56 protein-coding genes, 2 tRNA genes and 1 pseudogene (2 of these 59 only partly in view) are annotated in these 55,559 nt (G+C 70.4%); 32 read left to right on the forward strand and 27 right to left on the reverse strand.

Annotated elements, in window-relative coordinates; all coding sequences use genetic code 11:
* Nucleotides 1–536: the beginning of an SGNH/GDSL hydrolase family protein gene (locus N5I75_RS21060; RefSeq protein WP_476679428.1), read on the reverse strand. It extends 787 nt beyond the left edge of the window; 536 of the gene's 1,323 nt are visible here — the first part of the coding sequence; it begins with the start codon at nt 534–536; its stop codon lies beyond the left edge, outside the window.
* Nucleotides 537–1,014: 478 nt separating this feature from the next.
* Here N5I75_RS21060 and N5I75_RS21065 point away from each other — a divergent pair, with 478 nt between their 5' ends.
* From N5I75_RS21065 to N5I75_RS21075, 3 genes are all read left to right on the forward strand, one after another.
* The gene (locus N5I75_RS21065) at nt 1,015–2,226 is read left to right on the forward strand and encodes a DUF445 domain-containing protein (protein WP_476679569.1); all 1,212 of its coding nucleotides are present in this window, start codon (nt 1,015–1,017) and stop codon (nt 2,224–2,226) included.
* Nucleotides 2,227–2,424: 198 nt separating this feature from the next.
* On the forward strand, nt 2,425–3,891 hold the full coding sequence (locus tag N5I75_RS21070) for an MFS transporter (RefSeq protein WP_476679429.1): 1,467 nt from the start codon (nt 2,425–2,427) through the stop codon (nt 3,889–3,891).
* 154 nt (nt 3,892–4,045) lie between these two features.
* Nucleotides 4,046–4,417 (forward strand): VOC family protein, encoded by a 372-nt coding sequence (locus N5I75_RS21075; RefSeq protein WP_476679570.1) that lies wholly within the window; start codon nt 4,046–4,048, stop codon nt 4,415–4,417.
* A 67-nt stretch (nt 4,418–4,484) separates the two neighbouring features.
* Here the strand turns inward: N5I75_RS21075 and N5I75_RS21080 are convergent, their stop codons facing one another.
* A complete protein-coding gene (locus tag N5I75_RS21080; protein WP_476679430.1) occupies nt 4,485–4,793 on the reverse strand; it encodes a hypothetical protein in 309 nt (102 codons plus the stop codon).
* Between the two features lie 238 nt (nt 4,794–5,031).
* Here N5I75_RS21080 and N5I75_RS21085 point away from each other — a divergent pair, with 238 nt between their 5' ends.
* On the forward strand, nt 5,032–6,066 hold the full coding sequence (locus tag N5I75_RS21085; protein ID WP_476679431.1) for an SDR family NAD(P)-dependent oxidoreductase: 1,035 nt from the start codon (nt 5,032–5,034) through the stop codon (nt 6,064–6,066).
* On the opposite strand, the gene N5I75_RS21090 is transcribed toward N5I75_RS21085, so the two are convergent.
* From N5I75_RS21090 to N5I75_RS21115, 6 genes are all read right to left on the reverse strand, one after another.
* Entirely contained in the window at nt 6,042–6,515 is a 474-nt protein-coding gene (locus N5I75_RS21090) for a carboxymuconolactone decarboxylase family protein (protein ID WP_476679432.1), read from the reverse strand. The genes N5I75_RS21085 and N5I75_RS21090 overlap by 25 nt on opposite strands.
* Before the next feature lie 90 nt (nt 6,516–6,605).
* Nucleotides 6,606–7,478, reverse strand: a complete 873-nt coding sequence (locus tag N5I75_RS21095; RefSeq protein ID WP_476679433.1) for a hypothetical protein — start codon at nt 7,476–7,478, stop codon at nt 6,606–6,608.
* Nucleotides 7,479–7,993: 515 nt separating this feature from the next.
* The gene (cutA, locus tag N5I75_RS21100; protein ID WP_476679434.1) at nt 7,994–8,311 is read right to left on the reverse strand and encodes a divalent-cation tolerance protein CutA; all 318 of its coding nucleotides are present in this window, start codon (nt 8,309–8,311) and stop codon (nt 7,994–7,996) included.
* A gap of 79 nt (nt 8,312–8,390) precedes the next feature.
* Nucleotides 8,391–8,918 (reverse strand): DUF6879 family protein, encoded by a 528-nt coding sequence (locus N5I75_RS21105; RefSeq protein WP_476679435.1) that lies wholly within the window; start codon nt 8,916–8,918, stop codon nt 8,391–8,393.
* Nucleotides 8,919–9,042: 124 nt separating this feature from the next.
* Nucleotides 9,043–9,252, reverse strand: a complete 210-nt coding sequence (locus N5I75_RS21110; RefSeq protein WP_476679436.1) for a DUF397 domain-containing protein — start codon at nt 9,250–9,252, stop codon at nt 9,043–9,045.
* Nucleotides 9,252–10,097, reverse strand: coding sequence for a helix-turn-helix domain-containing protein (locus N5I75_RS21115; protein WP_476679437.1), 846 nt, complete (start codon nt 10,095–10,097; stop codon nt 9,252–9,254). The genes N5I75_RS21110 and N5I75_RS21115 overlap by 1 nt, the downstream gene beginning before the upstream one ends.
* A 204-nt stretch (nt 10,098–10,301) precedes the next feature.
* Here N5I75_RS21115 and N5I75_RS21120 point away from each other — a divergent pair, with 204 nt between their 5' ends.
* The 3 genes from N5I75_RS21120 (at nt 10,302) to N5I75_RS21130 (ending at nt 12,394) form a co-directional block, all read left to right on the forward strand.
* The gene (locus tag N5I75_RS21120; RefSeq protein WP_476679438.1) at nt 10,302–10,964 is read left to right on the forward strand and encodes an ATP-binding protein; all 663 of its coding nucleotides are present in this window, start codon (nt 10,302–10,304) and stop codon (nt 10,962–10,964) included.
* On the forward strand, nt 10,961–11,356 hold the full coding sequence (locus N5I75_RS21125; RefSeq protein ID WP_476679439.1) for a hypothetical protein: 396 nt from the start codon (nt 10,961–10,963) through the stop codon (nt 11,354–11,356). Before N5I75_RS21120 ends, N5I75_RS21125 begins: the two co-directional genes overlap by 4 nt.
* A 75-nt stretch (nt 11,357–11,431) precedes the next feature.
* Nucleotides 11,432–12,394, forward strand: coding sequence for a NaeI family type II restriction endonuclease (locus N5I75_RS21130; RefSeq protein WP_476679440.1), 963 nt, complete (start codon nt 11,432–11,434; stop codon nt 12,392–12,394).
* Here N5I75_RS21130 and N5I75_RS21135 read toward each other — a convergent pair.
* From N5I75_RS21135 to N5I75_RS21150, 4 genes are all read right to left on the reverse strand, one after another.
* A complete protein-coding gene (locus tag N5I75_RS21135) occupies nt 12,388–13,503 on the reverse strand; it encodes a DNA cytosine methyltransferase (RefSeq protein WP_476679441.1) in 1,116 nt (371 codons plus the stop codon). The genes N5I75_RS21130 and N5I75_RS21135 overlap by 7 nt on opposite strands.
* A 128-nt stretch (nt 13,504–13,631) precedes the next feature.
* Nucleotides 13,632–14,525, reverse strand: coding sequence for an NgoMIV family type II restriction endonuclease (locus N5I75_RS21140; RefSeq protein WP_476679442.1), 894 nt, complete (start codon nt 14,523–14,525; stop codon nt 13,632–13,634).
* Nucleotides 14,526–14,558: 33 nt separating this feature from the next.
* A complete protein-coding gene (locus N5I75_RS21145; RefSeq protein WP_476679443.1) occupies nt 14,559–14,990 on the reverse strand; it encodes a very short patch repair endonuclease in 432 nt (143 codons plus the stop codon).
* A 48-nt stretch (nt 14,991–15,038) separates the two neighbouring features.
* Nucleotides 15,039–16,088: a hypothetical protein gene (locus tag N5I75_RS21150; RefSeq protein WP_476679444.1), complete on the reverse strand. Its 1,050-nt coding sequence runs from the start codon at nt 16,086–16,088 to the stop codon at nt 15,039–15,041.
* Between the two features lie 132 nt (nt 16,089–16,220).
* On the opposite strand from N5I75_RS21150, the gene N5I75_RS21155 reads away from it, so the two are divergent.
* From N5I75_RS21155 to N5I75_RS21180, 6 genes are all read left to right on the forward strand, one after another.
* Complete coding sequence (locus tag N5I75_RS21155; RefSeq protein ID WP_476679571.1) at nt 16,221–17,042, forward strand: class E sortase; 822 nt, start codon at nt 16,221–16,223, stop codon at nt 17,040–17,042.
* Between the two features lie 28 nt (nt 17,043–17,070).
* Nucleotides 17,071–17,277, forward strand: a complete 207-nt coding sequence (locus N5I75_RS21160; RefSeq protein WP_476679445.1) for a DUF3311 domain-containing protein — start codon at nt 17,071–17,073, stop codon at nt 17,275–17,277.
* Nucleotides 17,270–18,769, forward strand: a complete 1,500-nt coding sequence (locus N5I75_RS21165; protein WP_476679446.1) for a sodium:solute symporter family protein — start codon at nt 17,270–17,272, stop codon at nt 18,767–18,769. Before N5I75_RS21160 ends, N5I75_RS21165 begins: the two co-directional genes overlap by 8 nt.
* Before the next feature lie 98 nt (nt 18,770–18,867).
* Nucleotides 18,868–19,197: a DUF6412 domain-containing protein gene (locus N5I75_RS21170; RefSeq protein ID WP_476679447.1), complete on the forward strand. Its 330-nt coding sequence runs from the start codon at nt 18,868–18,870 to the stop codon at nt 19,195–19,197.
* Nucleotides 19,198–19,306: 109 nt separating this feature from the next.
* Nucleotides 19,307–20,089 carry a YidC/Oxa1 family membrane protein insertase gene (locus N5I75_RS21175; RefSeq protein WP_476679572.1) on the forward strand — a complete coding sequence of 261 codons (783 nt, stop codon included), beginning with the start codon at nt 19,307–19,309 and terminating at the stop codon, nt 20,087–20,089.
* Between the two features lie 134 nt (nt 20,090–20,223).
* Nucleotides 20,224–21,081: a fumarylacetoacetate hydrolase family protein gene (locus tag N5I75_RS21180; RefSeq protein ID WP_476679448.1), complete on the forward strand. Its 858-nt coding sequence runs from the start codon at nt 20,224–20,226 to the stop codon at nt 21,079–21,081.
* 151 nt (nt 21,082–21,232) lie between these two features.
* Here N5I75_RS21180 and N5I75_RS21185 read toward each other — a convergent pair whose 3' ends face one another.
* Together N5I75_RS21185 and N5I75_RS21190 are read right to left on the reverse strand one after the other, a co-directional pair.
* A complete protein-coding gene (locus tag N5I75_RS21185; protein WP_476679449.1) occupies nt 21,233–21,703 on the reverse strand; it encodes a heme-degrading domain-containing protein in 471 nt (156 codons plus the stop codon).
* Nucleotides 21,700–22,824, reverse strand: a complete 1,125-nt coding sequence (locus N5I75_RS21190) for a Gfo/Idh/MocA family oxidoreductase (RefSeq protein WP_476679450.1) — start codon at nt 22,822–22,824, stop codon at nt 21,700–21,702. The genes N5I75_RS21185 and N5I75_RS21190 overlap by 4 nt, the downstream gene beginning before the upstream one ends.
* Before the next feature lie 64 nt (nt 22,825–22,888).
* Between N5I75_RS21190 and N5I75_RS21195 the strand changes: the two genes are divergently transcribed.
* From N5I75_RS21195 to N5I75_RS21225, 7 genes are all read left to right on the forward strand, one after another.
* Nucleotides 22,889–24,037: an ROK family transcriptional regulator gene (locus N5I75_RS21195; RefSeq protein ID WP_476679451.1), complete on the forward strand. Its 1,149-nt coding sequence runs from the start codon at nt 22,889–22,891 to the stop codon at nt 24,035–24,037.
* Nucleotides 24,038–24,169: 132 nt separating this feature from the next.
* Complete coding sequence (locus tag N5I75_RS21200; RefSeq protein ID WP_476679452.1) at nt 24,170–25,003, forward strand: hypothetical protein; 834 nt, start codon at nt 24,170–24,172, stop codon at nt 25,001–25,003.
* A gap of 44 nt (nt 25,004–25,047) precedes the next feature.
* Nucleotides 25,048–25,815, forward strand: coding sequence for a GntR family transcriptional regulator (locus N5I75_RS21205; RefSeq protein WP_476679453.1), 768 nt, complete (start codon nt 25,048–25,050; stop codon nt 25,813–25,815).
* Nucleotides 25,816–25,947: 132 nt separating this feature from the next.
* Nucleotides 25,948–27,042: an ABC transporter ATP-binding protein gene (locus N5I75_RS21210; protein WP_476679454.1), complete on the forward strand. Its 1,095-nt coding sequence runs from the start codon at nt 25,948–25,950 to the stop codon at nt 27,040–27,042.
* Nucleotides 27,035–27,949, forward strand: coding sequence for a 2-aminoethylphosphonate ABC transporter permease subunit (locus N5I75_RS21215; RefSeq protein WP_476679455.1), 915 nt, complete (start codon nt 27,035–27,037; stop codon nt 27,947–27,949). Before N5I75_RS21210 ends, N5I75_RS21215 begins: the two co-directional genes overlap by 8 nt.
* Entirely contained in the window at nt 27,936–28,733 is a 798-nt protein-coding gene (locus N5I75_RS21220) for an ABC transporter permease (RefSeq protein WP_476679456.1), read from the forward strand. The genes N5I75_RS21215 and N5I75_RS21220 overlap by 14 nt, the downstream gene beginning before the upstream one ends.
* Before the next feature lie 49 nt (nt 28,734–28,782).
* Nucleotides 28,783–29,853, forward strand: coding sequence for a 2-aminoethylphosphonate ABC transporter substrate-binding protein (locus N5I75_RS21225; protein ID WP_476679457.1), 1,071 nt, complete (start codon nt 28,783–28,785; stop codon nt 29,851–29,853).
* A gap of 27 nt (nt 29,854–29,880) precedes the next feature.
* Here N5I75_RS21225 and N5I75_RS21230 read toward each other — a convergent pair whose 3' ends face one another.
* A complete protein-coding gene (locus N5I75_RS21230) occupies nt 29,881–30,660 on the reverse strand; it encodes an HAD-IIA family hydrolase (protein WP_476679458.1) in 780 nt (259 codons plus the stop codon).
* A gap of 147 nt (nt 30,661–30,807) precedes the next feature.
* Here N5I75_RS21230 and N5I75_RS21235 point away from each other — a divergent pair, with 147 nt between their 5' ends.
* From N5I75_RS21235 to N5I75_RS21245, 3 genes are all read left to right on the forward strand, one after another.
* Nucleotides 30,808–31,452 (forward strand): hypothetical protein, encoded by a 645-nt coding sequence (locus N5I75_RS21235; protein ID WP_476679459.1) that lies wholly within the window; start codon nt 30,808–30,810, stop codon nt 31,450–31,452.
* A gap of 9 nt (nt 31,453–31,461) precedes the next feature.
* Complete coding sequence (locus N5I75_RS21240; protein ID WP_476679460.1) at nt 31,462–32,133, forward strand: class F sortase; 672 nt, start codon at nt 31,462–31,464, stop codon at nt 32,131–32,133.
* 658 nt (nt 32,134–32,791) lie between these two features.
* Nucleotides 32,792–33,814 (forward strand): glycoside hydrolase family 6 protein, encoded by a 1,023-nt coding sequence (locus tag N5I75_RS21245; RefSeq protein WP_476679461.1) that lies wholly within the window; start codon nt 32,792–32,794, stop codon nt 33,812–33,814.
* A 120-nt stretch (nt 33,815–33,934) separates the two neighbouring features.
* Here N5I75_RS21245 and glxA read toward each other — a convergent pair whose 3' ends face one another.
* The 4 genes from glxA to N5I75_RS21265 all read right to left on the reverse strand — a co-directional run bounded on the left by glxA (nt 33,935) and on the right by N5I75_RS21265 (nt 38,983).
* Entirely contained in the window at nt 33,935–35,872 is a 1,938-nt protein-coding gene (gene glxA / locus N5I75_RS21250) for a radical copper oxidase GlxA (RefSeq protein WP_476679462.1), read from the reverse strand.
* Nucleotides 35,869–37,716 (reverse strand): glycosyltransferase family 2 protein, encoded by a 1,848-nt coding sequence (locus N5I75_RS21255; protein ID WP_476679463.1) that lies wholly within the window; start codon nt 37,714–37,716, stop codon nt 35,869–35,871. Before N5I75_RS21255 ends, glxA begins: the two co-directional genes overlap by 4 nt.
* 371 nt (nt 37,717–38,087) lie before the next feature.
* Nucleotides 38,088–38,780, reverse strand: a complete 693-nt coding sequence (locus tag N5I75_RS21260) for a FadR/GntR family transcriptional regulator (protein WP_476679464.1) — start codon at nt 38,778–38,780, stop codon at nt 38,088–38,090.
* A 129-nt stretch (nt 38,781–38,909) separates the two neighbouring features.
* Nucleotides 38,910–38,983: transfer RNA gene (locus N5I75_RS21265), tRNA-Lys, on the reverse strand.
* 207 nt (nt 38,984–39,190) lie between these two features.
* On the opposite strand from N5I75_RS21265, the gene N5I75_RS21270 reads away from it, so the two are divergent.
* The 5 genes from N5I75_RS21270 (at nt 39,191) to N5I75_RS21290 (ending at nt 44,629) form a co-directional block, all read left to right on the forward strand.
* Nucleotides 39,191–40,498, forward strand: coding sequence for a peptidoglycan-binding protein (locus N5I75_RS21270; protein WP_476679573.1), 1,308 nt, complete (start codon nt 39,191–39,193; stop codon nt 40,496–40,498).
* 89 nt (nt 40,499–40,587) lie between these two features.
* On the forward strand, nt 40,588–41,955 hold the full coding sequence (locus N5I75_RS21275) for an SPFH domain-containing protein (protein WP_476679465.1): 1,368 nt from the start codon (nt 40,588–40,590) through the stop codon (nt 41,953–41,955).
* A gap of 148 nt (nt 41,956–42,103) precedes the next feature.
* Entirely contained in the window at nt 42,104–42,703 is a 600-nt protein-coding gene (locus N5I75_RS21280; protein WP_476679466.1) for a lytic polysaccharide monooxygenase auxiliary activity family 9 protein, read from the forward strand.
* Nucleotides 42,704–42,840: 137 nt separating this feature from the next.
* Nucleotides 42,841–44,508, forward strand: coding sequence for an AMP-binding protein (locus N5I75_RS21285; protein ID WP_476679467.1), 1,668 nt, complete (start codon nt 42,841–42,843; stop codon nt 44,506–44,508).
* A 47-nt stretch (nt 44,509–44,555) separates the two neighbouring features.
* A tRNA-Lys gene (locus tag N5I75_RS21290) sits at nt 44,556–44,629 on the forward strand.
* A 64-nt stretch (nt 44,630–44,693) separates the two neighbouring features.
* Here the strand turns inward: N5I75_RS21290 and N5I75_RS21295 are convergent.
* From N5I75_RS21295 to ehuB, 5 genes are all read right to left on the reverse strand, one after another.
* Nucleotides 44,694–45,473 carry an IclR family transcriptional regulator gene (locus N5I75_RS21295; protein ID WP_476679468.1) on the reverse strand — a complete coding sequence of 260 codons (780 nt, stop codon included), beginning with the start codon at nt 45,471–45,473 and terminating at the stop codon, nt 44,694–44,696.
* Between the two features lie 241 nt (nt 45,474–45,714).
* Nucleotides 45,715–46,485, reverse strand: a complete 771-nt coding sequence (gene ehuA, locus N5I75_RS21300) for an ectoine/hydroxyectoine ABC transporter ATP-binding protein EhuA (RefSeq protein WP_476679469.1) — start codon at nt 46,483–46,485, stop codon at nt 45,715–45,717.
* Between the two features lie 34 nt (nt 46,486–46,519).
* Nucleotides 46,520–47,137, reverse strand: a complete 618-nt coding sequence (gene ehuD / locus N5I75_RS21305; RefSeq protein WP_476679574.1) for an ectoine/hydroxyectoine ABC transporter permease subunit EhuD — start codon at nt 47,135–47,137, stop codon at nt 46,520–46,522.
* Between the two features lie 83 nt (nt 47,138–47,220).
* Nucleotides 47,221–47,946, reverse strand: a complete 726-nt coding sequence (gene ehuC / locus N5I75_RS21310) for an ectoine/hydroxyectoine ABC transporter permease subunit EhuC (protein ID WP_476679470.1) — start codon at nt 47,944–47,946, stop codon at nt 47,221–47,223.
* Nucleotides 47,943–48,848, reverse strand: a complete 906-nt coding sequence (gene ehuB, locus N5I75_RS21315) for an ectoine/hydroxyectoine ABC transporter substrate-binding protein EhuB (RefSeq protein ID WP_476679471.1) — start codon at nt 48,846–48,848, stop codon at nt 47,943–47,945. Before ehuB ends, ehuC begins: the two co-directional genes overlap by 4 nt.
* A gap of 131 nt (nt 48,849–48,979) precedes the next feature.
* Here ehuB and N5I75_RS21320 point away from each other — a divergent pair, with 131 nt between their 5' ends.
* The gene (locus N5I75_RS21320) at nt 48,980–49,513 is read left to right on the forward strand and encodes a DUF3830 family protein (RefSeq protein WP_476679472.1); all 534 of its coding nucleotides are present in this window, start codon (nt 48,980–48,982) and stop codon (nt 49,511–49,513) included.
* A 30-nt stretch (nt 49,514–49,543) separates the two neighbouring features.
* Here N5I75_RS21320 and N5I75_RS21325 read toward each other — a convergent pair whose 3' ends face one another.
* Nucleotides 49,544–50,938 (reverse strand): amidase, encoded by a 1,395-nt coding sequence (locus tag N5I75_RS21325; RefSeq protein ID WP_476679473.1) that lies wholly within the window; start codon nt 50,936–50,938, stop codon nt 49,544–49,546.
* 17 nt (nt 50,939–50,955) lie between these two features.
* Nucleotides 50,956–51,900, reverse strand: a complete 945-nt coding sequence (locus N5I75_RS21330; protein WP_476679474.1) for a D-2-hydroxyacid dehydrogenase — start codon at nt 51,898–51,900, stop codon at nt 50,956–50,958.
* 285 nt (nt 51,901–52,185) lie between these two features.
* On the opposite strand from N5I75_RS21330, the pseudogene N5I75_RS21335 reads away from it, so the two are divergent.
* The 3 genes and pseudogenes from N5I75_RS21335 (at nt 52,186) to N5I75_RS21345 (ending at nt 54,953) form a co-directional block, all read left to right on the forward strand.
* Nucleotides 52,186–53,016: pseudogene (locus N5I75_RS21335) on the forward strand (maleate cis-trans isomerase family protein).
* Nucleotides 53,017–53,019: 3 nt separating this feature from the next.
* Complete coding sequence (locus tag N5I75_RS21340; protein ID WP_476679475.1) at nt 53,020–53,751, forward strand: maleate cis-trans isomerase family protein; 732 nt, start codon at nt 53,020–53,022, stop codon at nt 53,749–53,751.
* A 104-nt stretch (nt 53,752–53,855) separates the two neighbouring features.
* Nucleotides 53,856–54,953: an LLM class flavin-dependent oxidoreductase gene (locus N5I75_RS21345; protein WP_476679476.1), complete on the forward strand. Its 1,098-nt coding sequence runs from the start codon at nt 53,856–53,858 to the stop codon at nt 54,951–54,953.
* Nucleotides 54,954–55,026: 73 nt separating this feature from the next.
* Here N5I75_RS21345 and N5I75_RS21350 read toward each other — a convergent pair whose 3' ends face one another.
* Nucleotides 55,027–55,559: the end of a putative bifunctional diguanylate cyclase/phosphodiesterase gene (locus N5I75_RS21350; RefSeq protein ID WP_476679575.1), read on the reverse strand. It continues 1,213 nt past the right edge of the window; the window shows 533 of its 1,746 coding nt (coding positions 1,214–1,746); its start codon lies beyond the right edge, outside the window; the stop codon is at nt 55,027–55,029.

Raw genomic sequence — 55,559 nt, forward strand, 5'->3', positions numbered from 1 at the left:
ACGGGTCCGGAGGGCGTCGGCGAGTACGTGGTGACGAGCATGTCGGCGTCGCGCGGCACCCGCAGGCGCGCGGTGTCGCTGATGACCTGCTGGCCGGCCGGGATGACGACCGAGGCGCTCCCGGCGAACGTCAGCCGGCGCACCGTACCGGCCAGCGCCGTGGGGCTGTTGGGCGCGGAGGCGACGGCGAGGGAGGCGTGCGTGATGCTGAGGGGCTGCTGCCCGTACAGGTTGGAGAGGGTGATGCGGGCGCCGGTGCCGCCGACGCTGGTGTGCACGATGTTGCGGAGGGAACGGCCGAAGTACCCGGCCGTCTCCGTACCCGGTTCGGCGCCCGCGGGGGACGCGGACCAGGTGCCGACCCACGCGCCGGTGGAGGCGGGTGCGGCGGAGCCGTGCGGACGGGCGCCACCCGCCTGCACGGAGCCGTCGTCGTCGCGCAGGACGCCGGAGAAACCGACGTATATGGCGGACGAGATCACGATGACGACCGCTACGAGCGCGGCCAACAAGGCATAACCGTGACGCCTGGTCATGCGGTGTGTGTCTCCTCGAGCAGAGGGAGCCGCTGGGCTCCGGTGTGATGAACCCATGATGCGTCATGGGGCGGGCTGAGGCCGACACTGCCCCCCTCCGTCTACTCGGACGCCGGGAACTCTTCCTTTGTTCCGGGAGTAGGTCGGAAAGGGACAATGTGTGAGGGGAATGACAGAGGATGTGGAGTCGAGGATGAGCGGGACGGGCGCGGGCGAGCGGAACGGAGCCGGTGTGGGGAAAACGGGTGAACCCGGCGGCCCGGATGAATCGGCCCAGCCGGGTGAATCGGTCCAGTCCGGCGAATCATTCGAGTCTGGCGAATCAGTAAAGTCTGGCGAGTCGGTCGAGTCTGGCGAATCGTCTGAAAAGGTCATCGGGCAGTATGCCCGGCCGGCCCCCGGCCAACCCCGCGCCGCACGCCGCTTCACCGGCGAGTTCAGCCCCGCCGACGAGGAGAAGCAGCGCGGCGTGCGCCGCATGAAGCTGACGGCGACCGGGCTGTTGGTCCTGGTCGCGCTCGTCTACGTACTGGCGACGTGGGCCGAGCACTCAGGCGCGGGCGCCTGGGCCGGTTACGTCGCGGCGGCGGCCGAGGCCGGTATGGTCGGCGCCCTCGCCGACTGGTTCGCCGTCACCGCCCTCTTCCGTCACCCCCTCGGCCTGCCCATCCCGCACACCGCGATCATCCCGACCAAGAAGGACCAGCTAGGCGTCTCCCTCGGCGAGTTCGTCGGCGAGAACTTCCTCTCCGGCGACGTCGTACGGGACCGCCTGCGCGCCGTCGGTATCGGCTCCCGGCTCGGCACCTGGCTGGCCGAACCCGCCCACGCCGACCGGGTGACGGCCGAACTGGCGACGGCGCTGCGCGGCGCCCTCACCGTCCTGCGCGACTCCGACGTCCAGGCGGTCGTCGGCGAGGCCATCACGCGCCGCGCCGACAACGCGGAGATCGCGCCCGGCATCGGCAAGATGCTGGAGAAGGTCGTCGCCGACGGCGGCCACAAGCGCGTCGTCGACCTCGTGTGCGCCCGCGCCCACGACTGGCTGGTCCTGCACTCCGACTCCGTCATGGACGCGGTGCAGGGCGGCGCCCCCGGCTGGACCCCCCGCTTCGTCGACAAGCGCGTGGGCGAACGCGTGTACAAGGAACTGCTCCGCTTCGTCACCGAGATGCGGGACATGCCCGAGCACCCGGCGCGCGGCGCCGTCGACCGCTTCCTGCGGGACTTCGCGGGCGACCTCCAGTCCGACACCGACACCCGGGCCCGCGTCGAGCGCCTGAAGTCCGAAGTCATCGGCCGCTCCGAGGTGCAGGACCTGATCGCCTCGACCTGGTCCGCGGTCCGCTCGATGATCGTGGCCGCCGCGGAGGACGAGCGCAGCGAACTGCGGATGCGCGTACGGGCGTCGCTGCTCTCACTCGGACAGCGCATGGCGACCGACCCGAAGGTGCAGGCGAAGGTCGACGGCTGGGTGGAGGGCGCGGCGGTCTACGTCGTGACGACGTACCGCGCCGAGATCACGTCCCTGATCACGGACACCGTCGCGGGCTGGGACGCGGAGCACACCTCCCGCAAGATCGAGGCCCATATCGGCCGCGACCTGCAGTTCATCCGGATCAACGGCACGGTGGTGGGGTCGTTGGCGGGGCTGCTCATCTATACGGTCTCGCGGGCGTTCGGGGCATGACCCACCACTCGGCCCTTCCGGCAAACACAAACAAGCCCTTCCGGCAGACACAAACAAGCCCCTCCGGCGAGCACAAACAAGCCCCTCCGGCGATTGAGGAGCGGGGTCCGGGGCGGAGCCCCGTGTCAGTGACCGTGATGCCGCCGCGCTTACGGGGCACAGGTACGTGGTCAGTTCCCCTCAACGAGGAGGGCGTACATGTCCCTGGAGCACCAGAAGCACAGCCCGCTAGCCCCCGGCACGACCCGCACAGCGGTACCCGCCCGCCTGGACCGCCTCCCCTGGTCCCGCTGGCACTGGACGATCGTCATCGGCCTCGGCACCGTCTGGATCCTGGACGGCCTCGAAGTCACGGTCGTCGGCAACATCGCGGGCCGCCTCTCCGAGTCCGGCAGCGGCCTGCCGATCTCGTCGGCGCAGGTCACCGGTGTCGCCGCCGCCCTGTACGTGGCGGGCGCCTGCACCGGCGCCCTCTTCTTCGGCTGGCTGACCGACCGCTTCGGCCGCAAGAAACTCTTCCTCCTCACCCTCGCGGTCTACCTCGCGGCGACGGCCCTCACCGCCATCTCCTTCTCCACCTGGTGGTTCTTCCTCTTCCGCTTCCTGACGGGCTTCGGCATCGGCGGCGAGTACGCGGCCATCAACTCCGCGATCGACGAACTCATCCCGTCCCGCTTCCGGGGCCGCGTCGACCTGATCATCAACGGCAGCTTCTGGCTCGGCGCGATCGGCGGCTCGCTCCTCTCGATCGTCGCGCTCGACACGGACCTGTTCCCCGCGAACGTCGGCTGGCGCCTCACCTTCGGCCTCGGCGTCGTCCTCGGCCTGGTGATCCTCCTCGTACGGCGGAACGTGCCCGAGTCCCCGCGCTGGCTGTTCATCCACGGCAGGGGAGAGGAGGCGGAATCGCTCGTCTCGGAAGTCGAGGAGAAGGTGCGCGCGGAACGCGGCGGCAAGGAACTCCCGCCCGCCGAGGGCGAGATCACCATCCGCCAGCGCAAGAGCATCGGCTTCGGCGAGATCGCCCGTACGGTCTTCACCAAGTACCCGCGCCGCGCGACGCTCGGCCTCGCCCTCTTCATCGGACAGGCGTTCCTCTACAACGCGGTGACCTTCGGTTTCGGCGCGATCCTTACCACGTTCTTCGATGTGCCGACCGGCTCGACCGGCTACTACTTCGCGGTCATCGCCGCCGGTAACTTCATGGGCCCGCTGCTGCTCGGCAAGCTTTTCGACACGGTCGGCCGCCGCATCATGATCTCGTCGACGTATCTGCTCTCCGGGGTGCTGCTGTTCGGCACGGCCTGGCTGTTCGACCGCGGCTCGCTCACCGCGACGACGCTGACCGCCTGCTGGTGCGTGGTCCTCTTCTTCGCCTCGGCGGGCGCCTCCAGCGCGTACCTCACGGTCTCGGAGATCTTCCCCATGGAGACCCGCGCGATGGCCATCGCCTTCTTCTACGCGGTCGGCACCGCGGCCGGCGGCATCAGCGGCCCGCTGGTCTTCGCCGACCTCACCGAGAGCGGAAAGGTCGGCGACACGGTCCTCGCCTTCCAGATCGGCGCCGGGCTGATGTGCCTGGCGGGCCTGGTGGCGGTGTTCTTCGCGGTGCGGGCGGAGAACCGCTCCCTGGAGGACATCGCGCGCCCGCTGTCGGCGGTGTGACGTGAGGTGGGGGCCACCATTTCCGGACGGCGGCGGGTGTGTCGCCGGGGGCGTACGGGGCGGCGTTCCGGGGACGATGAACCGCATGACTGAGATGAACGACGAGCCGGTGAACGAAGCGCCGATGAACGGGGCCTCCATGGACGAAGCGCCGATGAACGAGGCGCGCAGGGCCGTGCCGAACGTGGCCGTGGACGGCGAGGAGTCCCTCGCGGCGAACCGGGCCTTCTACGGCGCGCTCGGCTTCGAGGAGGTCATGGACATCGGCTGGGTGATGACGATGGCGTCCCCCACCCAGCCGACGGCCCAGATCAACTTCATCGAACAGGGCGGCCCGGCGCTCGTCGTGCCCGACATGAGCGTGGAGGTCGGCGACGTCGACGCGGCGTACGCGGCGATGGTCGCGGCGGGCGCCGAGATCGTCCGCGAGCTGCAGACCGAGACGTGGGGCGTCCGCCGCTTCTTCGTCCGGGACCCGCAGGGGAAGGTGGTGAACGTACTGGCGCACGCGCCGGTGGCGGGGTGAGGGGTCGCCGGGCTCGGAGTGTGCGGGTGGGCCGGCGCGGCCCGAGGGGGTACCGGGGCGCTCCGGCTCAGGCGCCCCGGCGGTCCACGAGCACGTACGACGCGGCGGCCACGGCCCCGGCGACCCCGAGGACGGCCGGCCAGGCCCCGACCTTCTTGGCCAGCGGGTGCGACCCGGCGAACGCGGCGACGTACGCCCCGGTCAGCGCCCCCGCGACCGGCCCGCCCGCGGTCCGCTTCCACTGCGTGGCGGCGGCGGCCCCGGCGGCGGCGAGCACGACGCCGCCCAGCGGCCGCTTCTTGGTGAACCGGGCGGTGGCGTACCCCCCGACGAGACCGGCGGCGGCGATCGGGGCGGTGGGAAGGCGGCGGGCCATGGAATTCTCCTGCGCTGGGTGAGGCCGGACGTTGCGGAGCTGCTGTTCCGCCCGTGAGGCTACGCCGGGGTCACCGGGGGCGGAGATGTGGGGGTTCATCACGGATCGGCCCGGCGCCCGTACGGCGCTGTAGGAGATCTGTCGGCACGGCAACCGAACTGTCGCCGATATGTCGGAGCCCCGGCCGAAGGTGAAGGCACCCGGCCTTCCCGGGCCATCCGACAACTTACGGAGCCCGATGCCCCGACGCCCTTCCGCCCCCGCAACCACGCCCCGCACCCATGACCGGGACAGGAACAGGAACAGGAACAGGGACTGGGACTGGGACGCCGAAGCCCCGCCACCCCTGCACCCGGACCATTCCATCCTCGTCACGGGCGGCAACGTGGGCATCGGCTACTTCGTGGCGGAACAACTGGCGGCGACGGGCGCGCTCGTCGTCCTCGGCAGCAGGGACGCCCGCAAGGCGGAGACGGCGATGACCGCGATCCGGGCCCGCGTCCCGGCGGCGAGGCTGCGCCACATCCCCCTGGACCTGGCCGACCTGACGTCCCTGCAGTCGGCGCCGCGGGACCTGGCGGACCTGGGCCTCGACCACCTCGACGTGCTGATCGCGAACGCGGGCGTCGCCCTGGACGACCCGCCCCGCCGCGAGACGCCCAACGGTCACGAACTCATGCTCGCCACCAACCACCTTGGCCACTTCGCCCTCACCCACTGGCTGGCCCCGCTCCTGACGGCGGCCCCGGCCGCGCGCGTGGTGACGGTCGGCAGCTTCGCCGCCCGCTCCGAACGGCTGGACCTGACCGACCTCCAGTCGACGCGCGACTACCGCCCCAAGCGCACGTACGGCCGCTCGAAGCTGGCCCAGATGTCGTTCGCCTTCGAACTCGACCGCCGCCTGCGCGCGGCGGCCGGCCCCGTCCGCAGCCTGGTGGCACACCCGGGCGGCGCGCTGGACGCGCTGACCCCGTCCCGCCCGCAGATTCATGCTGTGACGGGGGCGGCCCGCCTACGCGCACTACCGGCGGCGGCGGTGGTCCAGGGCAAGGACCACGGCGCGTGGCCGATCGTCCGCGCGGCCCTGGACCCGGCGGCGGAGGGCGGCCAGCTGTGGGGCCCGCGCACGTTCGGCCTGCGCGGCGCACCGGTCCTGGAGCAGCCCAAGCCCCACATGACGGACCCGGAGACGGCGGCCCGCCTCTGGGAGGCGAGCCTGACCCTCGTCCGCGCCTCTCTGACCGGGGCTCAGCCGAACATGCCCGGCTGGTAGTCCCCGGCGGGCTGCTGAACGATGACGTTGAGCCGGTTGTAGGTGTTGATGAGCGCGATCAGCGAGACGAGGGCGACGAGCTGGTCCTCGTCGTAGAACTTGGCAGCGTTCGCCCAGGCCTCGTCACTCACACCACCGGCCGCGTCGGCCAGCCGCGTCCCCTGCTCGGCGAGCTCAAGCGCGGCACGCTCGGCCTCGGTGAAGACGGTGGCCTCGCGCCAGACGGCAACAAGATGGAGCCGCTGCGCGGTCTCCCCGGCGTGGGCGGCATCCTTGGTGTGCATGTCGGTGCAGAACCCACACCCGTTGATCTGGCTGGCCCGGATCTTCACGAGCTCCTGCGTGGCGTGCGGCACCCCGGCGTCGGCAACGACCTTCCCGGCGCTGTTGATGTGCCGCATGACCTTACCCGCGAGCGCGTTCCCGAAGAGGTTGAGACGAGCTTCCATGGTGATCTCTCCCTGAGCTGTTCCGTTTGGCTACACCTGGTTGACGGAACGGCTCGGAAAAGTGTGACGAGACGAGGGCTGTGACCTGAGTCACGCAGGCTGGAGGCGCGCTGGAGGGGCGGCCACCTGCGTCGATCCGACGGGCTCATGCCCCTCCCGCCTGCACTCCTGCGACCGGCAGACCCCCGTCTCCTGCCCCCACGGCAACGGGTCCCGGCACACCGGACACTCGAACACCCGCCGCCAGGCCCGCTTCCGCGCGGGACGCTTACGCGTGAGCCGATCCCGCACAAGCCGCACGACCGAGTACACCTTCCCGGGCAGTCCGGCGGAGACGGCATCGATCACCTCGGCGGCGGACGCCCCACGCTCCAGCCACACCCTGACCTCGGGCACGAGCTCCCGCACCCCACGCTCGTTCAACGCCAGCCGCGAATCGACGACGCCGAGCCGCCGCAGAATACGGGCGCTTTCGACGTCGTGCGGATCAGCGGAGACGGCCGGGTCCTGCGGCGCCTGCGCGGGAGGGAGGGGAGGGTTCTTCCCCCCGTGGTCATAAGGGTCATTGTCCCCGCCAGGGGAAAACGCGCCCGCTTCCCCGGTTCCCACCCGCCCGGGAACCGGCTGACTGCCAACCGGCTCTCCGGCAACCGTCACGGACCCCGCCCCGGGCACCTCGTACACGTCGACGCTGGACGAAATCCGCCGAGTAAGAGGCTCCCGCTCAGTACGGGTCACCCAATACCCCAGCTCCCGCAGCTCCTTGACGGCTTTGGACACGGCAAGCCGCCCCTGGGGAAACATGTCGCTAAGGGTCCGAACATTGACCCGCGCCCCACTGGGCAGCGACAGCACGTAGACGAGGATGCCGCGCGCAGTATGGGACAAGCGGGGATCGCGAAGGGCTTTGTTGTCGATGACGGTGAAGCCGCGCTCATGGCGAGGCATACGATGAATCTGCATGGGAGTTGCTCTCTCCTGTGCCGGGCCCCCGGAGGCTGCAACCTCGCGGGGGTCACCTGTGTGTAAAGCTCTGTACGCGGAGAGTGACACACGGGTGCCGAACCGAGCAAACTCTGGCCAAGGCCAGCAAGGACACCTCACGCAACCAGAGTTGCTTCTCGCCATGCCTCACGAGACCCGCACTCGCCCCACTACAGGGAGCGGCGCCGCACGCCGAAGGGGCTTCTAGACCCAACCGACACGCGCCCTTTCCCCGACGAATCCTCAGCCCACGAACGCCAGCCCCCACCGTCCGAATGGCCAACGACGAAAGGGCGGCAGGGCACAGCAGCCCCCACCGCCCTCAGCCACGCAATCGAAGAAAAACCCACCATCCCGCACCCGACTTGAACCTCCGCAACCACCCCACCGGCGCGAGCGCCGGACCCAAACCCCCACCGACCCCACGACCGGCGACGAACTCGCACCAGGGCACCCGTCTAGCCGTAGTGCTTCCGATGGGAGCAACTGGGAACTTAGCCGAGCGTTTTGTCGGTCCAGTCCCGGTACGACGCGGAGGCCTCGGCAAACGTGACGGCGTTCAACTCCGGCCGCTCCCAGGGATGGTGCTCCAGGACGAAAGCCTCCAGCGCCTGGTATTTGTCCGCGCGGGTCTTGAGCAGGATGCGGTACTCCTCTCCCGTGCCGAATTCCCCGTCGTGCCAGAAAGCGGAAACCACGGGCCCGATGACCTGTGCACCAGCGGCCAAGCGCGCTCTCACGACAGCCTCAACGAGCTGGACCGCTTCTTGCCTGGTGGCGGTGGCAGTAGCAACTTGCAGGTAGGTGGTCATGAGCGGAACCCTAGGCGCGGGTTCGCGTGCAGGCGAGATGTCCACATTGGCGCCGGTGCCAGGCCCACAGATACGAACGTCAGGGCAACTCGTACTCCCTGTGCGGGACTGCGCGAGCCCACACCGCCTCGAACGCAGAGGCGCACAGGCTGACCAGTGCCGCATCGGTCGTACGCTCCTCATCGCCCTCCGGTGACAGTTCACCGTCACCGCTGAAGTGGAGGAAGACGACAAGCCGGTCGTCGAACACCCAGAAGTCGTTCCCGGGCAACGCGAGACCGGACGCCTCCCGCCGTGGCAGCCACCGCACCTCCTCACCGGCCCGCACATTGGCATCCGTGACGTGATGCTCGAACCGAATGTAGTCCGACTCCGGCACCGAGCAGATCCGAGCACGCCGCACCTGCACACCGCGCCCGGTGACCTCAGCCATCAGCCTCAACCACGTACGCACGGACGGATCGTTGTCCTCGGCCCGGTTCCGCTCACCGGCCTGCCAGGCCTGGTAGCTCGGGTCGGACTTCATGTACGCGTCCCGCATCTCAAGGTGCACCGCGGACCGCTCGGCCAGCCGTAAGAGATCACTGAACGTCGGCTCCGCCGCCACCGCTGACCTCCGGGAAGAAATTGACCATGTACTTCGGAACCTCGTCGACGGTCCCCGGACCAGTCGCCCGAGCCGCTTCTCCTTGCGGCAGCATCAGCTTGCGTGCGTCGGTCGCGGTGGCACATCAGACTTCTATGAACTTGCACCAATCCGGAGACCCCGCGACGAAGCGGGACCATGCCGACGCGGATACCTCGACCCGTGGGCCGTCGGCGCCCCGTTTGGAGTCTCGTACGAGGATTCCATCCGAAGTGCGTGCGGCCTCCACGCACTCTGTTCCGCTGCCGCCGCTGTACGAAGACGTGAACCAGTGAGGCTCCTGCGGCGCGGCCATCAACTCTCCCTGTTTATACGGCGGATGAGCGCTGCCGAGGCATCGGGCCCGAGGGCTTGGGCGCTCAGGTACTGAAACGCCAACCTATAGCGTTCGAGTTCCTTGGGCTTCTCCATGAAGAGCCCGCCGCCCAGAACATCCACGTACACGACGTCGAGCTCAGGTGCGGGCCCGCCCAGGATCACGAAGCTGCCAACGGCTGCGGCGTGCGCGCCGGTCGCGAACGGCAGAACCTGCACCGTGATCTGTTGCCGCTCGGCGGACTCCACGAGGTGTCGCAACTGCTCGCGCATGACCTCAGGGCCCCCGACGAGGCGACGCAGCGCGGCTTCATCGATCACGACCCACAAGTGCGGCGGATCCGCGCGCTGCAACAACTCCTGACGCTTCATGCGGATGTCCACCATGTGCTGCACTTCCTGCTCCGTGCACCGCATCTCCGAAGCACGGTGGACGGCTTCGGAGTAGGCGCGGGTCTGCAAGAGTCCAGGGACGTACATGGAGGCGTAGTGGTCCTCACGGACCGCTTCGTCCTCCAGCGTGAGCATGAGGTTCATCGACTCGGGGATGGGGTCGGCCAGCGAGCGCCACCAGCCCTGAATCCTGGCCCCCTTGGCGAGGTCGACCAGGGCGGCGCGTTCCTCCTCTGTTGCGCCGTACTCACGACACAGAGCGTCCACAGCGGGCCACTTGACCGTTCCTTCCTTGGTCTCGTATCGGCTCAGTGTCGCTTTCGAGATTCCAACGCGGGCGCCTGCTTCTTCGAGGGTGAGGTCCGAACGCTCACGGAGACGCCGCAGGTCGGCGCCCAACTGACGTCTGCGGGTGGTGGGTCCGACTGTCATGTTCGGTGGCCTTTCTCGTTACTCCGACTGATCGTGCTGCCTGTCTCACGAGAGCGGCAAGGTGGCGTGCGCCGGGGGCGCGCGCCACTTGGATGCGCTTCCGCGAGGAGCAAGTGAGAGTTCCATTTTGGAAGTTTCACTGTAACTCTGGGGAGCGTAAAGGTCGCTCTGTGTGGCCAAGGCGTCCGGCGGAGGGGTACAGCTATGAACGAGAGCACGGCATGCATGGTCAGGAATCCTTGGGGTGTGGACTTCACAGCAGAGCCTCGCGAAGTTGCCGCTTTGCGTCGAATCGTGCGACTGCATCTCCAGAGCTGGGGACTGCACGAGGCGGTCGAGGCCGCGCAGGTGTGTGTGAGTGAACTCGTTGCCAACGTCGTGGCGCACGTGGGGGTCGGCACCCCGACCACCCTCACGCTCTCCTTGCGAGGCACTTATCTACGCATTGAGGTGCGGGACCCGGACGCGCGCGCCTTGCCGACGTTGCTGTCCGCTTCGGTGGACTCGGAGTCGGGGCGAGGCGTGGCCTTGGTCGACGCGACTGCGGATCGCTGGGGAGTTCAGCCGGGCGCCGATAGCAAGATTGTCTGGTGTGAGCTGGCCACCAGGCTGGTATCTGCGGACGGGCATCAAGGTGATGTGCGCGTGGAACGCGCCGAGGCTCTGCTCTCGACGTACGACGCGGCACGGCTCCCCCTCCCGGGCGCCGAAAGGTCAGGGGGTATGTCAGGTGGTGCAGCGACAGCGGTCGCCCTTGAGGCCATGGCCGACGTCCTTCACTGGCTTCGAGCGCACGGTTGTGACCCGGAAGTGGCGCTGGAGCGGGTGCAAGAGCGATTCGAGCTGACCTCGCGGGAGTGCGCGTGATGGGTGAGAGGGGGGCGGCCGATGCGCAGCCGGGACGAACCGATGTGCTGATGCGCGCCATCGTGCGCAGGGCGGTCGCTGATCTGCAGGAGGTCATGGCGGTCGAAGTTCATCTCTTGGGCGACGCGTACGAGCCGAAGGCGCTTCTTGTCACGGTTCCTGTCCATGACGCCCTCTCCATGTGCTCTGCACCGATCGGCTGGGAAGCCCTGAGTATGGTGCACGAAATGGATGTACTGAGCGCAATCGGACATGTGTCGATGCTGGTTGAGACGCGCGCGGCGCAACTCAGAGTCGAGGTTGCGGACTTCGCATGGGCTCGGGTCGCGTCCGAACTTTCCAAGGTGCGTGAACTGCTGCAACATTTGGAACGTGGAGGTCCGGAAGCCTGAAGTGCGCCTCATTGGCGCCGAGTTCGGCCTCTACCTACCGGCTGTCTTCAGTGCTCCAGCCGTAAAATGGCGGCCATGACGGTAGAGAACGATGTGTTGTTCGACGTGGGCGAGCCCGCCCTTGACGGCCATGCCTTGTCGTCCATAGAGGATCCCGATGTGGCACGGGTCGCACAGTGGTTCATGGCGCGATGGGATCGCGCTGATCTTGCGACTCGCTTTTCACGAATCTTCCGTCAGTCACTTGACGAGGTCTTGGACGGTCAGCGGACGGGGCGGTTCGACGTTAAAGATCTTGAGAAGACGGAGAAGACGTACCTCGGCACCAAGGTGGAGATCATCTGCCGCTCCGACTTCGGCTTCCCGCGCGGGGAGCGCATGGACTATCGGATTGATGGCGTCGAAGCGGATGCAAAATTTTCGCTGGACGGCCGATGGATGATTCCGCGAGAGGCAATGGGGCACGTCTGCTTGCTCATGGCTGCCAACGACACGAATTCGACCTTCTCCGTGGGGCTGGTGAAGATTCGCCCCGAGATACTGACGGCGTCCGGTAATCAAGACGGCAAGAAAAACATCTCAAAAGCGGGACGCAGGTCGATCTCCTGGCTCTACGAGGGTGCAAGGTTGAGTCAAAATCTTCTGCTGCAGTTGGAACCGGAGGTACGAAGATCCGTGATGGCTGTCCCGCCGGGGCAGGGCAGAGTGGATCAACTTTTCAGGCGTGTTCAAGGAAGAATCGTTGATCGGAACGCTGTGGTGACTGTTGCCAAACAATTGGATGCACCGAAGCGAGTGCGTGATGCGCGCAGCTGGCTCGCCGATGAGGGAGTGGTCATTCTGGGGGCCCAGAACGAAAGCCCTCGCGTTGCCAAGGCGTTGAATCTTCCTGTTCCCGAAAAGGGTACGTGGGTCTCCGTGCGTCTGGTTCCAGCGCCTACCGTGACCGATCGGCGGACAGTTGTCGTGGGCGGAGAGCACTACGTCACTGCGGAGCCGGGCGAGGAAACGCACCCGGCTCCTGAAATCCGTTACTGAGACGCGTGAATGTAGGGCTTGATGTGTTTTGCGATGGCTTCGGCAAGTGCGGGCGGAACGGCGTTGCCGATCTGCTTAGCGATCTGAATTTTCGTGCCGCACCAAAGGAAACTGTCTGGGAAGGTCTGTAGGAGAGCTGCCTCACGATGGGTGATGGGGCGGTCCACCCGGTGCCCATCGGGCCCCGGCTCCCATTGAGGGTGAAGGTACTGGCCCTTTTCAGGCTTGTAGAACTCAGTTCTGATCGTGACGGACGGCTCGCTCCACTGCATCCGTCCCATCACGTCCGTAGTACCCGTCGGCTTGTTTTTCCAACAGTTTGGAAGGAGTTCTTCTGGGAGGTCGAACCGCCCGCCGCCCGGAGGGATGTGGGCGTAACGACGCAGAGACAGCTCAGTCGGAGTGCGGCCGATGTGGAGATCCGCACTCTTGTAGATGCCGGGTACTTCCTTACCGAAAAATGATGTGGTCGACGAGGGAAGCACGGTGGTGGCTGGCCTGTCGGCCAACTGCTTGCCGCCGAAGGCGTCGCGCACAGTGCGCCACCTCTTCAGCCCCAAGGGGTCCCCTTGGCCATGAGTCTGTTCGGGCAGGGGGATTTTTCCGATTCGCGAACCGATGACGATGGCCCGCTTGCGTCTCTGTGGTGCGCCGTAGTTGGCTGCCAGTAGCAGGCCATGAGTCAGTTCGTACCCCTCCAGTAGCCCACCGTTGACCTCTGCTTGCAGCAGGTCGAACTCGGAAGACTTCAGGAATCGATCGACGTTCTCGATGACGAAAACTTTGGGGCGGGCGTGACGAACGAAACGAATGTATTCCTTCCACAGCTTGTTGCGTGGATCGTTCACGTCACGCGTGCCCAGATTGGAGAAGCCCTGGCAGGGGGGACCCCCGATGATCAGATCCGCTGTGGGGATCTCCTCGTTCGCAACCTGGGCGATGTCTCCCCAACGCATGTGAGACTCGCCGAAGTTGGCCGCGTACGTAGCCGCAGCGTGGAGGTCCCATTCGACCGCCATGACCGGTTTGTACCCCTTTGCCGCAACAAACCCCGAGGTCATGCCACCGCAGCCTGCGAACAGGTCGATCATGGAGATGCGCTTTGCCATGCTCGACAGGTTAATCGGAGGGACTGACAGTTGTCCTTGAGGGCGGTGTGACTTGCGGCGGGTTGAGTGCGAACTGGCCGACTGATGGGTGACGAGAGGCGGGGATGGAGAGCCCCTCGCCGGGTCCGTCAGAGCGTCGCTGTGTAGCTCCGGAGCTCGTCGTAGTCGCGAACTCGCCGTTGGTCGCACAGGCGGCGGAAGTTGTCGCGAATGCCGAGGCGTCCCTTGTGTTTGGTCCCGGAGCAGTAGTCGTCGATCGCCTCGGTGAGGGCCGGGAGGTGAAGGTGGTACACGCAGTCGACATCGCCGGAGCCGCGGCCGAGCAGGGCCAGCATCGACGGCCGAGGCTCCATGGTCACCGTGGCGAAGTGGGGCATGCGACCTCGTCGCAGAGCAGCCATCTTCGCTCCCTGGCTTCGGCAGTCCTGAGCCCGGTCGGTCCTGAGGGTCCACTTCAAGGAGAAGCCGGCGAGTAGGTGCTGCAGTGGTGTGCTCGGGTCGACCTTGTTCTCAATGGACCGCGAGACCGTTACGTCCAGCTTGAGGAGAGACTCCTGACCGAGGACGTCCAGCAGGTCGCGTCTCCGATCCTCTGCGCGTTGCACTTCGTTCCGAATGCGCACCAAATGTTCTTCCAGGCGGGCGCGGAGTTCGGGTGTGATTTCGTTGTGGGCGGCGTAGTTTTCCAAGTCTGTAATGGCTCTGACTACATCCTTCGCCATGTCGCTACCGAGTTCTTTGGTGACATTAAGGTGCAAGAACTGCTCGAATCGAGGAAAGGCCTTTTCGGGTTCGACGGCGAGGTCTAGGTCCCGAGCTAAGAAATAGTTGGTGAGGTCGGCGGTCATGAGCTCCGACATGTAGTTGCCGACGGCTTTACTGGGTGGGGTCGAGTCGCGACTGATCCCCATCGCATCGAAAAATACTGTGCCGAGCTCTTTGGATTGTGTGTCGTTCGCATCGGAAGTATTGGGTCGTCCGTCGCGGTAACCGCATATCGAGGTGATGAACGGGGCGGGCATTTCTCTCCAGCACTACTCGGATCGGGCATCGATTCAAAGCGTGTCGCGCTCAGCTCTCCGGTCTTCTTGGTTCTTCCTCTCGGCTACCGTGGCTGCGACAGTTTGCAGATTCTCATGTTCCCAAAAACGTAGGACGATCCATCCTTGTGATCGGAGATGTTCCGTGGTCTCGATGTCCCGCTGCATGTTCTTTTCCAACTTGGTGCGCCACCAGTCCGAATTTGCCTTCGGGCGGGTGGCGTGCTCGGGGCAACCGTGCCAGAAACATCCGTCCATGAAGACGGCGATTTTCCTTTTGGGAAAGGCGATGTCAATGGTCCGGCGAGACATGCCAGGGACGCGGAGGTTTACGCGGTAGCGAAAGCCTGCTTTGTGTAGCAGTGTGCGAACTGCGAGTTCCGGGGCAGTGTCTCGCGAGCCCTGGCGGCTCATGCGGGCCGAAACGGAAGCGGAAGACGGGATCATGCGAGGCACAAGACGATTGTGCCGGCCAGCCCCGGAGTGCCGGACTGCCTAGGCCCCGTCCCCATGGCACTCCGGGTAAGCCGTCCCCGACCCGCACCAACAAGCCGCCCCCACCTGCGGCGGCCAAGCAATAGCCCGCCCCCTCGCCGCCAGCGTCGTCGCGTACTGCGGTAGCAGCGACGCCTCGCTCGGTGATGAAGCCTCCGATGCCGCGAACGCCTCGTAGGACGGGACCGTGCCCGTGACGATGCCCAGGTTGCCCGTGCCTGACGAGGACAGTTCTCGCAGCGATGCCTCTATTGATGCCAAGTGGGCCTCGTAGGAGGGGTACTCGGAGGACAGGGTCGGGTACGCCGACAGCAGCTCCGCGTATTCGTCGCTCGGCCAGTGCAGGACCGCCACCGGGAACGGGCGGGAGAGGGCCTCGCGGAACGAGCCCAGTTCGGCCTGGAGGCGGCCGATCTCCGCGCGGAGTTCCGCCGGGTTGTTGGAGCCCAGGGCCCAGAGGCGCTTGGGGTCGTGGAGCTCGTCGAGGGAGACCGAGGTGCGGTTGACGCGGTCGGCGAGGGCGTCCCACGCGTCGTGGTCGGCGCCGAGGAGGCGGCGGACGCGGTGGCGGCCCAGGACGAGGGGGTGCTTGGCGTAGGCCAGGTCGGCGGAGCCCGCCGCGTCGCGCTCCGAGGGCGGGACCAGGAGTTCCAGGGCCTCCGTGAACGTCTCGTGCGCCGCTTCCAGCTCGTCGTGCGCTTCGAGGGACTCGGCGATGATCACCCAGGGCGCAGGGCCGCGCGGAGCCGTCGCGCGCAGGCCCGCGATGATCGCCTGGGCCTCGGCCTCGTGGCCGTACTCCCAGAGGTTCGCGGCCTTGAGGGCGCGGATCAGCGCCGGGTCGTGGACGTCCGTCGCGGCAAGGAGGGCGTCGTAGTGCGCCGTGGCGCGCTCACGGGCGTCGGCCAGTTCGTAATGGGCGGCTGCCTGGAGGAGCAGCGCTTCCGCGTCCTCGGGGTACATGGCCGCCGTGCGTTCCAGGCGCTCGGCTTCCGCTACGTGGTCGGCGTTCTCGTTCTCGGCGGGCGTGGCAGGCGTGTCGGGGCGCATGAGTCACACCGTACTGCCGGATGGCTCGCGGGGGACCGCCCCCGGCCAGGGGCGTCGGGCGCGGCCTCGCCTCAGGCCGCGGCTTGCGTGGGCCTGGTCAGTTGCGGCGCCGGGATCTATCGTGCGCGCGTGCTGCACAGTCGGCCCCGCGTCGTGGTGCACGGGGCGCCCGCGCGCCCCGCGCTCCTGCGCCGCGCCCTCTGGGCCGGTGCCGAGATCGCCGTCACGCTCGGCATCGTGCTGCTCCTGCTCGTCGTACATCAGCTGTGGTGGACCAACCGGCAGGCGCGGGCCGGCGCCCAGCGGACGGTCCACGAGCTGGAGAGGGCGTGGGAGGAGGAGGGCGGGGCGGCCGGTACCGCCCAGGACGCGCCCAGCGCCGATGGCGACGGCCCGGCGGCCGACACCCCGTACACCGGCGACACCCCGTACGGGGACCCGTCCGGCTCGTCCGCGCGCGGCTCCCAGAACATCGACCCGCACGGCCCCACCTCCGCCCGCCCGGACCGCGCCTACGCCGTCCTCGCCATTCCGCGCCTCGGTCTCCGTGTCCCCGTCGCCGAGGGGATCAGCAAGGCGAACGTCCTCAATCACGGTTACGCCGGGCACTACCCGCGCACCGCCCAGCCCGGCCGCGTCGGGAACTTCGCCGTCGCCGGGCACCGCAACACGCACGGCGAACCGTTCCGGTACATCAACCGGCTGCGGCGCGGCGACACCCTCACTGTGCGGACACGGGAGGCCACGTACACGTACGTCGTCGACAAGAGCCTGGCCAGGACCTCCGCCGCCGACGGCGGGGTGATCCGCCCCGTGCCGCGCAGCCGCGTCGTGCCGTCCGCCGGGTACGACGAGCCCGGGTACTTCATCACCCTCACCACCTGCACGCCCGAGTTCACCTCCCGGTACCGGCTCGTGGTCTGGGGCAAGCTCAGCCGCGTGACGCTCCGATAGCGAGGACGCCCCGATAGGCTCGTCGTCCGTGATCAAGCGACGACCGCACCTCCTCTGGCTCCTCGTGCCGTTCCTGCTGTACATCGGCGCGCTGCCGTTCGTGAACCGGGTCGAACCCGTGCTGCTCGGGCTGCCGTTCCTCTTCGTGTGGCTGCTGGCCGCGACGCTGCTGACGCCCGTCGCCGTATGGCTGACCTGGCGCGGGGACCGCAAGGGGGGCCGGGGCCATGAGTGACGCGGCGGTCGCCAGCGGCCTCTTCGGCGCGTTCATGGTCGTCACGCTCGCCCTCGGGCTGCTCGCCGTACGCGGCAAGGGACGGGGCGGGGGCGGGCTCGCCGAGTGGTCGGTGGGCGGACGGTCGCTCGGGGCCGTGTTCATCTGGGTGCTGATGGCGGGGGAGGGCTACACCAGCTTCAGCTACCTCGGCGCGGCCGGGTGGGGGTACAACTTCGGCGCCCCGGTCCTCTACGTCGTCGCGTACATGTCGTGCGGCTACGCGGTCGGCTACGTCGTCGGGCCGATGCTCTGGGCGTACGCGCGGCAGCACGGGCTCGTCAGCATCACGGACATGGTGGCGCACCGGTTCGGGAAGCCGTGGCTGGGGGCCGGCGTCGCGGTGCTCGTCACCGTGTTCCTGCTGCCGTACATCCAGTTGCAGATCACGGGGATGGGCGTCGTCGTCTCGACGATCTCCTACGGCGCCATCAGCCTGAACTGGGCGTACTTCATCGGCTTCGCCGTCACCACCGTCTTCGTCGTGGTGAGCGGGTTGAGGGGGAGTGCGTGGGTCTCCGTTCTGAAGGACGGGCTCGTCATCCTCACGCTCGCCTTCCTCGCGATCTACGTGCCGTTGCACTACTTCGACGGCTACGGGGACTTCCTCGGGCGGCTCGTCGACGAGAAGAGCGCGTGGCTGACGCTGCCGGGCAGCGGCGGGTCCCCGTACGGGAGCGGCTGGTTCGCGACGACGACGTTTCTGAACGCCCTCACCGTCGTCATCTTCCCGACCACCGTCGCCGGGTACCTGGGCGCGCGGAGCGCGGACGCGCTGCGGCGGAACGCGATGTGGCTGCCCGCCTACAACGTCCTGCTGTTCGTGCCGATGCTGCTCGGCATGGCCGCGCTGTTCGTGGTCCCCGGGCTGACCGGGGCCGAGTCGAACCTGGCGCTGCTCAAGCTCGTCGTCGACTCGCTGCCGGCGTGGGCGGTGGGGATCATCGGGGTCGCCGCCGCGCTGTCGTCGATCGTGCCGATGGCGGTGTTCATGCTGGTCATCGGCACGATGTGGGGCAGCAGTGTCTTCTCGCTCGTGCCGCGCTGGCGGGGATCGTCGCAGGCGCAGAAGACGTGGTCGCAGGTGGTCGTCGTGGTCGCGGGCGGCGTCGCGCTCGTCCTGACGTACGCGGCGCCGAACACGCTCGTGCGGCTCTCCCTCATCTCCTACGAGGGGATGGCGCAGCTCGTGCCGATGCTGCTGGTGGGTCTTGTGTGGCGGCGGCTGAGTCTGGTGGGCGCGCTCAGCGGGCTCGCCGTCGGGGTCGGCATCGTCTGCGGGCTGGTGTTCAGCGAGCACGATCCGGTGTTCGGGGTGAACGCCGGGATCGTCGCGCTCGCCGCCAATCTCGCCGTCACGCTGGCGGTGACGTACGTGTGTCCGGCGGACCGGGACGGGCGGAGCGACGAGGAGATGCTGGCCCGGGATCCGATCGGCGCCGAGCCTGTATGAAGCCGAGCCCGTAGAAAAGCCGAACCTGTATAAAGGGGAGAGCCTACAAGTAACAGGGGCACGTACGTACGAGAAGGCAGAAGGGAGGACAGCGTCCCATGACCCGGACCGGCACCCGGACCAGCGCCGTGCGGCCCGCCGCGCTCCTGCTCTTCCTCCTCGTCCAGACCCTCGTGCAGGCCGTCCTCCTCGACACCGGCACCCTCGCCGGGGCAGTCGCGGTCGCCGCGACCGCCGCTGCGGGCTCCGCGCTCGCCGCGTGCGCCCTGCTCGCCGCCCGCAGCGCGCCGGTGGTGCCGCGCCACCGGGTGCGCACCGCGATGCGCGACCGTGCGCACCGCACGGCCTTCCTGCCCCAACGCGATCCCGACGCCTCGGGTCGCACCAGGCCCCGAGCACCGGGCCGTCTCGTCCCGACGGCCTGCTGAGCCCCCCGCACCTCCACGCGCCGGGTTCGTAGTCCGTCACGCCGCTGAACCATCTCCCGTTCAAGGCACGACGAGACCCCCGGAGGGCTCCTCACCCATGTCATCGTTCATGTCCTCGTTCATGTCCGTTTTCGCGAGCTTGGTCGAGCACCTCGCCGACCTGCTCCAACCGCTGTTCGACGCCTCGGCGACGGCCGCGGCGATCATCCTGTTCACCGCGTTCGTACGACTCCTCGTCCACCCCCTGTCGCGGGCCGGCGCCCGGGGCCAGCGCGAGCGGCTCAAGCTGCAGCCGCGCATCGCCGAGCTGCGCAAGAAGCACAGGAAGAACCCGGAGGCGCTGCAGAAGGCGATCCTCGAACTGCACCGGGCGGAGAAGGTCTCCCCGCTCTCCGGCTGCCTGCCGATGCTGTTCCAGATGCCGGCGTTCTTCCTCACGTACCACCTGTTCTCCAGCGGCAGCATCGGCGGCGAGCCGAACGGGCTGCTCGGGCACACCCTCGGCGCGGCCCCGCTCAGCGGGAACTTCGGGGACGCGCTCACGCACGGCGGGCCCTTCGGGGCGCAGGGGCTCGTGTACGTGGCGCTGTTCGCGCTCGTCGCGGCGGTGGCGACGTTCAACTACCGGCGGACCAAGCGGCAGATGGCGGCGTCGGCGGCGGCCGCGCCCGCGCCCTCCGACGACCCGTCGCAGGTGCCGGGCATGGCCGCCATGACCGCCATGTCCAAGTACATGCCACTGATGTCGTTCCTGACGCTGTTCTCGGTGGCGTTCGTGCCGCTGGCCGCCGCGCTGTACGTCGTCACGTCCACGACGTGGAGCGCGGTCGAGCGGGCCGTGCTGTACCGGGACATGCCGTACGGGGCGGCGGCTTCGCTGCCCGCTATCTGACCGGCCGGTCCGGTCCAGTCCGTGAACGGGGTATTGCGGACTGGACCCCTCTCTTGGAGGATCGACCAGTCCTCCGATGGCTGTCGGCCGCACCGGGTCATGGAGGCTCCTCCTAGATCAGAGGGAGTTACCGCATGAAGCTGCTGCGAGTCGGACCGGCCGGAGCCGAGCGCCCCGCGCTCCTCGACGCCGAGGGCACCCTGCGCGACCTGTCCGGCCTGGTGCCGGAGATCGACGGAGCGCTGCTCGCGGACGACGCCGCGCTCGACCGGGTCCGCTCCGCCGCCGCCTCCGGCGACCTGCCCGTCCTCGACGCCACGGGGCTGCGCGTCGGCCCGCCGGTGGCCCGGATCGGCAAGGTCGTGTGCATCGGCCTGAACTACCACGACCATGCCGCCGAGACCGGCGCGGAGCCGCCCGCCGAGCCCGTCGTCTTCTTCAAGGCGGCCGACACCGTCGTCGGGCCGAACGACACGGTGCTCGTGCCGCGCGGCTCGACCAAGACGGACTGGGAGGTCGAACTGGCCGTGGTCATCGGACGTACGGCCCGCTACGTCGAGTCCCACGAGGCCGCGCTCGCCTGCGTCGCCGGATACGCGGTCGCCCACGACGTGTCCGAGCGCGAGTTCCAGATCGAGCGCGGCGGCACCTGGGACAAGGGCAAGAACTGCGAGACGTTCAACCCGCTCGGGCCCTGGCTCGTGACCGCCGACGAGGTGCCCGACCCGCAGGCGCTTCAGCTCAAGCTGTGGGTCAACGGGGAGCTGAAGCAGGACGGGACCACCGCGGAGCAGATCTTTTCCGTGGCGGAAGTGGTGCGGTACGTCAGTCAGTTCATGACCCTCTACCCCGGGGACGTCATCAATACGGGGACGCCCGCCGGGGTTGCCATGGGGCAGCCTGAGCCGAAGCCCTATTTGCGGGCCGGGGATGTCGTGGAGCTGGAGATCGAGGGGCTCGGGCGGCAGCGGCAGGAGTTGAAGCCCGCTTAGTCGCCCGGCGCCGGGGTGCGGGTTGCGCTGCCGCGCCGTAGGGGGCACCGACTCGTGGCGACGTGCGCGCCGTCGTGGCTGGTCGCGCAGTTCCCCGCGCCCCTGCGGGGGATGCGCACTTCGTGCGGCATCCCCCGCAGGGGCGCGGCCGTCAGGGCGTGCTTGTGAAGCGTTCCAGCGCCTCCACCACCAGCGCGTGGTCCTCCACCTGGGGCAGGCCCGAGACCACCACGACCCCCACCACGCCCGCGTCCCGCACCCGGATCGGGAACGCTCCGCCGTGGGCCGCGTAGGTGTCCGCGTCCAGGCGGGAGGAGTCCTCGAACGTCGTTCCCTTGGCGCGGAAGCGGCTGCCCACCAGGTAGGACGAGGCGTGGTAGCGCTCCACGACGCGGCGTTTGCGGGCGATCCAGGCGTCGTTGTCCGGGGTGGAGCCGGGCAGGGCCGCGTGGAAGAGCTGCTGGCCGCCGCGCGTGATGTCGATGGCGACCGGGGCTTGGCGCTCGCGGGCCAGGTCGACCAGGAGGGTGCCGAGGGCCCAGGCGTCGTCGTACGTGAAGGAGTCCAGGACCAGGCGGCGCTCCTGTTCCTCCAGGACATCGATCTGCGGGGCGGCGCTCACAGCGTCACCGTCACACCGTCGCGGGCCGAGCGGCGGGCCGCCTCCAGGACGTCGAGCGCGTCGGCGGCCTGGGTGGCGGGGACCGGGTTCGGGGCGCCGTCGTGGAGGGCGGCGGCCACGGCGGCGTAGAACGCGGGGTAGTCGCCGTCGAGGGTCGGCTGGGGACGGCCGCCCCCGGTCAGCGGGGACTCCCCGGCGCCGACGCGGCCCCACATCGACTCGGGCTCCACGCCCCAGGGCTGCCCGGCGACGGGGCGCTCGCCGTCGCGCAGGGCCGCCTCCTGCGGGTCGAGGCCGTACTTCACGTAGCCCGCCTGCGAGCCGAGGACGCGGAAGCGCGGGCCGAGCTGGGCGGTCGTCGCGGAGACGTAGAGGTGGGAGCGGACGCCGTTCGCGTGGGTGATCGCGATGAACGTGTCGTCGTCGGCCTCGGCGCCCGCGCGGCGCACGTCCGACTCCGCGTAGACGGAGACGGCCGGGCCGAAGAGGACCAGGGCCTGGTCGACGACGTGGCTGCCGAGGTCGTAGAGCAGCCCGCCGATCTCCTGCGGGTCGCCGGACTCGCGCCAGCCGCCCTTGGGCTGCGGGCGCCAGCGCTCGAAGCGGGACTCGAAGCGGTAGACGTCGCCGAGGTCGCCGCTCTTCAGGAGCGCGTCGAGGGTGCGGAAGTCGTTGTCCCAGCGGCGGTTCTGGAAGACGGAGAGCAGCAGGCCGCGCTCGTCGGCGAGCGCCGCGAGCTCGCGGGCCTCGGCCGCCGTGCCCGCCACCGGCTTGTCGACGACGACCGGGAGGCCCGCCTTGAGGGCGGCCGTCGCGATCGACACGTGCGTCTTGTTCGGGGAGGCGATGACGATCAGGTCGAGGTCGTCGGCCCGCTCCCACAGCTCGTCCGGGGAGGCCGCGAAGCGCAGGTCGTCGCCGTGCTCGGCGCGGGCCTGGGCCTGCCGCTCCGGGTTCGAGGTGACGACCGTGTCGAGGGTCAGGCCCTCGGTCGCGGCGATCAGCGGAGCGTGGAAGACGGAGCCCGCCAGGCCGTAGCCGACGAGGCCCACCTTGAGCGGGGAGCGGTTGCCCGCGGAGCCGTTGCCCGCGGAGCTGCTGCCTGAGCTGGTACCAGTCATGCCCTCCATGGTGCCACTTAAGCAACGCTGTTGCCAAAGGATCGCCGCGAGGGACAATGGGCAGGTGAACAGCGACGCAAGGCCCGCACGCCCCACCGCGGGCGCCAACCTGACCGCTCTGCGCGGGCACAACGCGGCCCTCGTCCTCGACCTCCTGCGCACGGCGGGCGAGCACGGGATCAGCCGCCTGGAGCTGGCCGAGCGCACCGGGCTCACCCCGCAGGCCGTCAGCAAGATCACGGCCCGTCTCCGCGCGGACGGGCTCGCCGTCGAGGCGGGGCGGCGGGCCTCCACCGGGGGCAAGCCGCGCACCGTCCTGCGCATGGTCGACGGTGCCGGGCACGCCGTCGGTCTGCACCTGGACCGCGACGAACTGCGGGCCGTCCTGACCGACCTCGCCGGGACCGTCGTCGCGAGCCGCCGCTCGCCGCTCGATCTGGGCGCGGGCGCCGACGCGGTGCTCGCCGCCACCGCCCGTGAGGTGGACGCGCTGCTCGACGCGGGCCCCGACGTGGAGGGCGGGCGGCCGTCCGCGCTGGGCGTCGGGGTCGCCGTGCCAGGGCCGCTCGATCACGCGGGTGGGGTGCTGCACCGGGTCACCGGGTTCCCGCAGTGGGACGGATTCCCGTTGCGGGACGCGCTGGCCGAGCGGCTCGGGCTGCCGGTCGTCGTCGACAAGGACACCAACGCCGCCGCCCTGGGCCTCGCCCTCGCCGCCGAGCCCACTCCGGGCGCCTGTACGCCGTCCTTCGCCTACCTCCACCTCGGGACCGGGCTCGGCGCCGGGCTCGTCCTCGACGGCGCGCTGTACCGGGGGGCGCGCACCGGCGCGGGCGAGTTCGGCCACCAGGTCATCCAGCTCGACGGCCCGCTCTGCGGCTGCGGCAACCGGGGCTGCATCGAGGCGCTGTGCCTCGCCGCGCTCGCGGACGGCACCCCGGCGGGCGTCCGCGAAGCGGCGCGCGTGCTCGGCGAGGGCGCCGGGAACCTGGTCAGCCTGCTGGACATCGACGCCGTGCTGCTCGGCGGACGGGCCGTCGCCGCCGCGCGGGACCCGTTCGTACGAGGCGTCACCGAGGTCCTCGACGCCCGCGCCCGGCGCGAGGGGTGCGGGCCCGCGATACCGGTCCGGGCGGCGCCGGGTGGCGCGACCCTGGTCGTCGAGGGGGCGGCACAACTCATCCTGGCGCCGCTCTTCGGGCGGGGCCAATGAGGCGCCGCCGGCCGCCGGGTCCCGCCCCGGACCCGGTGAGCATCATCTGATCGGAGGTAGGTCGTACCGCCATCGAGCCGTACGAGGTGTGGCGCGCGGAGGCGCTTCGCGCGGGCGTGGCAGGTTTCGGGCATGGTTGTCGCCGCCCGCGGGCTCGTCCCGTTCCTGACCGTCGCCGCGCTCACGGTGACCGGCCCCGCCTCGGCCGCCCCCACCGCCGCCCCCCGCGAACCAGCGGCCTGCGAAGCAGCCTCCGACAGCCGTGACTTCCCCCTCCGCACCGCGATCCACGACGGGCCCGACAGCTACCGCCCCGGCGGTGAACGGAAGGCGTGGTCGCTCGACCTCACCAACACGACCGGGGCCACGTGCCGGGACATCCATCCCGTGCTCGTCCTCGTCGACGAGGAGCGGACGCTGCGGCCCGAACAGGTCCGGCTCGACATCGCCGGCGGCGGGAAGCGGAGCCGCTCCGTGCCGTTCGAGCGGACCCGGCACCACGAGAACGTGGGCGTCTTCGACGAGGCAGGCGCGGGATTCACCGTCGGCCCCGGTCGGACGGTCACCGTACGGGTCCGGCTCGGGTTCACCGCCGACACGCGGCCCGACCACGTCGTGGCGAGCGCCGCACTCGTGCAGCGCCGCACCGCCGACGACGGCGACTGGGTCGGGGAGTCCGACGACTATCCCTTCGACATCGAGCCGGGCAACGGCAACGGCAACGGCGACGGCGACGGCCACGGCCACGGTGACGGTGATCGGGACGGCCTCACCGCCCACCCGGACCCCACCCGCCCCGGCGGCGACAGCCACCCCCTCCCGGACCAGCTCGCCGCGACCGGCCCGATCGGCCCGACCGTCCCCGTCGGCGCGCTGCTGCGGATCCTCGGCGCCGCCGCGGCCTGCCTCGTCGGCGGCGCGGCGCTGATGCTCGGCTCCCGGCGGCTCGGCGCGGGCGGACGCTGAACGGGCGCCACACCCCGTTCACCAGGGTCTGCGACCATCCCCGCGTGGACTATCCGAACGACCAGGCCCCCGGCGCCCCCGTGCGCGACGGCATCCCCGAGCACGGGCGCATCCCCAAGTACTACGCGGTGAAGGCACAACTCGTCGCGCTCATCGCCGAGTTGGGCAGCGGCGAGCCCCTCCCCACCGAGCGCGACCTCGCCGTCCGCCACGAGGTCTCCCGCGAGACCGTGCGCCAGGCCCTGCGCGAGCTGCTGCTCGAAGGACGGCTGCGACGCCAGGGCCGGGGCACCGTCGTCGCCGGGCCCAAACTGGAGCAGCCGCTCTCCCTGGCCTCGTACACCGAGGGCGTCCGGCGCCAGGGCAGGCGGCCCGGCCGGCACCTCATCGGCCTCGACCGCTTCCCGTGCCCGCCCGCGCTCGCCGCCGAGATCGGCCTGGAGCGCGGCGAACCCGTCTGGCACATGGAGCGCGTCCTGCTCGCCGACGACGAGCGGGTCGGCCTGGAGTCCACGTACGTGGCCGTCGCCCGGGTGCCGCGGCTCGACACCGACTTCGACCCCGACTCGTCCTTCTACTCGTACGTCCACGAACGCCTCGGCATCGACTTCGGCTCGGCCGACGAACGTATCGAGACGGTGCTCGCGACCCCGCGCGAGGCGCTGCTCATCGGGACGCCGCCCGCGCTGCCGATGCTGCTCATCCACCGCGTCTCGTACGACACCGGGGGCCGGGCCACCGAACGCGTGCGGACGCTGTACCGGGGGGACCGGTTCTCGTTCACGACGCGCCTGGGCGGCGACGCGCGCTGAGCCACCCCGGCTGAGACAGAAGACGGTGTATAACAGAAACATAACGGGTCTAGGCCAAGCTTGGGTACCAGTTCACCGTCCCGTCGGCGCCCGGACCCCTCCGGGTCACCCGCCCCGAGGAGCGTGGCCGCCGTGAGACAGCAGAGCAGCGGCATACGTTTCGACGGGGTCTCCGTCACCTACGGCGGGACCACCGCCCTCGACTCCCTCACCCTGACCGTCGAGCCGGGCGAGGTGATGGCCCTGCTCGGGCCGTCCGGGTCCGGCAAGACGACGGCGCTGCGCGCGGTCGCCGGGTTCGTGCGGCCCACCGCGGGGCGGGTGTCGATCGGCGGGCGCGACGTCACGGACCTGCCGCCGTACCGGCGCGGCATCGGCATGGTCGTGCAGCAGTACGCCCTGTTCCCGCACATGCGGGTCGAGGACAACGTGGCGTTCGGGATGCGCGCCCGCAAGGTGCCCAAGCGGGAACTGCCCGAACGCGTCGCGGAGGCGCTCGACATGACGGGCATGGCCGCGTACGCCAAGCGCTACCCGCGCGAACTCTCCGGCGGGCAGCAGCAGCGCGTCGCCATCGCCCGCGCGCTCGCCGTCCGGCCCGACGTGCTCCTCCTCGACGAGCCGCTGTCCGCGCTCGACGCACAGCTCCGCTCCGGGATGCTGGCCGAACTGGGCCGCCTGCACCGCGAGTTGCCGGACGTCTCCATCCTCTACGTCACCCACGACCAGATCGAGGCGCTGACCCTGGCCGACCGGATCGCCGTCATGGACCAGGCGAAGCTACGGGACGTGGGGACGCCGCAGGACCTGTACCGCAGGCCGCGCACCGAGTTCACGGCGTCGTTCGTCGGCAACGCCAACCTGCTGCCCGTGACCGTGGGCGCCGAGCCCGGCTCGCTCTCCTTCGGCCGGGCCGAGCTGAAGGTGTCGGTCCCGCAGGCCCCGCAGGATCTCGCGTCCGGCGTCACCGCCACCCTGTGCGTCCGCCCGCACCTCGTCGGGCTCGGCGACGGGCCGAACTCCCTGACCGGCGAGGTCACCGAGGTGCAGTGGCGCGGCTCGACGCACCGGCTCCACGTCGACGTGGACGGCCACCGCGTCAAGGCCGACCTGCGCGAACTCCGCGAACCGCCCGCCCTCGGCGAACGGGTCACCGTGCACTTCGCACCCGAGGACGCCGTGCTCCTGGGCGCCGGGGTCGGCGTCGGGGAGGGCTCACATGGCTAGCGCCGCCACCCTCACCACGACGGCGAAAGCCGCGAGCAAGGCCCGTCGCAAAAGCGCGTCTTGGGCTTGGGCCCTGCCTCCCGTCATCGCTCTCGCGCTCGTCTTCCTCTACCCGCTCTGCCTCGTCGTGCAGCAGTCCCTCCAACCCGACACCGGCGGTACGTCCTTCGCGCCGTACGCCGACGTCTTCGCCTCCGCCGCGTTCCGCGAGGCGCTGTGGACGACCGTGTGGCTCGCCGTCGCCTCGACGGCCGGCTGCCTGGTGCTCGGGTTCGCGCTCGCGCTGGTCATCGCGTTCGTACCGTTCCCGGGCGGCCGGGCCGTCGCCAAGTTCATCGACGTGTTCCTCTCCTTCCCGTCCTTCCTGATCACGCTCGCCCTGCTCTTCGTGTACGGGCGGACGGGCCTCGCCAACGGCGCGTGGACCGGCGCGACGGGCGCGGCCACCGGCCCGTTCCAGTTCCTGACCACGCCGTGGGGCGTGCTGCTCGCCGAGATCACGTACTTCACGCCGTTCGTGATGCGACCGCTGCTCGCCGCGTTCTCCGGGGTCGACACCGCGCAGCTGGAAGTGGCGTCGTCGCTCGGCGCGCGGCCCGCCCGCATCGTGCGGCAGGTCATCCTGCCGGAGGCGCTGCCCGCGCTCGCCGCGGGCGGCAGCCTCGTCCTCGTCATGTGCCTCAACGAGTTCGGGATCGTCCTCTTCACCGGCGCCAAGGGCGTCACCACCCTCCCCACGCTCGTCTACAGCAAGGCGATCCTGGAGTCCGACTACCCGGGCGCCTGCGTCGTCGCCGTCGTCAACGTCCTGATCTCCGTCGGCCTCTACGGCCTCTACCGGGCGGTGAGCCGCCGGGCCGGAGCCACCGGACCCGCACAGGGGGTGTCCTCACGTGCTCGTGCATAGCAAAAGGGGCAAGTGGGCGGCGTGGACGGGGTTCTTCGTCCTCTTCCTGCCGCTCTTCGCCCTGCCGCTGCTCGTCGTCGTCGCCGCGTCCTTCGCCACCAACTGGTCCGGCGCCCTGCCCTCCGGCCTCACCGGCCACCACTACCAGGCGGCCACCAGCGGCGACGCGCTCACCGCCCTCACCACCAGCCTGATCACCGCCGTCACGGCGAGCGTCCTCGCCCTCGTCGTCGGCGGCTGGGCCGCACTGGCGGCGGCCGGCCTGCGCAAACGCGGGCGGCGCGCCATGGACGCCCTGTTCATGCTGCCCGTCGCCGTACCGTCCGTGGTCGTCGGGCTCGCCGTGCTGGTCGCGTTCAGCAAGCCGCCGGTGCTGCTCAACGGCACCCGCTGGATCGTGATCATCGCGCACACGATCCTCGTCACCGCCTTCGCCCACCAGTCCGTCTCGGCCGCGATCACCCGCCTCGATCCGGCCTACGAACAGGCCGCCGCCTCCCTCGGCGCCCGGCCCGCATACGTCCTGTTCAAGGTCAAGCTGCCGCTGCTCCTGCCGTCTCTCAACGCCGCCGCCGGGCTCTGCTTCGCCCTGTCCATGGGCGAGTTGAGCGCCACGATGATGCTCTACCCGCCGGACTGGATGCCGCTCCCCGTGCAGATCTACGCGACCACCGACCGGGGCGCGCTCTTCACCGGCTCCGCGATCGCGGTGGTCCTCATGGCCGCGTCGCTGCTCGTGCTGCTCGCGGTGTCCCGGCTGCGCACCAAAGCCTCGTACCGCTGACCGACCTCCTCAACGCCCCTCTCGCCAGCCCGCTAGGAGTTCCCTCGCCATGCCCACGCACACGCGCACCGCCGTCCGGACCGTCACAGCCGTCACCGGCGCTCTCACGCTCGCCGCCGCCCTCACCGCCTGCGGCGGCAGCTCCGCCGCGTCGGACGCGAAGGCCGTCACCGTCTACAGCGCCGACGGCCTCAAGGGCGAGAACGGGGACGGCTGGTACGACCAGGTCTTCAGGGACTTCACGAAGGCGACCGGCATCGAGGTCAAGTACGTCGAGGGCGGCTCGGGCGAGATGGTGCAGCGCGCCGTCCGCGAGAAGTCCCACACCCAGGCCGACGTGCTCGTCACCCTGCCGCCCTTCATCCAGCAGGCCGACAGCAAGGGCCTCCTCCAGAAGTACGCGCCCGAGGGCGCGGAGCACGTGGACGGCGCGGACAAGGCCGCCGGCGGTACCTGGACCTCCGTCGTCAACAACTACTTCGGCTTCGTCTACAACAAGAAGGAGCTGAGGAAGGCGCCCGCCACGTGGGAGGAGCTGCTCGACGGCGCGTACAAGAACAAGCTGCAGTACTCCACGCCGGGCGTCGCCGGTGACGGCACGGCCGTTGTCGTCAAGGCGATGCACGACTTCGGCGGCAAGGAGCAGGCGATGGCGTACCTGAAGCAGCTCCAGGCCAACAACGTCGGCCCGTCCGCCTCCACCGGCAAGCTCGCCCCCAAGGTCGACAAGGGCGAACTCCTCGTCGCCAACGGGGACGTGCAGATGAACTACGCCCAGTCCAAGGACATGCCGAACCTCGGCATCTGGTTCCCGAGGACCGAGGGCGGCAAGCCGACCTCCTTCGCCCTGCCCTACGCGGCGGGCCTGGTGAAGAACGCCCCGCACACCGCCAATGGCAAGAAGCTCCTGGACTTCATGCTGGCCACGAAGCAGCAGCGGGAGGTCAGCTCCATCGGCGGCGGCTTCGCGGCCCGGCAGGACGTCGAGGCCACCGACGAGAACGCCGTCGCGCTGGCCGCCGTCATGGACGGGGTCGAGATCTTCGAGCCCGACTGGGACGACATCGACAAGAACCTCCGGGCCTACGTGGAGGACTGGAAGTCCGCGACCGGCAGCTGACAGCCCCTCGGCCTGCCGGGCGGGCCCTCAGATCCGGTCGACGAGGTCCGCGATCGAGTCGACGACCTCGGTCGGCCGGAACGGGAAGCGCTCCAGCTCGGCCTCGGTGGTCAGCCCGGTCAGCACGAGGAACGTCGTCATCCCCGCTTCGAGTCCGGCGAGGACATCGGTGTCCATCCGGTCGCCGATCATCGCGCTGGACTCGGAGTGCGCCCCGATCGCGTTGAGCCCCGTGCGCATCATCAGCGGGTTCGGCTTGCCGACGAAGTAGGGCTCCTTGCCGGTCGCCTTGGTGATCAGCGCGGCCACGGAGCCGGTGGCGGGCAGGACGCCCTCGGTCGACGGCCCCGTGTTGTCCGGGTTGGTGGCGATGAACCGGGCGCCGCCGTTGATCAGCCGGATCGCCTTGGTGAGCGCCTCGAAGGAGTACGTGCGCGTCTCGCCCAGGATCACGAAGTCCGGGTCGGAGTCGCTGAGGATGTAGCCCACCTCGTGCAGGGCGGTGGTCAGACCCGCCTCGCCGATCACGTACGCGGTGCCGTTCGGGCGCTGGCTGTCGACGAACCGGGCGGTCGCGAGCGCCGAGGTCCAGATGTTCGCTATCGGGACTTCCAGGCCGATGCGGTTGAGCCGCGCGTGCAGGTCGCGTGCCGTGTACATCGAGTTGTTGGTGAGGACCAGGAACGGCTTCCCGGAGTCGCGCAGCTTCTTGATGAACGCGTCCGCGCCCGGGATCGGCACACCCTCGTGCATGAGGACGCCGTCCATGTCGGTCAGCCACGACTCGATGGGCTTGGGCTCAGTCATGAGGGCGGGCTCCTGCCGGTGTCGAACTCGATCTAGGGATGGCCATCGTATGCATGGTTTCCCCGGGTACCCCAGGATTCGCCCGGCGGCTCTCAGGATGCGGAAACCGGCCGGACGCGTGAACCTTCGAAGGTCAGGAGGTTCACGATGCGTGCAGGACCCTTTGCTCTGAGTGCCGCCGCCGCGGCCGCCGTCCTGGGGGCCGCGCCGGTCGCCGCCGACCCCGGTGGCCCCGGCACGGCCCCCGGGGACCCGGGCCGGATCGTCTCCGTCGAGCCCGCCGCCGCACGGGCGGGCTCCGACGTCGAACTGCGGATCAGCGGCTGCGACGGCGCCACGGGCCGGGCCCGCTCCGACGCCTTCGTCGCACCCGGCGTGCTCGCCCCCGCCACCGACGGCACCGTGCTCTCCTCCGACCGGCCGACGCTCTTCGCCGAGGCCCGCGTACGGTCGACGGTCGCCCCCGGCACCTACCGCATCCAGGTGACCTGCGGCGGCGCGGACGCCGAGCGCGCCGAGGACGTCCGGTTCGACGGGGTGCTCCGGGTCGTCGCCGAGGGCGGGGCGCCCGCCCCCGCGCCGACACCGACCGCGCTGGTGCACGCCGGGGGAGGGGGCGCCGCCACGCAGCTCGCGGCGCGCGCCGACAGCCCGCGGGCGACCGTCTCGGACGGGCCCGGCACCCGGCACGCCGTCATCGGGCTGATCCTCACCGCGATCGCGGCCGTCGCCGTCGCCTTCCGCACGGTCCGGCGCCGACGGGTGCCGCAGCCTCCCCGGGCCCCGCGGTAGGGGCGCGCCATGAGCGACCGTTCGCACGGCGTGGGACGCCTCGTCACGGGGGTGGCCTGGGCGGTGGTCCTGCTCGGCCTGTGGCTGTGGGGCCGCGGCATCACCGACCTGAACCTCTCCTCGCCGACCACCGGGGACGCGGCCGCCGTCGGCCGGCCCTTCCAGGTCCAGCTCCCCGCCGCGCACGTACCCGTCAAGGCGGCGAAACCGCAGCGCGTCGACATCGCGCCGCTGGACATCCAGGCGCCCGTGGTCGCCCGCGGTCTGGACGGCGGCGGCGCCGTCGACCCGCCGCCCTACGACCAGGCGGGCGTCGTCGGCTGGTACGGGGGCGGGGCGCGGCCGGGCGAGCGCGGCACGGCCGTCTTCGTCGGGCACGTCGACACCGAGAAGCGGCCCGCGGTCTTCTACCGGCTGAGCCGGGCCCGCTCGGGTGACACGGTGCGGGTGGTGCGCGACGACGGCTCCGTCGTCCGGTTCACCGTCGACGACGTGCAGGTCTTCTCCCGCAAGACGTTCGACGCGCACAAGGTGTACGGGCAGCACCACGAGGGGCGCGCGGAGCTGCGGCTCATCACCTGCGGCGGCACGTTCGACAAAACGTCGCGGTCGTACACCGCGAACGTGGTCGTCTCCGCCTATCTGACCGGAGTGGACGAGCCATCTGGAAAGCCGTCCTGACATATGCGGCACCGAGTCCGGTCGGCGGCCCGCTCCCCCCGGAGCCGCCGACCGGACTGGTCCTCGACCGCGCGCGCTGCGGATTGCGGGAGTAACCCGGCGTCGGCGCGGGAGGTTCGGAGAAGATCCGACCGGTCCTGGAAGTCCAGCGCGCCGAGGTCTGGGGCCGCTGGAACCGACTGTAGAACGGATGTGCCGTTCAGCCTAGAGGGCGTTTGACACCACGTACGAGCCCGGTCGCTGTCCGTGGTCACCGCAGGTGACGGGCGGTTGCCAAGCGAATCCGCCCGCACCGCCCCAGGAGGCGCCCACGACACGCCCCGCCGCGCGGCGCGTCCCGCCCGGACCGGTCGCAGGCGAACCCCGCGCGTCCGCCCGCACCGCTTCGACCTCCTGCGGACGCCGTCCGGAGTGCGGGCGCGGGTCACCGCTCAGCACGCTTGCCGGCCGCCCGCCCGGCCTGTCTCTGGCAATTGCCAAAAGCATGTGCCATCTCGCGCCCCTGTACAGGGCGTGAGCATCCCGGCGTCGGACACAGTGTCGAGAATGCGGGCGGCGGCCTGTGCGATCGCCAATCCCCGCCGCTACCCCGTATGACCGACATGGGCCATGTGCCACGATTGGAATATCAGGACAGAGTGCACCCAAGGGGGAGTGGATGTACCGGAAACTGAGGGCCGGGGCAGTCCTGGCGGGGGCAGCGGCGCTGCTCGTCTCCGCGTGCTCCTCGGGAGGCGGGGACGGCGGGGACGGGGCGGACGCGGCGGACACTGCGAAGCAGCCGGTGACGCAGCGGCCCAAGGGCGAGGACCCGTTCTGGGTCAACCCCGACAGCAAGGCCGCGCGGGCCCTCGCCGACCTGGAGAAGAGCGGGAAGAGCGACGAGGCCCGCGCCGTCCGCGCCATCGCCGAACAGCCCGGCGGCGAATGGCTCCTGCCGGAGAACGCGGAGAGCCAGGCGCGCGGCTTCACCGAGGCCGCGCGGAAGGCCGACCGGAACGCCCTGCTCGTCCTCTACAACATCCCGCACCGCGACTGCGGCCAGTACTCGGGCGGCGGCGCCGCCGACGGTAACGCCTACCGGGCCTGGATCGACGAGGTCGCCGCCGGTATCGGCGACCGGCCCGCGACCGTCGTCCTGGAGCCCGACGCCGTCCAGCACATGGTGGACAACTGCACCCCGCAGCAGTTCCACGAGGAGCGCTACGACCTGCTCAAAGGCGCGATCGGCAAGCTGACGGCGCTGCCGGAGACCACCGTGTACCTGGACGCGGGCAACGCGCGCTGGGGCAGGCCCGACGCGATCTTCCAGGCGCTCCAGCGCTCCGGCGTCGACCAGGCAGACGGCTTCGCGGTGAACGTGTCGAACTTCTACTCCACCGACGACTCCGTGCGGTACGGCAAGGAGCTGTCGGCGAAGGTCGGCGGCAAACCGTTCGTCGTCGACACGAGCCGCAACGGGAACGGGCCGTACACGGGCGGTGCCGCCGACGAGCGCTGGTGCAACCCGCCGGGCCGCGCCCTCGGCGAGACCCCGACCACGCGGACCGGGGACCCGCTGGTCAAGGCGTATCTGTGGGTCAAGCGGCCCGGTGAGTCGGACGGTGAGTGCAAGGGCGGCCCGAAGGCGGGCGAGTGGTGGGGCGCGTATGCGACGAAGCTTGCCAAGGCCGGTCAGTAGAACTCGCCCAAGCCGGTGAGTAGAAGCCGGTGAGTAGAAGCCGGTGAGTAGAAGCGGTGCGCGCGGCAGGGGCGCGGGGTTCGATCCCCGCGCCCCTGCCCGCTTCAACGCCCCGTCCGGCTACGGCACGCGCACCCACCGCGCCTTGCTGGGCGTGCCCTCGTCGTCCGTCACGAAGAGCATGTACCAGCCCGACTCGACCAGCGACCGGCTCTTCGGCACGGTCACGGTGACCGAGCCGGCGCGTTTTCGCAGGCCGAGCGCGATCGACGTCTGGTCGACGTCCGTGACGTGCGTGGACGCGCCCGGCCTGATCAGCCGCGCCGCCTCGATCGAGGACGCGTGCCGCGTCGCGTACGTCGCCGAACCGCCCCGCGCGATCGTCCTCTCCCCGCCCGACAGGGACGGGCGCGAACTCCGGTACAGGTACGGCGGCGTGTAGATCTCCAGGCGCTGCTCGAAGACGCCGGGCTTGGTGTTCGCCTTGTCCGCGTAGAGCGAGTCCGAGCCGAAGAACAGCACGCGCCCGTCGGGCAGGAGCAGCGACCCGGAGTGGTAGTTGCGGCCCACCAGCGGGTCGGCGACGCGCTTGAACGACCTGGTTCTTGTGGAGTAGAGGCGCGCCTGGCGGATGTTGGAGTCACCGCGCCCGCGGTAGTCCTCGGAGCCGCCGGAGACAAGGACCGAGTCGTCGGGCAGGACCGAGGCCTGCGGATAGCGCGTGCCCTTCTCCAGGCGGGGACCGTCGACGAAGCGCGGGCTCGTGTCCCTGAGGTCCACGATCCGGGTCTTCCTGCTGGCCAGCCGGGACTCGCCGACCCCGCCGCCGCCGATCACCATGTACGTCTGGCGCTGCGCGGGCGGCAGTTCGACGGTGTTGGCCGTCTCCATCATGCCGGGGTCGGAGAGGCCGGGGATCTTCCGGAACCTGTTGGTCGCCAGGTCCCAGACGCCGGGCGTGCGGCCCACGTTGTCCGGGCCGTAGCCCGCGTTGGCGCCCGAGTAGAAGATCTTGCCGTTCTCCAGCTGGAACAGCGCCGGGTAGGTCGGGAACTGGCGGATGTCCTTGAGGTACGTCCATGTCCTCGTCCTCGGGTCGAACACCTCGTTCTTGCCGGGCACGAGCTGCCCGATCTCGTCGAGGCCGGAGACGGAGAGGACCTTGCCGTCCGAGAGTGTGGTCAGCGTGGGGTACCAGCGCGCCTCGTTCATCGGGTCGACCTTGATGTACTTCTCGGCGACCGGGTCGAACTCGTAGGCGTCCTTGATCCCCTGGAAGTCCTTCTTGTCGAGGGCGAGCTTCTGCGCGATGCCGTACACGTTGCGGGTGTCGGAGCCGGTCAGGCCCCGCACCCGGTAGTTGTCCTGGGTGCCCGTCTCGTACTTCGCGCCGGACCTCTGCGCCTCGACGTAGACGCGGGCGATGCCCGGGTCGTTGCGCAGGAACCGGCCCGTCCTCGGGTCGAAGACCTTCTTCGCGCGCTCGACGGTGATGTTGACGTCGGAGACGAACGTCTTGCCGTTCTCCTTGCCGGTGAACCGTGTGCCCGCTCTGACGGTCTTGGGCTCGTCCGGGTCCTCGTTGTGGACGATCATCAGGCCGCCGGCCTTGGTCACGTCGCCCTTGAGCTTCTCGTACTTCTTGGTGCCGCCCGCGATCAGCAGGTTCCCGTTCGCCAGCTGCGTGTGGCCGGTGCAGAACAGGTCGGTCGGCGTGGGGACCTTCTTGACGGTCTTCCTCACCGGGTCGTACAGCCGGGTGTCGAACTTCTTGGCGTCGAAGTTCTTCTGGTTGTTCCCCGACCCCGCCACCAGCAGGATCTTCCCGGTGTGGAGCAGCGCCGCGTGGATCGTGTTGAGGCGCATGTCCGCGGGGAGGTCGACGACGTCCCACTTGCCGTTCGCGGCCTTGTACTCGGCTCTGTTGATCTTGTACGAGTGGTACTCGGCCGAACCGAACCGGTACAGCCAGGGCCCGTTCATCCCCGCGAGCGCCAGGACCACCACGGTGCCGAGGGCTATGCGCCGCGCACGGCGGCGACTCGCACCGTCCTTCACGTGTCACGTCCCGCCGGGGAGATCCGCGCGGACGCCGTCGCGGCCGGTGGCCTCCGCTTCTTCCTCTCCTGGCGGACCATGTACCGCCAGACGGCCATGGGCAGCGCGGTGATCAGCAGGGCGAAGCCCGCCCAGGTGACCATCGCCGGGTGGGCGTGCCCGCAGACGAAACCGGCGGCGATCGACCCGGCGAAGACCACGATGAAGTACCAGTGGTAGCGGAAGGTCCCGAACCAGCGGTCGGGGCTGGCCGAGTCGCCCTTCGGCGTGACCACGAACTTGCTCCTGCGGCGCAGCGCGGCGTCGATCAGCGCTTTCGCGTAGAGCGGCGCGGAGAGCGCGGACATCACCATCCCGGCGACGCCGCCGGAGCCCTCCGGCTCGTGCGGGGAGACGTTGTGCCGCCGGTTCCAGATGTAGAGGCCGATCTGGAGCGCGGAGGCGTTGCCGTAGAGCATCAGCCAGACGGCCGGGTCGATGTTGACGCCGGAGGCGCCGAGCCCGAGGAAGAGCGCGCAACTCAGCGCCGCGAGGATCCAGTTCAGCGCGGCCATCGGATAGAAGATGATCATCATGGTGTAGTTGAAGAGCCTGCTCGGGGGGAGCGTGAAGAAGCCCTTCCAGAACTGCTTGAGGATCGTCTCGTACGTACCGCGCGACCAGCGCATCTGCTGCGTGAAGAAGTCCGTCCAGGCGCTCGGCCCCTCCCCGACGGCGAGCACGTCCGGGGTGTACACGGAGCGCCACTTCCGCCCCGTGGCCGGGTTCTTGTGGCGGTGGATCTCGAACCCGGTCGCCATGTCCTCGGTGATCGAGTCGTACAGGCCGCCGATCTGCTGCAGCGCCTTGACGCGGACGGCGTTCGACGTGCCGACGAACATGGGCGCGCCGTAGCGGTTGCCCGCGCGCTGGACCAGCGCGTGGAAGAGGAACTGCTGGGACTCGGCGGCCTTGGTGACGAAGTTGTCGTAGTTGCCGTAGACCTGCGGGCCGATGACGAAGCCGACGTCCGGGTCGCGGAAGAAGCCGAGCATCCGCTCCAGGTAGTTGGGCATCGGCACGTGGTCGGTGTCGACCGAGGCGAAGTAGTCGTAGGCGTCGCCGTGCGCGTCCAGCCAGGCGTTGTAGTTGCCGTGCTTGGTCTTCGCGCGGTGCGGCCCCTTCGGCCGGTTCCACCTCGCGACGCCCTTGCGGGAGAAGTGGTGCACGCCGAGCCGCGCGCAGACGGCCTTCACCTCGGCGTCGTCGCCCTCGTCGAGCAGCCAGATGTGCAGCAGGCCCTGGTGGCGCAGCTCGACCGCCGCCTCCAGGGTCTTCGTCACCATCTCGATCGGCTCCTTGCCGGGCACGAACGAGGTCAGGAAGGCGACCCGCGTTCCGGTCTCGGGCACCACCGGGACCGGGTCGCGGGCGACGAGGGTGGCGTGCGCGTTCGACAGCACGTTCATGCAGCGGAACAGCTCGATGAGGCCGATCGCGACCAGCATCACGACGTCGAGCGCGGGCAGGAAGTCGTGTTCCACGTAGTCGCGCTCGGTCCAGTGCTCGGGCTGGAGCAGCCAGAACAGCAGGACGAGGGAGAGGAGCGGGGCGGCCCCGAGCATCAGGGCGGCGCGGATCCGGTGCGGTTCCTGCGAGAGCAGCGAGCGGTAGCGGACCTTGTACGGCTTGTCCGGGTCCGGCTGGGTGAGGGGCCCCGCGAGCCTGCTGTGGTGCTCGTAGTCGTAGCGGGGGAGCGACGTCTTGATGCGTCTGAGCCCTGTGGTGCGGTGCGGCGGTATTCGGAGCTGCGTCGTCTCGGACGGGTCGAACTCCGGCCGGGCGCCTGTCGGCGTCGACGTCATGAGGCATCCCCCAGCACGCGAACCACCGCGTGGTCGTCGGTCTCGTCCGGGTGGGTCTCCCGCGATCCGTCCCGGACGTGTCAGTGGCCGGGCCGCCGTCCCACTCCTGTGAAGACCGGCGACCGAGCCTTCCCGGTTGCAGGACGCCCCCCTCGGCATCGCCCGGCGGCCGGGGCCCCCACCCCCGTCTGCGGCTGTCGGGCCGACTGCAACTCCCGTGACCCGAAAGCCCTGTTACGGCTTTACCGGGTCATATTGGACCCCATTGCACCTTAATACCGCTATTGCCGCTCAATTACGTCATCGACTCCAGATCAGGGTGCTGCGCCCGCACCTTGATCGCAAGGCGTTACGTCTGCAAAAACGGTGTTTCAGCGGTCTTGGCGCGGAGTCGCGGCCAGCCGGAGGCGGATGTTGGAGAAGTGGTCCCGTATGGCCCGCTCGGCCCGGATCACCTCGCCCGAGCGCACGGCGTCCAGGATCTCCCGGTGCTGACGGCAGGTCACCTCCGGGTCCTGCGGCACGTCCACCAGATCCGTGCGCACCCGGTGGAACGCCTCCCAGAACGCCTCCATCACCTCTACGAGGAGGGGGTTGCCCAGGCCCCTGTAGAGCGTGGCGTGGAAGGCCCGGTCGGTGGCGGCGCTGACGGCCCCCTCCGGCGACCCGGCCTCCTTCTCCATCTGGCCCACCAAGGCGTCGAGTTCGGCCAGGTCGGGCTCGGGCACGCGCCCGGCGAGCCGCGCGACCAGCCCCGTCTCCACGGCTTCCCGCAGCTCCAGGAGTTGCAGCAGGCTGTCCTCGCCGCGGTAGTGCCCCGCGACGGTACGGAAGGCGAGCCCCTCGATCATCGGCGCCATCGACATCGGGCCCACATAGGTCCCGAAGCCGTGCCGGATCTCCACGATCCCCATCGCCTGAAGCGCCTTCAACGCCTCCCGCACCGAATTCCGGCTGACCCCGAGCAGCTCCATCAACTCGGGCTCGGTGGGCAACGAGGCCCCCGGCGGCAGCCGCCGCTCGACGATCAGCCTCTTGATCCGCTCCTGAAGGTCACGCGCCATGGGGCAACGGTAGCGGCACCCCCCACCCCGAGACCCACCTCACAGCAACGCCACAGGCTACGCACAGAAACGCGCGGCCCCGGGCAAGGCAAAAGACCCCCCGTTCTCACGGAGGGCCTTCGCTGTCTGTGCGCCGCCAGGGACTCGAACCCCGGACCCGCTGATTAAGAGTCAGCTGCTCTAACCAACTGAGCTAGCGGCGCCTGCTGACCTGCATAACTTTACCCGACCTCCCGGGGTGCTCCTGACCACTCGACGCGCCGGGGCGAAGCCCGATTTGTATGGATTTCCACCTTTTGGACCGTCAACATGCGTTATGCGTAGACAGTTGAGACGCTTTCCGCGTGCGAAAACGTGGCTCAGAAGTTCAGCAGCCGGCACCGGAGTGTGAGGGGAATCGCATGGATCACCTGGAGGCGCCGGTCTTCGCGGAGACCGACCCGCCGAGCGACTGCGACTGCGCGGGCTGCGCCCAGTGGCGCTCCACCCTCACCTCCCTGCCGCGCACCAAGATCACCCCCCGGCACGCCCTGGCCGTCGCGGCCGCCGCCGGCACCGTCATCAGCGCGCTCCCCGCCGCGGCGGCAGCCGTCGAGCACCATGAGGCAAGACCGGGCGACCCCGACCCCGCCGCAGGCCGGACCACCCCGCAGGGCGGCACCAGCCCCCTCAACGGAGCCCCGGGAACCAGCGGAGCCCCCGGCGCCGCCGCGCAGACCGTGCACCTCGCCAAGCAGAGCACCCTGCGCACCACCTCCCGGGCCGCGATCATCAGCCGCGCGAAGACGTGGGTCGATGCGAAGGTCCCGTACAACATGAACAAGTACTGGCGGGACGGCTACCGCCAGGACTGCTCCGGCTACGTCTCCATGGCCTGGGACCTGCCCCGCAACGAGTGGACCGGCAGCCTCGCCGCCTTCGGCACCCGCATCACCAAGGCGGAGCTGCAGCCCGGCGACATCCTGCTGTTCCACAACCCGGCCAACCCGGAGAAGGGCTCGCACGTCACGATCTTCGGCGGCTGGACCGACTACTCACGGACCCGGTACGTCGCCTACGAGCAGACCCGCCCGGGCACCCGTACGCAGGCGACCCCGTACGCGTACTGGAGCAATTCCGGCCGCTACGTCCCCTACCGCTACAAGGCGCTCCAGGAGGACGGCCCCGTGGGCACGGGCACGCAGGCGGCGACGGGCGTCCGGTTCCCGGGCAGCACCTCCTTCGGGCCCGGCGCGAACAACGCGTACGTCACCCGGCTCGGGCAGCTCCTCGTGGAGCGCGGCGGCAAGCGGTTCTACCGGGAGGGTCCTGACTCGCGCTGGACCGACGCGGACCGCAGGGCGACCCAGGCCTTCCAGCGGGCGCAGGGCTGGACCGGCAAGGACGCGGACGGTCTGCCCGGGCCGGTGACCTGGGCTTATCTCATCAACGGCAAGGGCAAGGACATCCCCGGCGCGGGCTCCTCGGGGACCACGGGCGCGCCCGCGTTCCCGGGGGTGGCGAAGTTCCGCCCCGGCGCGAGCAACGCCTCGGTGACGCGGCTCGGCGAACAGCTCGTAAAGAAAGGTTTCGGCGCTCACTACAAGCAGGGTCCCGGCCCGCGCTGGAGCGAGGCGGACCGCCGCAACGTCGAGGCGTTCCAGCGTGCCCAGGGCTGGACCGGCAAGGACGCCGACGGCTACCCGGGCCCCGAGACCTGGCGACGGCTCTTCTCGTGACGGCGCTGCGCGACAGGCGGACGGCGCACAGCGGGGACGACAGCACACCCAACGCGAAGACGAAGACGAAGACGAAGACGAGGACGAGCATGAGCACGACCACGGACCCCACGACGGAACAGACCATGGCGCCACCGGCCCCGGCCATGGCGGGCGAACCGGTACAGACCATGGCGCCACCGGCCCCGGCGATGGCGGGCGAACCGGTACAGACCGTGGTGCCACCGGCCCCGGCCATGGCGGGCGAACCGGTACAGACCGTGGTGTCGCCCGCCCCGCCCGCGACGGACGACCCCGTACGAGAGAAGCGCACGGCCCCCGACCTCGGGGCCGGCGCCGTCCTCGGCCGTGGGGCCCGCGTCATCCGCAACGAGACGACCACCGAGATCCCCGTCCACCTGCTCTTCCGGGACGACCCGGCACCCGTGGCCGTACCGGTGCGCGCCGCCGTCGTCGGCACGGGCACCCGCGCCCGGCCCACGTCACCCCCCTACACGGCGGCAGCCCACGCGCATCCGGACACGCCGGCGCCCGCGCGCTCCGTGCCCTCCGCCGACCCCGAGCTGGTGGAGCGGCCGGGCCGCGTGCTCCCCGGCGCCGTCGGCGTCCTCGGCGGGCTCGCCGGGGCGGCCGGTGCGGTGGCGGCCCTGGGCTGGGCCGGGATGCTGCCGCGCATCATGACGCGGATCGCCGGGCTGCCCGGGTACGAGGGGGTGGGCCTCGGCCCGTACCAGTGGGCGGCGCTCGCGGGCTCCGGCGCGCTCGCGCTCCTGGGCTTCGGCGGGCTCGCCCGGGGCCGGACGGGACGGGCCCTCGTGCTCACCCTGTGCGGCCGCTACCGGGGCAGTGTGCGCAGGTCCGGGCTGCTGTGGCTGAACCCGCTGCTGCTGCGGCGCCGGATCGACCTGCGGCTTCGGCACTGGCGCAGCGAGGGGATGCCCGCGGTCGACGCGAACGGGGTCGCGCTGCGCGTCGTCGTCCTCGTCGTGTGGCGGGTCAGGGACAGCGCGCGGGCGGCGCTCGGCATCGAGGACCACGAGGAGTACCTGCGCGAGTGCGTCGAGGCCGCCGTGGCGGGGGTCCTCTCGCAGTTCCCGGCCGACGCGCCCACGACCGCCGCGCAGGGCGCGGCCCCGACCCTGCGCAACACCGAGGCGGTCGCCGATCTGCTGACCCGGCGCCTCGCCGCGGACACCGAGGCGGCCGGCATCGAGGTCTTCTCGGCGCAGCCGACCCGTGTCGAGTACGCGCCCGAGCTGGCGGCCGTGATGCGGCGCCGCCGGATCGCGGCGCTCGACGCGCAGCACCGCGACACCGTGCTCACCTCCGTCGTCGACTCGGTCGAGGACACGGTGGCGCGGCTGACCACGCGGGGCCTGGTCGATCTCGACGACTACGAGCGCAAGGCGCTCGTGAAGGACCTGACCGTGGCGTTCTACACCGGGCGCGGGGAGTAAAGGGCAAAGCAAAGGGAGGACCAACTTTTGTATGGACACGGCCAACCGCCGCCCATACATTGGTGGTTGGTCTAGACCTGAAGAACAGAAACTGAACAACGCTGTGCGCACAGCTACCGGTACTCCCCACACCCCCAGGAGCGGCAGCATGCGAAACAAGAAGACCTACGCGGCTTTGATCGGCCTCACTACTGCGGGGGCGTTCGCGCTTTCGGCCGGTGGGGCGAGCGGTCACGGCTACACCGACCTGCCCATCAGCCGGCAGAAACTCTGCGCCAACGGCTCCGTCAGCGGCTGCGGCAACATCCAGTGGGAGCCGCAGAGCGTCGAGGGGCCCAAGGGCTTCCCGGCGGCCGGGCCCGCCGACGGCCAGATATGCTCCGCCAACCACGGCGAGTTCGCGCAGCTCAACGCGGCCAAGCAGCCCAACGGGCAGGCCTGGCCGACCACCAAGGTGACCGGCGGGCAGAACTACACGTTCCGCTGGCAGTTCACCGCGCGGCACTCCACCACGGACTTCCGCTACTACGTCACCAAGAACGGCTGGGACGAGAGCAAGCCGCTCACCCGCGCCGCGCTGAACACCACACCGTTCCTCACGGTGCCCTTCAGCGGACAGCCGCCGGCCACGCTCTCGCACTCCGGCGCCCTGCCCACCGGCAAGTCCGGCCACCACGTGATCCTCGCGGTGTGGACGGTCGCGGACACGGCGAACGCGTTCTACGCCTGCTCGGACGTCACGTTCTGACCCTGAGTCCGAGTCGGGCCCGGCTCGCTTGAGGCCCCCGCGCGCCGCCCGCGCCCACACGGGCGGGCGGCGCGCGGGGGAGTCCGTGCTGTGCGCTGCCTCCCTTTCTGACGGCGCGTCAATTATGGTGCGCCGCCATGGGACCCACGACGCACACCTTCGCGGAGTTCGTCCAGGAACGCTGGGGCGACCACAGGACCGGACTCGCCTACGAGGACCAGGTCCTCAGCCACCACCAGCTCGCTTCCGGGGCGGCGGCTCGGGCCGCGCTCCTCGCCGAGCTGCTGCCGCGCGGCGCCGCACCGCACGTCGGGGTGCTGCTCGACAACACGCCCGAGTTCGTGCACTGGCTGGGCGCGGCCGCGCTCGCCGGGGCGGCCGTCGCCGGGATCAACCCGACCCGGCGCGGCGCCGAGCTGGCCCGCGACATCACCCACACCGAGTGCCGTGTGCTCGTCACGGAGCGGGCCCGGCTGCCGCTGCTCGACGGGCCGGCGCTGCCCGGCGTCCGGGTCCTGGTCACGGACGACGCCGCGTACGCCGATCTGCTCGCGCCGCACGAAGGCGCCGAGCCGGAGATCGCGGCCGGGGTCGGGCCCGGCACCCGTATGCTCCTCTACTTCACGTCCGGGTCGACGGGCGCGCCCAAGGCGGCGATCTGCACGCAGGGGCGGCTCGCGGCGGCCGGACGGTCCCTGGCCGCCACCTTCGACGTCCGCGCGGACGACGTCCACTACCTCTGCATGCCCCTCTTCCACGGCAACGCCGTCATCGCCGGCTGGGCGCCCGCCATGGCCGCCGGGGCCGGGGTGGCGCTGCGCCGCCGCTTCTCCGCGTCCGCGTTCCTGGACGACGTGCGACGGTTCCGCGCGACCTACTTCACGTACGTCGGCCGGGCCGTGCAGTACATCCTGGCCACCGAGGAGCGGCCGGACGACCGGGACAACCCGCTGCGGGTCGGGTTCGGCACGGAGGCCGGGGCGGTGGACGCGGGCCGCTTCGAGGAACGGTTCGGGGTGCGGCTCGTCGAGGGGTACGGGTCCTCCGAGGGCGGCGCCGCCGTACAGCGCACCGCCGACACGCCGCCCGGCGCGATCGGGCGCGGGGTGCCCGGGGGCGACCTCGTGGTGCTCGACCCGGCGACCGGGGCCGAGTGCCCTCCGGCGGTGTTCGACGCGGGTGGCGCCCTCCTGAACGGGGCCGAGGCGATCGGGGAGCTGGTCAACCGCGGGCGGTCGTCGTTCGAGGGGTACTGGCGCAACGACGCGGCGTACGCGGAGCGCGTGCGCGGTGACGGCTGGTACTGGACCGGTGACCTCTTCTACCGGGACGCGGCCGGGTTCCTGTACTTCGCCGGGCGCGGGGACGACAAGATCCGCGTCGACGGCGAGAACCTCGCCCCGGCGATGATCGAGAACATCCTCGCCCGCTGGCCGGGCGCGGCGGCCGTCGCCGTGTACGGGGTCCCGGACCCGGTCTCCGGGGACCAGGTGATGGCGACGCTGGCCCTCCGCGCCCGTTTCGCCCCGCGCTCCTTCGAGGCGTTCCTGGCGTCGCAGCCCGACCTCGGCACGAAGATGGCGCCGCGCTTCATGCGTCTGGTCGATCACATACCGGTGACGGCAACGAACAAGATCCGCCGCGCCGAACTGCGCCGCGCAGGCTTTTGGAGCGGCGGCGACATCTGGTGGCGCCCGCCGTCCGAGACGGCCTACCGCCGCCTGACCCCGGCCGACCGCACCGCCCTCACCACGTCCTTCCGTACCCACGCCCGTACGGCCCTCATGACACCCCCATCCCCCTGATGGTCACAGGCACCCCTCCGGACCAGGTACTATTTTCTTGTCAGCAGGCGCCGCTAGCTCAGTTGGTTAGAGCAGCTGACTCTTAATCAGCGGGTCCGGGGTTCGAGTCCCTGGCGGCGCACAGACAGTGAAAGGCCCTCCGTGAGAGCGGGGGGTCTTTTGCGTGCGGCTGCTCGTGCCCTCGGCTAGATCGTCAGCGACAGCAGGACCGGGGCCGCGCTCTTGTTCAATCGTTTCGCCGCGTCGTGGAGGCGGTGGGCCCGTTCCAGCGGCAGGGAGAGGGCCAGGCAGCCGACCGCCGAGCCCGCCGTGATGGGGACCGCCGCGCAGACCGTGCCCACGGCGTACTCCTGGATGTCGAGGACCGGGACCGTCGCCGGCTGGGTGGCGAGCCTGGAGAGCAGGATCTTCTCGTTGGTGATGGTGCGCGAGGTGAGGCGGGCCATCTTGTGCCGGGAGAGGTGGTCGCGCCGCCCGTTCAGGTCGAGCTGGCCGAGGAGGCTCTTGCCGACGGCGCTGGCGTGCGCGGAGACCCGGAAGTCGACCCACTCGTTGACCGCGGGGGCCTCGGGCCCGGCCGCGTACTGGGTGATGCGGACCTCGCCGTCGATGTACCGGCTGATGTAGACCGCCGCGCCGACGCGGTCCCGCAGCTCGTCGAGGGTGCGCTGGAGCTTGGCGGTGAGCGCCGCCGCGTTCCCGTCGGCCGAACCGATCCTGCTCAGGGTCTCGCCGGTGACGTAGGCGCCGTCGGCGGTCTGCTCGACGTACCCCTCGCGGCGGAGCATCCGCAGAAGGCCGGTGAGCTGGTCGGAGGGGAGCCCGGTGACGCGCGCCAGCTCGGCGTCGGCGATGCCGGTGGCGTGATGGGCGACGGCCTCCAGGACACGCAGCGCATGCTGCACCGACCGGTGCGGCTGCCGCGGCCGGTGGCCCGGCGCGTCCTGCTCGTGCTTCAGCGCCACGGCATCCCCCTGCAAGGACCGGTTCCGGACAGCTGGCTGGCTGGCTCCCTCCACGATAGCCGTCAACACCCCCAAGAGGGGCGGAGGTTGCGGTATTCGGTGGCGCATTCCGAGCCTCTCAGCAGGAACGCGCCACCGTGGCATATGCCAGAGTCATGCACCGTACGGGTAAGCGGAGCGAATACGCCCGCGCTCGAAGAACCGCCCGGCGGGCCGCCCGGCGGACGGCCCGGCGGACCGCTCAGAGCACCGCGCTGAGGAACTCCCTGGTCCGCTGGTGGTCCGGCTCGTTGAAGATCTTGTCCGGGGTGCCCGACTCCAGGACGTGGCCCGAGTCGAACATGAGGACCTGGTCCGAGATGTCGCGGGCGAAGTTCATCTCGTGCGTGACGCAGAGCATCGTGATGTCCGTCGTGTGCGCGATGTCGCGGAGGACATCGAGCACGCCCGCCACCAGCTCGGGGTCGAGCGCCGAGGTCACCTCGTCGAGGAGCAGCACCTGCGGCCGCATCGCGAGGGCCCGCGCGATGGCGACCCGCTGCTGCTGGCCGCCCGAGAGCTGCGTCGGGTACGCGTCGGCGCGGTCACCGAGGCCGACCATGTCGAGCAGCTCGCGGGCCCGCTGCTCCGCCTCGTCCTTGGAGAGGCCGAGCACGGTGACCGGCGCCTCCATGATGTTGCGGAGGACCTTCATGTTCGGGAAGAGGTTGAACTGCTGGAAGACCATCCCGATGTTCTTGCGGACCTCGCGGATGTGCTTCTCGCCGGCCGGGACGAGCTTGCCGTTCTTCTGCTCGTGGGTGAGGTACTCGCCGCCCACCTTGATCGTGCCCTCGTCCGGCTTGAGCAGCGTCATGAGCAGCCGCAGGATCGTCGTCTTGCCGGAACCCGACGGGCCGATCAGGGTGACGTGCTTGCCGGAGGCGACGGAGAAGTCCAGCTCGTCGAGGACGGTGTTGCCGCCGAACCGCTTCACGACCTTCTCGAAGCGGATCAGTTCGGTGCCGTCCACGGCCGGATTGGGCTGGTCTTTCGAAAGGTTCGCGTCAGTGGACAAGGCGGCGCTCCAGGGATCGCAGGAGAAGGGAGGCGAGGTAGGAGATGACGATGAAGGCGACACCGACGACCGTCAGGGCCTCCGTGTACTGGAACGTCTTGGCCGCCTCCAGGCGCGAGCGCTGGAGCAGCTCCAGGACACCGATGCCCGCGAGCAGCGGCGTGTCCTTCAGCATCGCGACGACGTAGTTGCCGAGCGCGGGCACGACGCGGCGGATCGCCTGCGGCAGGATGACCGCCGTCCACGTCTTGCCGTACGGGAGGCTGAGCGCGCGGGCGGCTTCCCACTGGCCGACCGGCACGGCCTCGATGCCCGCGCGGTAGACCTGCGCGGTGTACGTCGAGTAGTGCAGGCCGATCGCGACGACACCGGTGGTGAACGCGGAGAACTGGATCCCCGCCTCCGGCAGCACGAAGTACAGGAAGAACAGCTGGACCAGGAGCGGCGTGTTGCGGATGAACTCCGTGATCGCGCCGACGGGCCAGCGGATGAAGCGGGTGGGCGCCCGGAAGGCGAGCGCCCAGACCAGGCCGACGCTGAAGGAGATCAGCGAGCCGTAGAGGAGGATCTGGAGGGTGACGAGGAGGCCGTCCCAGAAGTGCGGCATGAAGTCGCTGACGGCGGACCAGTCCCAGTTGTCCGCGGCGATGGTGGTCACAGGGCTCACCTGACCCACCTGGCTCACGTCGCTCACAGGGCCGCACCTCCCGTCTCGTTCTGGCGGCGCAGGTCGAGCTTGCGCATGACACCCGCGCCGCGCTCGGGCCGCTGCCCGATGCCCGCCTTGGTCTTGCGCTCCAGGGCCCGCATTCCGCGGGTGAGGATGAACGCGAGGACGAAGTAGATGACGAGCGTGAGCGAGTAGATCTCCGTGCTCTCGGTCGTCGCGAGCCGCACCAGATAGGCGGCGAAGGACACGTCACCGATGCCGAGCAGCGACACCAGGGCCGTGCCCTTGAGCAGCTCGATCAGCAGGTTCGAGAACGGCGGGATCATCTCCGGCACCGCCTGCGGCAGCAGGATGAGCCGCATCCGCTGCCACGGCGTGAAGCTCAGCGCGACCCCCGCCTCGCGCTGCGCGGGCGCCACCGCGTTGAGGGCGCCACGGACGATCTCGGCACCGTACGCGCCGTAGGACAGACCGAGCGCGAGGACGGCCGCCCACATCGGGACGAGGGACCAGCCCGCGAGCTGCGGCAGGACGAAGAAGATCCAGAACATCAGGACCAGGGCGGAGGTGCCCCGGAATATCTCGGTGTAGAGGCCGGCGACGAACCGGACGATCCACAACCGGTGCGTGCGCGCCATGCCGACGCCGAAGGCGACGACGGTCGCCAGCGCCGCGCTGTAGAGGGTGAGCTGGATGGTGATCCAGATGCCCGGCAGCACCCAGTGTTCCCACAGTCCGGCGGTCATCGGCACAGCTCCTCGGCGGTCAGCGTCGTCATCTCCGCCTTGGTGAAGCCGAACGGCTGGAGGATGCGGAACAGTTCGCCGCTCTTCTTCATCTTGTGGATCTCGACGTTGAAGGCGTCCCGCAGCTTGGTGTCGGTGGGGCGGAAGGTGAAGCCGCCGCCGTCGACGTGCTTCCTGCCGTCGACCGTGGGCGCGAACGGCTCGGTGTGCTCGGCCTTGCTGCTCTTCTTGGTGACCTCGCGGGTGGTGAGCGCGGTGCCCGCGAACACGTCGATACGGCCCGCCTCCACGGCGTTGAGCCCCGCCACCTGGTCCTGGAGGATGACGATGTCGGACTCCTTGTACCCGGCGTCCACGGCGTAGCCGATCTCCGCGTACCCGGTGCCGGTGCCGAACTTGGCCTTGGCCTTCACCACGTCGGCGTAGTTGTGCAGGTTCTTCGGGTTGCCCTTGCGCACGATGAACGAGTCCAGCATCTGGTACTCGGGGTCGGCGAAGATGACCTGCTGACAGCGTTCCTTGTTGATGTACATCCCGGCGGACACGACGTCGAACTGCTGCGTGTTCAGACCGGGGATGAGCGAGGCGAAGTCGGTCGCGACCGGCTGGACGTGGCCGACACCGAGCCGTTTGAAGATGACCTTGGCGAGTTCCACCGCCTCGCCGGTGAACTCCCCGTCGTCGTTGATGTACCCGTAGGGCACCTCGCCCGCGATGCCCAGGCGTACGGTCCCCTGCCCCTGCAGCCGCGCGAGCGTGTCGCCCTTCGGTACCTGGCTGCATCCCGCCGCTCCCAGAGCGCCCAGTGCGCCGAGCGCACCCGCCCCCGCGAGCAGTGACCGCCTGCGAAGAGTTCGTCTCTCGGCAGGCTCTTTCCTACGTATGTGAGTTGGTGGAGCCATGGGCGCGCGGCTACCCGACCCGACTCGACTTATGCCGATGAATTCACGCCGCATTCAGCTGGCGTGTGGTGCGTACACACGGGTGGTGCGCTCTTGACCGCGCGGGGTGAATGAGGCGGAGCATGGGGCGCATGGCTGACTCAAGCGGCGCCCCCGACCGGTTCATCGACGTCACCCTGGCCGCGCGGGGCGTGACCTGCACGGCGAAACTCCTCACCGACCGCGCCCCGCTCACCTGCGCGGCGGTCTGGGACGCCCTGCCCCTCGTCTCCGACGTCTACCACGCCAAATACGCCCGGAACGAGATCTACGCCCTGTTCCCGGCATTCGCGCCACAGGAGCCCCCGCTGGAGAACCCGACGGTCACACCCATCCCGGGCGACCTGTGCTATTTCTCCTTCAACGGGACACAGTTGGGGTCGCGCTCGTACGGGTACGGCGAAGGCGCCTCGCTCGCCGCCGACACCCCCGTGGTCGACCTGGCCCTCTTCTACGAGCGCAACAACCTGCTGCTGAACGGGGACGTGGGGTGGGTGCCCGGCATTGTGTGGGGGCAGGTGGTGGAGGGACTGGAGGGGATGGCGGAGGCGTGCCAGGACCTTTGGCGGTCGGGGGCGGTGGGGGAGACGCTGCGGTTCGCAAAATCAAGCCCCTCCGGCGCTTGAGGAGCGGGGTCCGGGGCGGAGCCCCGTGACCTAAGCGAGGGCGGGCCAGGTGGTCCCGGCCACCCCCACCGCGTCAGCGACCCGCAGCACCAAGTCGTCCCGGTGCCGAGCCGCCACCACCTGCATTCCAACGGGCAACCCCTGATCCAGCCCCACCGGGACGGTCATCGCCGGCTGTTGCGTCAGGTTGAACGGATACGTGAACGGCGTCCACCCGGTCCAGCGCCGCAGGCCACTGCCGCGCGGCACCTCCACCCCCGCCTCGAACGCGGTCAGCGGCAACGTCGGCGTGAGCAGCACGTCGTACGTGGAGTGGAACAGGCCCATCCGCCGCCCGAGCGCCATCCGCGTGTCGACGGCGGCCAGATAGTCGAGCGCGCTGTAGCGGGCCCCGAGGGCGCAGATCTCCCGGAGCCCGGGGTCCATCAACTCCCGCTGCGCGGCGGACAAGCGGGACACGTTGCGCGCCGCCCCGCTGAACCACAGCACGTGGAACGCGGCGACGGGATCGGTGAAGTCCGGGTCGACCTCCTCCACGTACGCCCCGAGCCCGGCGAGCCGCGTCACCGCCTCGCGGACTTGCGCGGCGACGCCGGGCCGCACCGCCACCTGCCCGCCGAGCGACGGCGAGTACGCGACGCGCAGGCCACGCACCCCGCCCCGCAGCGCGTCGCGGAGGCTGCCGGGGGCGGGCGCCGAGGCCGACCAGTCGCGTACGTCGGGGCCGGAGATCACGTCCGTCATCAGCGCCGCGTCGGCCGCGCTCCGCGTCATCGGGCCGACGTGCGCGAGTGTGCCGAACGCGGAGGACGGGTACGCCGGGACCCGCCCGTACGTCGGCTTCAGGGCGAAGATCCCGCAGAACGCGGCCGGGATGCGGACCGAGCCGCCGCCGTCCGTGCCGAGCGACAGCGGCCCCGCGCCGACCGCGACGGCCGCCGCGCTGCCGCCACTCGACCCGCCGGCGGTGCGCGAGGTGTCGTACGGGTTGCGGGTGATGCCGGTGAGGGGGGAGTCGGTGACGCCCTTCCAGCCGAACTCGGGGGTCGTCGTGCGGCCGACGAAGACGGCGCCGTGCTCGCGCAGCCGCGCGACGGCGGGTGCGTCCTCGTCCCAACTCCCGTCCGCCCGCACGGTCTTCGAACCGCGCAAGTTCGGCACGCCGCGCTGCAGCAGGAGGTCCTTGACCGTCACCGGCACGCCGTCGACCAGGCCCTGCGGCTCACCGCGCCGCCAGCGCCGCGTGCTCGCCTCCGCCGCGGCGAGCGCGCCCTCCGCGTCGACGCGCACGAACGCGTTCAGCGCGGGCTGCGTCTCCTCGATGCGGGCGAGGACCGCCCGGGTGGCGTCGACGGGGCTGAACTCCCCCTTGCGGTAACCGTCGAGCAGATCCTGCGCCGTCAGTCGGGTGAGCTCGCTCGTCATCCGCCCCTCCAGGTCCTTCAGTTCCCGGGGACATACCCACGTTTCTTGTCGACTACATTCGTCAGCGCCCGGCCGGACTCCCAGCGCCCGTACAACTCGACGAACTGCCGCCCCAGTTCGTCCCGCCAGCCGACCGTGTCCCCGCTCATGTGCGGCGAGACGATCAACCCGGGGGCCGTCCACAGCGGGCTGTCCGCGGCCAGCGGCTCGTGCTCGAAGACGTCCAGGGCCGCGCCCGCGATCCACCGGTTGTGCAGGGCGTCCACCAGGTCGGACTCCACGACCAGCGGACCACGTCCCACGTTGATGAACCGCGCGGCGGGTTGCATCACCCCGAACCTGCGGGCGTCGAACATCCCCCGTGTCTCCTCGGTCAGCGGCGCCGCGCACACCACCCAGTCGGCGCGGGCGAGCAGCCGGTCGAGGTCGGCGGGGCCGTGGACCCCGGCCCGCGCCCGCCGCCCGACCAGCGCCGTGATGATCCCGAGCGCCTTGAGCCGGGCGGTGATCGCGTGCCCGATGGGGCCCGAGCCGACGACGCAGGCGCGCGTACCGGCGATGCGCTGCGTGTCCCGGTGCCGCCACTCGCCCGCCGCCTGGAGCGCGAGCGTGCGGGGCAGGTCCTTGCCCATCGCGAGGACGAGCGCGGCGACGTACTCGGCGATCGGCCCGTCGAAGATGCCCCGCGCGTTGGTCAGCACGGCGTCGGAGTCGACGAGTCCGGGGAACATCAGCCGGTCCACGCCCGCGCTCGCGGCGTGCACCCAGCGCGGGCGCGGCCCCGTGGCGGGCCATGCCTCGTGTACGGCGTCGGACGTGAAGTTCCACACCAGCAGGACGTCGGCCTCGGGGAGCAGGGCGCGGAGCCCGGCCGCGTCGGAGGCGTGCAGCACGCGGGCCCGTCCGGTCAACGCGCCGAGCCGGGGCGGGGGTTCACCGGGAGCGGCGTCCAGAACGAGCACGGCGGGCCGCTCACCCCCCGCCCCATCGACACCCGGTACAGCGACGAAATCGTTCCGCAACGCAGCTCTGCTTTCCTTGACATGGGCGGATTGACCACGCTGGCACCTGAACCTACCTTCGTCAACGGAGGACCTGCGTCGGCGCGTTCCTCCTCTCCCACCCGTTCCCCGCTGTCCCGACGTCCCCGGCGACGGACCGCCGGTTCAGGCGCCGCATCGGCACTCGGCACCTCCGCATCCCTGCACCACGGCACCATCCCGTCAGCTGAACTTGGGGCATGCTCTATGGACGTTGCTTTCCTGGGAGGACCGCGGCCGCAGCGCGGCCTCGGTGTCGTCGCACCGTTCGACTTCGCGCTCGACCGTGAGCTGTGGCGCTGGGTGCCCGACGAGATCTCCCTCCATCTCACCCGCACCCCGTTCGTCCCGGTGGAGGTGAGTCTCGACCTCGCCAGGATCGTCAGCGAGCACGAGACGCTCGACGAGGCGGTCCGGGCGCTCGGCGCGGTCGAGCCCGAGGTCCTCGCGTACGCCTGCACCTCGGGCAGTTTCGTCGGCGGCCTCGCGGGCGAACACGCGATGTGCGAGGCGATGCGCCGCTCCGGGGACCGGCCGAGCGTCACCACGTCGGGCGCGCTCCTGGAGGCCCTCGCGGAACTCGACGCGCGCCGCGTCGCACTCGTCACCCCCTACACCCGGTCCGTCACCGAGTCCCTCGCGTAGTTCCTCGCGGAGGCGGGCGTGGCCGTCACCGGGACGGCGTTCCTCGGCCTGACCCGGCGGATCTGGAAGGTGCCGTACCGGGACGTGGCGCGGATGGCCCGCGACGCGGCGGGCACCACGGCGGACGTGCTCTTCATCAGCTGCACGAACCTGCCCACGTACGACGTCATCCCGCAGCTGGAGGCGGAGCTGCGGATCCCGGTGATCTCGGCCAACCAGGTCACGATGTGGGCAGCCCTGCGCCGGCTGGGTACGCGAGCGGTGGGGCCGTACCAGGCGCTGCTCGACCCGGCGGCGCGACGCCAATGGCCCCTGCCGGACCTGCCGGAGGGCGGCCTCCGGCCCGGACACGGCGCCCCGGAACTCCCGGAGGGCCAGGAAGGGTGGGCATAGGACATGACAGCGCTCGGACTTCTCTACCCAGGGCACTCGGCCGAGGACGACTTCCCGCGCATCGAGATGCTGATCGACAGTGACATCCGGCTGCCCGTCGTCCACACGGACATCGGCGAGGACGCGCACCGCCTCGACGCGCTCCTGGAGATGGGCGCGGCGGACCGGCTCGCGGCGGGCGTCGAGGAGCTCCGGCTCGCGGGCGCGGAGGCGGTGGTCTGGGCGTGCACGTCCGGCAGCTTCGTCCTCGGCTGGGAGGGCGCGCAAGAGCAGGTCAGAACGCTGGCCGTGGCCGCGGGGCTGCCCGCGTCCAGCACCTCCTTCGCCTTCGCGCACGCGCTGGGCGAGCTGGGGGCGCGCCGGGTGGCGGTCGCGGCGACGTACCCGGCGGACGTGGCCGAGCACTTCGCCGCGTTCCTGAAGGCGGCGGGCGCCGACGTGGTCTCCGTGCGCGGCAGCGGCGTCCTCACGGCCGCGGAGGTCGGCACGTGGGGCTGGGACGAGACCCTGGCCATGGCCCGCGCGGGCGACCACCCGGACGCGGACGCGGTGCTCCTGCCGGACACGGCCCTGCACACGGCGGCGCACGTCCGTGACCTGGAGCGGGAACTGGCCAAGCCGGTCCTCACCGCCAACCAGGTCACCGTCTGGGAGGCCCTGCGCCTGGTCGACCGCCGCGTCAACGCGCCGGAGCTGGGCGCGCTGTTCACGAAGGAGCCGGTGGTGCAGGTGTAGGCCGGGCGGCCGGGGCGGTCGGGAATGCAGGCGGTCGGGAATACAAGTGGAGCCCGCCTCCGTTAAGTCGGGGTCAGCCAGAATCACGTTTGCAGGAGGACCCCGTGCCGGCCAACCACGACGAGATCCGGGGCGCAGCCCTTGGCACCGCCCCGACCCCTCTCTCCGTGCTGGACCTGGTCACCGTGGGCGCCGGCCGCACCGCCACGCAGGCGCTGCGCACCGGCGTCGACATCGCCAAGCTCGCCGAGAGCCGCGGCTACCACCGGTACTGGGTCGCCGAGCACCACTCGATGCCCGGCGTCGCCTCGTCCTCGCCGGCCGTGATCCTGGCCCACCTCGCCGCCCACACCGACCGCATCCGGCTCGGCTCCGGCGGCGTCATGCTGCCCAACCACGCCCCGCTGGTCATCGCGGAGCAGTTCGGCACCCTTGAGGCGATGGCCCCGGGCCGCGTCGACCTCGGCCTCGGCCGCGCCCCCGGCACCGACGGCGCCACCGCCGCCGCCCTGCGCCGCACCGACCGCCTCAACGAGGGCGCGGACGACTTCCCGCAGCAGCTCGCCGAGCTGACCCGGTTCCTCGACGACGACTTCCCCGACGGCCACCCGTACTCCCGCATCCACGCGGTCCCGGGCCCCGTCCAGGCCACGTCGCCCGGCGGTGTCCAGGACCCGCACCGCCCGCCGCTGTGGCTGCTCGGCTCCTCCGGCTTCAGCGCCCGCCTCGCCGGTGTCCTCGGACTGCCGTTCGCCTTCGCGCACCACTTCTCCGCGCAGAACACGATCCCGGCGCTCGACCTGTACCGCGAGTCCTTCCAGCCCTCCGCCGTCCTCGACAAGCCGTACGCCCTGATCGGCGTCTCCGCGCTCGCAACCGACGACGACGGCACCGAGGCCCGCCGCCAGGTCCTCGCCGCCGCGCTCAACATGGTCCGCCTGCGCACCGGCCGCCCCGGCCTGGTCCCGACGCCGGAGGAGGCGGAGGCGTACCCGTTCAACGAGATGGAGCAGGACTTCATCCGCTCCTGGAACTCCAACGTCATCCACGGCACCGCCGACGAGGTCCGCACCGGCCTCGACGACCTCCAGAAGCGCACGGGCGCCGACGAGCTGATGCTCACGGCCAACGCCCACAGCGGCGAGATCCGTCTCCGCTCCTACGAGCTGATCGCGGACGCGTACGGGCTGCCGGGGGCCTGACCCGGACGGGCCGGGGGGGCGGTCGCGGGGTGGACCGGGGCGCGGTGGTCGTGCGACGCCCGGTACCCGCCCGCTACCGCCGCTCCACGAGCAGCTCCGAGATCCGCTCCGCCGCGACCGGCCGCGAGTACAGATACCCCTGCCCGGTGTCGCACCCGATGCGCCGCAGCCGGTCCGCCTGGTCGAGCGTCTCCACGCACTCGGCGGTGACGGTGAGGCCGAGCCGGTGCGCGAGCTGCACCATGGCCTCCACGATGACGGCGTCGGCCGGTTCCGTCGGGGTGCTCGCCCCGTCCTCGAAGCCGCGCACGAAGGCACCGTCCAGCTTCAGCACCGAGACGGGGAGCCTGGAGAGGTAGGCGAGGTTGGAGTACCCGGTGCCGAAATCGTCGATGGCGATGCGGACGCCCATGTCGCTGAGGTCCTGCAGCGCCCGCAGGGGCCGCCCGGTGGAGCCCATGACGGCGGACTCGGTGAGTTCGAGCTGGAGGAGTTCGGCGGGCAGCCCGGTCTCGGCGAGGATCCGGGCGACGTCGGCCACGAGGTCCGAGTCCCACACCTGCCGCACCGCCACATTGACGCTGACGAACACGGGCGGCACGTCGG

The organism is Streptomyces sp. R818, from assembly GCF_056172735.1.

Bases quoted from the DNA above. Each gene is read 5' to 3' on its own strand.
- N5I75_RS21065 (WP_476679569.1), top strand. From the start codon at position 1,015: ATGAAGCTGACGGCGACCGGGCTGTTGGTCCTGGTCGCGCTCGTCTAC.
- N5I75_RS21070 (WP_476679429.1), top strand. From the start codon at position 2,425: ATGTCCCTGGAGCACCAGAAGCACAGCCCGCTAGCCCCCGGCACGACC.
- N5I75_RS21075 (WP_476679570.1), top strand. From the start codon at position 4,046: ATGAACGAGGCGCGCAGGGCCGTGCCGAACGTGGCCGTGGACGGCGAG.
- N5I75_RS21080 (WP_476679430.1), bottom strand. From the start codon at position 4,793: ATGGCCCGCCGCCTTCCCACCGCCCCGATCGCCGCCGCCGGTCTCGTC.
- N5I75_RS21085 (WP_476679431.1), top strand. From the start codon at position 5,032: ATGCCCCGACGCCCTTCCGCCCCCGCAACCACGCCCCGCACCCATGAC.
- N5I75_RS21090 (WP_476679432.1), bottom strand. From the start codon at position 6,515: ATGGAAGCTCGTCTCAACCTCTTCGGGAACGCGCTCGCGGGTAAGGTC.
- N5I75_RS21095 (WP_476679433.1), bottom strand. From the start codon at position 7,478: ATGCAGATTCATCGTATGCCTCGCCATGAGCGCGGCTTCACCGTCATC.
- cutA (WP_476679434.1), bottom strand. From the start codon at position 8,311: ATGACCACCTACCTGCAAGTTGCTACTGCCACCGCCACCAGGCAAGAA.
- N5I75_RS21110 (WP_476679436.1), bottom strand. From the start codon at position 9,252: ATGGCCGCGCCGCAGGAGCCTCACTGGTTCACGTCTTCGTACAGCGGC.
- N5I75_RS21115 (WP_476679437.1), bottom strand. From the start codon at position 10,097: ATGACAGTCGGACCCACCACCCGCAGACGTCAGTTGGGCGCCGACCTG.
- N5I75_RS21120 (WP_476679438.1), top strand. From the start codon at position 10,302: ATGAACGAGAGCACGGCATGCATGGTCAGGAATCCTTGGGGTGTGGAC.
- N5I75_RS21130 (WP_476679440.1), top strand. From the start codon at position 11,432: ATGACGGTAGAGAACGATGTGTTGTTCGACGTGGGCGAGCCCGCCCTT.
- N5I75_RS21135 (WP_476679441.1), bottom strand. From the start codon at position 13,503: ATGGCAAAGCGCATCTCCATGATCGACCTGTTCGCAGGCTGCGGTGGC.
- N5I75_RS21140 (WP_476679442.1), bottom strand. From the start codon at position 14,525: ATGCCCGCCCCGTTCATCACCTCGATATGCGGTTACCGCGACGGACGA.
- N5I75_RS21145 (WP_476679443.1), bottom strand. From the start codon at position 14,990: ATGATCCCGTCTTCCGCTTCCGTTTCGGCCCGCATGAGCCGCCAGGGC.
- N5I75_RS21150 (WP_476679444.1), bottom strand. From the start codon at position 16,088: ATGCGCCCCGACACGCCTGCCACGCCCGCCGAGAACGAGAACGCCGAC.
- N5I75_RS21165 (WP_476679446.1), top strand. From the start codon at position 17,270: ATGAGTGACGCGGCGGTCGCCAGCGGCCTCTTCGGCGCGTTCATGGTC.
- N5I75_RS21170 (WP_476679447.1), top strand. From the start codon at position 18,868: ATGACCCGGACCGGCACCCGGACCAGCGCCGTGCGGCCCGCCGCGCTC.
- N5I75_RS21175 (WP_476679572.1), top strand. From the start codon at position 19,307: ATGTCCTCGTTCATGTCCGTTTTCGCGAGCTTGGTCGAGCACCTCGCC.
- N5I75_RS21180 (WP_476679448.1), top strand. From the start codon at position 20,224: ATGAAGCTGCTGCGAGTCGGACCGGCCGGAGCCGAGCGCCCCGCGCTC.
- N5I75_RS21190 (WP_476679450.1), bottom strand. From the start codon at position 22,824: ATGACTGGTACCAGCTCAGGCAGCAGCTCCGCGGGCAACGGCTCCGCG.
- N5I75_RS21200 (WP_476679452.1), top strand. From the start codon at position 24,170: ATGGTTGTCGCCGCCCGCGGGCTCGTCCCGTTCCTGACCGTCGCCGCG.
- N5I75_RS21215 (WP_476679455.1), top strand. From the start codon at position 27,035: ATGGCTAGCGCCGCCACCCTCACCACGACGGCGAAAGCCGCGAGCAAG.
- N5I75_RS21225 (WP_476679457.1), top strand. From the start codon at position 28,783: ATGCCCACGCACACGCGCACCGCCGTCCGGACCGTCACAGCCGTCACC.
- N5I75_RS21230 (WP_476679458.1), bottom strand. From the start codon at position 30,660: ATGACTGAGCCCAAGCCCATCGAGTCGTGGCTGACCGACATGGACGGC.
- N5I75_RS21235 (WP_476679459.1), top strand. From the start codon at position 30,808: ATGCGTGCAGGACCCTTTGCTCTGAGTGCCGCCGCCGCGGCCGCCGTC.
- N5I75_RS21240 (WP_476679460.1), top strand. From the start codon at position 31,462: ATGAGCGACCGTTCGCACGGCGTGGGACGCCTCGTCACGGGGGTGGCC.
- N5I75_RS21245 (WP_476679461.1), top strand. From the start codon at position 32,792: ATGTACCGGAAACTGAGGGCCGGGGCAGTCCTGGCGGGGGCAGCGGCG.
- N5I75_RS21255 (WP_476679463.1), bottom strand. From the start codon at position 37,716: ATGACGTCGACGCCGACAGGCGCCCGGCCGGAGTTCGACCCGTCCGAG.
- N5I75_RS21260 (WP_476679464.1), bottom strand. From the start codon at position 38,780: ATGGCGCGTGACCTTCAGGAGCGGATCAAGAGGCTGATCGTCGAGCGG.
- N5I75_RS21275 (WP_476679465.1), top strand. From the start codon at position 40,588: ATGAGCACGACCACGGACCCCACGACGGAACAGACCATGGCGCCACCG.
- N5I75_RS21280 (WP_476679466.1), top strand. From the start codon at position 42,104: ATGCGAAACAAGAAGACCTACGCGGCTTTGATCGGCCTCACTACTGCG.
- N5I75_RS21285 (WP_476679467.1), top strand. From the start codon at position 42,841: ATGGGACCCACGACGCACACCTTCGCGGAGTTCGTCCAGGAACGCTGG.
- ehuD (WP_476679574.1), bottom strand. From the start codon at position 47,137: ATGCCGCACTTCTGGGACGGCCTCCTCGTCACCCTCCAGATCCTCCTC.
- ehuC (WP_476679470.1), bottom strand. From the start codon at position 47,946: ATGACCGCCGGACTGTGGGAACACTGGGTGCTGCCGGGCATCTGGATC.
- ehuB (WP_476679471.1), bottom strand. From the start codon at position 48,848: ATGGCTCCACCAACTCACATACGTAGGAAAGAGCCTGCCGAGAGACGA.
- N5I75_RS21320 (WP_476679472.1), top strand. From the start codon at position 48,980: ATGGCTGACTCAAGCGGCGCCCCCGACCGGTTCATCGACGTCACCCTG.
- N5I75_RS21325 (WP_476679473.1), bottom strand. From the start codon at position 50,938: ATGACGAGCGAGCTCACCCGACTGACGGCGCAGGATCTGCTCGACGGT.
- N5I75_RS21340 (WP_476679475.1), top strand. From the start codon at position 53,020: ATGACAGCGCTCGGACTTCTCTACCCAGGGCACTCGGCCGAGGACGAC.